Annotated in this window: 45 protein-coding genes and 1 riboswitch (1 of these 46 running past the window's edge); of the genes, 39 read left to right on the plus strand and 6 right to left on the minus strand. The window is 61.2% G+C overall.

Translation table 11 applies throughout. The features are described from left to right. From KI811_RS14015 to KI811_RS14035, 5 genes are all read left to right on the plus strand, one after another. Positions 1-4,788: MBG domain-containing protein (locus KI811_RS14015; RefSeq protein ID WP_214187102.1), on the plus strand; the 4,788-nt coding region annotated here is incomplete at its 5' end. A gap of 172 nt (positions 4,789-4,960) precedes the next feature. Then, positions 4,961-5,614, plus strand: coding sequence for a lysophospholipid acyltransferase family protein (locus tag KI811_RS14020; protein ID WP_214187103.1), 654 nt, complete (start codon positions 4,961-4,963; stop codon positions 5,612-5,614). Further along, positions 5,598-6,056 carry a ribonuclease HI gene (gene rnhA / locus KI811_RS14025; RefSeq protein ID WP_214187104.1) on the plus strand — a complete coding sequence of 153 codons (459 nt, stop codon included), beginning with the start codon at positions 5,598-5,600 and terminating at the stop codon, positions 6,054-6,056. The genes KI811_RS14020 and rnhA overlap by 17 nt, the downstream gene beginning before the upstream one ends. Beyond that, positions 6,053-6,367 (plus strand): HNH endonuclease, encoded by a 315-nt coding sequence (locus tag KI811_RS14030; protein ID WP_214187105.1) that lies wholly within the window; start codon positions 6,053-6,055, stop codon positions 6,365-6,367. Before rnhA ends, KI811_RS14030 begins: the two co-directional genes overlap by 4 nt. Before the next feature lie 29 nt (positions 6,368-6,396). Then, positions 6,397-7,017 (plus strand): HAD family hydrolase, encoded by a 621-nt coding sequence (locus tag KI811_RS14035; protein ID WP_214187106.1) that lies wholly within the window; start codon positions 6,397-6,399, stop codon positions 7,015-7,017. 27 nt (positions 7,018-7,044) lie between these two features. On the opposite strand, the gene pfkA is transcribed toward KI811_RS14035, so the two are convergent. Genes pfkA through KI811_RS14050 form a run of 3 tightly spaced genes read right to left on the minus strand, consistent with a single transcriptional unit; the run spans position 7,045 to position 11,857 of the window. Further along, positions 7,045-8,004, minus strand: a complete 960-nt coding sequence (gene pfkA / locus KI811_RS14040; RefSeq protein ID WP_214187107.1) for a 6-phosphofructokinase — start codon at positions 8,002-8,004, stop codon at positions 7,045-7,047. Then, positions 8,001-9,326 carry a replication-associated recombination protein A gene (locus tag KI811_RS14045; RefSeq protein WP_214187108.1) on the minus strand — a complete coding sequence of 442 codons (1,326 nt, stop codon included), beginning with the start codon at positions 9,324-9,326 and terminating at the stop codon, positions 8,001-8,003. Before KI811_RS14045 ends, pfkA begins: the two co-directional genes overlap by 4 nt. 14 nt (positions 9,327-9,340) lie before the next feature. After that, a complete protein-coding gene (locus tag KI811_RS14050) occupies positions 9,341-11,857 on the minus strand; it encodes a glycogen/starch/alpha-glucan phosphorylase (RefSeq protein WP_214187109.1) in 2,517 nt (838 codons plus the stop codon). Between the two features lie 144 nt (positions 11,858-12,001). On the opposite strand from KI811_RS14050, the gene KI811_RS14055 reads away from it, so the two are divergent. The 9 genes from KI811_RS14055 to KI811_RS14095 all read left to right on the plus strand — a co-directional run bounded on the left by KI811_RS14055 (position 12,002) and on the right by KI811_RS14095 (position 22,265). After that, entirely contained in the window at positions 12,002-12,853 is an 852-nt protein-coding gene (locus tag KI811_RS14055; protein WP_214187110.1) for an NAD(+)/NADH kinase, read from the plus strand. Further along, a complete protein-coding gene (gene recN / locus KI811_RS14060) occupies positions 12,853-14,517 on the plus strand; it encodes a DNA repair protein RecN (protein ID WP_214187111.1) in 1,665 nt (554 codons plus the stop codon). Before KI811_RS14055 ends, recN begins: the two co-directional genes overlap by 1 nt. 33 nt (positions 14,518-14,550) lie before the next feature. Then, positions 14,551-14,880 (plus strand): hypothetical protein, encoded by a 330-nt coding sequence (locus KI811_RS14065; protein ID WP_214187112.1) that lies wholly within the window; start codon positions 14,551-14,553, stop codon positions 14,878-14,880. Further along, a complete protein-coding gene (locus KI811_RS14070; RefSeq protein WP_214187113.1) occupies positions 14,870-15,724 on the plus strand; it encodes an HDOD domain-containing protein in 855 nt (284 codons plus the stop codon). Before KI811_RS14065 ends, KI811_RS14070 begins: the two co-directional genes overlap by 11 nt. Next, positions 15,714-16,631, plus strand: coding sequence for a GGDEF domain-containing response regulator (locus tag KI811_RS14075; protein ID WP_214187114.1), 918 nt, complete (start codon positions 15,714-15,716; stop codon positions 16,629-16,631). The genes KI811_RS14070 and KI811_RS14075 overlap by 11 nt, the downstream gene beginning before the upstream one ends. 49 nt (positions 16,632-16,680) lie before the next feature. Then, positions 16,681-17,133 (plus strand): N-acetyltransferase, encoded by a 453-nt coding sequence (locus tag KI811_RS14080; RefSeq protein WP_214187115.1) that lies wholly within the window; start codon positions 16,681-16,683, stop codon positions 17,131-17,133. Positions 17,134-17,151: 18 nt separating this feature from the next. Further along, a complete protein-coding gene (locus tag KI811_RS14085) occupies positions 17,152-18,489 on the plus strand; it encodes a TldD/PmbA family protein (RefSeq protein WP_214187116.1) in 1,338 nt (445 codons plus the stop codon). 152 nt (positions 18,490-18,641) lie between these two features. Then, on the plus strand, positions 18,642-20,291 hold the full coding sequence (locus KI811_RS14090) for a FecR family protein (RefSeq protein WP_214187117.1): 1,650 nt from the start codon (positions 18,642-18,644) through the stop codon (positions 20,289-20,291). A 60-nt stretch (positions 20,292-20,351) separates the two neighbouring features. After that, positions 20,352-22,265 carry a CHASE2 domain-containing protein gene (locus KI811_RS14095; protein ID WP_214187118.1) on the plus strand — a complete coding sequence of 638 codons (1,914 nt, stop codon included), beginning with the start codon at positions 20,352-20,354 and terminating at the stop codon, positions 22,263-22,265. 183 nt (positions 22,266-22,448) lie between these two features. Here KI811_RS14095 and KI811_RS14100 read toward each other — a convergent pair whose 3' ends face one another. Genes KI811_RS14100 through KI811_RS14110 form a run of 3 tightly spaced genes read right to left on the minus strand, consistent with a single transcriptional unit; the run spans position 22,449 to position 25,276 of the window. After that, positions 22,449-23,753: a TRAP transporter large permease gene (locus KI811_RS14100; protein WP_214187119.1), complete on the minus strand. Its 1,305-nt coding sequence runs from the start codon at positions 23,751-23,753 to the stop codon at positions 22,449-22,451. Continuing rightward, positions 23,750-24,232 (minus strand): TRAP transporter small permease, encoded by a 483-nt coding sequence (locus tag KI811_RS14105; RefSeq protein ID WP_214187120.1) that lies wholly within the window; start codon positions 24,230-24,232, stop codon positions 23,750-23,752. Before KI811_RS14105 ends, KI811_RS14100 begins: the two co-directional genes overlap by 4 nt. A 6-nt stretch (positions 24,233-24,238) precedes the next feature. Then, entirely contained in the window at positions 24,239-25,276 is a 1,038-nt protein-coding gene (locus KI811_RS14110) for a TRAP transporter substrate-binding protein (protein ID WP_246551769.1), read from the minus strand. A 207-nt stretch (positions 25,277-25,483) separates the two neighbouring features. Between KI811_RS14110 and KI811_RS14115 the strand changes: the two genes are divergently transcribed. The 25 genes from KI811_RS14115 to KI811_RS14235 all read left to right on the plus strand — a co-directional run. Beyond that, complete coding sequence (locus KI811_RS14115; RefSeq protein ID WP_214187121.1) at positions 25,484-27,301, plus strand: thiamine pyrophosphate-dependent enzyme; 1,818 nt, start codon at positions 25,484-25,486, stop codon at positions 27,299-27,301. After that, positions 27,298-27,846, plus strand: coding sequence for an indolepyruvate oxidoreductase subunit beta (locus KI811_RS14120; RefSeq protein ID WP_214187122.1), 549 nt, complete (start codon positions 27,298-27,300; stop codon positions 27,844-27,846). Before KI811_RS14115 ends, KI811_RS14120 begins: the two co-directional genes overlap by 4 nt. A 25-nt stretch (positions 27,847-27,871) precedes the next feature. Then, the gene (locus KI811_RS14125) at positions 27,872-29,173 is read left to right on the plus strand and encodes a phenylacetate--CoA ligase (protein ID WP_214187123.1); all 1,302 of its coding nucleotides are present in this window, start codon (positions 27,872-27,874) and stop codon (positions 29,171-29,173) included. 139 nt (positions 29,174-29,312) lie between these two features. Beyond that, a complete protein-coding gene (gene secA, locus KI811_RS14130; RefSeq protein WP_214187124.1) occupies positions 29,313-32,012 on the plus strand; it encodes a preprotein translocase subunit SecA in 2,700 nt (899 codons plus the stop codon). Positions 32,013-32,033: 21 nt separating this feature from the next. After that, positions 32,034-33,215, plus strand: coding sequence for a bifunctional glutamate N-acetyltransferase/amino-acid acetyltransferase ArgJ (gene argJ / locus KI811_RS14135; protein WP_214187125.1), 1,182 nt, complete (start codon positions 32,034-32,036; stop codon positions 33,213-33,215). A 108-nt stretch (positions 33,216-33,323) separates the two neighbouring features. Beyond that, positions 33,324-33,668, plus strand: coding sequence for a DUF2914 domain-containing protein (locus KI811_RS14140; protein ID WP_246551770.1), 345 nt, complete (start codon positions 33,324-33,326; stop codon positions 33,666-33,668). 105 nt (positions 33,669-33,773) lie between these two features. Then, a complete protein-coding gene (locus KI811_RS14145; protein WP_425513823.1) occupies positions 33,774-34,967 on the plus strand; it encodes a serine hydrolase domain-containing protein in 1,194 nt (397 codons plus the stop codon). Positions 34,968-35,061: 94 nt separating this feature from the next. After that, the gene (locus KI811_RS14150; RefSeq protein ID WP_214187127.1) at positions 35,062-36,378 is read left to right on the plus strand and encodes a response regulator; all 1,317 of its coding nucleotides are present in this window, start codon (positions 35,062-35,064) and stop codon (positions 36,376-36,378) included. 100 nt (positions 36,379-36,478) lie between these two features. After that, a complete protein-coding gene (locus KI811_RS14155) occupies positions 36,479-39,142 on the plus strand; it encodes a valine--tRNA ligase (protein WP_214187128.1) in 2,664 nt (887 codons plus the stop codon). A 159-nt stretch (positions 39,143-39,301) separates the two neighbouring features. Continuing rightward, positions 39,302-41,203, plus strand: a complete 1,902-nt coding sequence (locus KI811_RS14160; RefSeq protein ID WP_214187129.1) for a bifunctional diguanylate cyclase/phosphodiesterase — start codon at positions 39,302-39,304, stop codon at positions 41,201-41,203. Between the two features lie 93 nt (positions 41,204-41,296). Further along, complete coding sequence (locus tag KI811_RS14165) at positions 41,297-42,076, plus strand: prepilin peptidase (RefSeq protein ID WP_214187130.1); 780 nt, start codon at positions 41,297-41,299, stop codon at positions 42,074-42,076. Between the two features lie 10 nt (positions 42,077-42,086). Next, positions 42,087-43,682, plus strand: coding sequence for a sensor histidine kinase (locus KI811_RS14170; RefSeq protein WP_214187131.1), 1,596 nt, complete (start codon positions 42,087-42,089; stop codon positions 43,680-43,682). Next, positions 43,679-45,043, plus strand: a complete 1,365-nt coding sequence (locus KI811_RS14175) for a sigma-54-dependent transcriptional regulator (protein WP_214187132.1) — start codon at positions 43,679-43,681, stop codon at positions 45,041-45,043. The genes KI811_RS14170 and KI811_RS14175 overlap by 4 nt, the downstream gene beginning before the upstream one ends. Positions 45,044-45,135: 92 nt before the next feature. Beyond that, positions 45,136-45,726: a pilus assembly FimT family protein gene (locus tag KI811_RS14180; protein ID WP_214187133.1), complete on the plus strand. Its 591-nt coding sequence runs from the start codon at positions 45,136-45,138 to the stop codon at positions 45,724-45,726. Positions 45,727-45,945: 219 nt separating this feature from the next. Then, positions 45,946-50,973, plus strand: a complete 5,028-nt coding sequence (locus KI811_RS14185) for a pilus assembly protein (RefSeq protein ID WP_214187134.1) — start codon at positions 45,946-45,948, stop codon at positions 50,971-50,973. A 1-nt stretch (position 50,974) separates the two neighbouring features. Then, positions 50,975-51,460, plus strand: coding sequence for a pilus assembly FimT family protein (locus tag KI811_RS14190; protein WP_214187135.1), 486 nt, complete (start codon positions 50,975-50,977; stop codon positions 51,458-51,460). Beyond that, a complete protein-coding gene (locus KI811_RS14195; RefSeq protein ID WP_281874505.1) occupies positions 51,432-51,833 on the plus strand; it encodes a type IV pilus modification PilV family protein in 402 nt (133 codons plus the stop codon). The genes KI811_RS14190 and KI811_RS14195 overlap by 29 nt, the downstream gene beginning before the upstream one ends. A gap of 9 nt (positions 51,834-51,842) precedes the next feature. Continuing rightward, the gene (locus KI811_RS14200; RefSeq protein WP_214187136.1) at positions 51,843-53,003 is read left to right on the plus strand and encodes a PilW family protein; all 1,161 of its coding nucleotides are present in this window, start codon (positions 51,843-51,845) and stop codon (positions 53,001-53,003) included. 18 nt (positions 53,004-53,021) lie between these two features. Next, positions 53,022-53,621, plus strand: a complete 600-nt coding sequence (locus tag KI811_RS14205) for a pilus assembly protein PilX (protein ID WP_214187137.1) — start codon at positions 53,022-53,024, stop codon at positions 53,619-53,621. A gap of 209 nt (positions 53,622-53,830) precedes the next feature. Continuing rightward, positions 53,831-53,906, plus strand: a riboswitch (cyclic di-GMP riboswitch). Positions 53,907-54,163: 257 nt separating this feature from the next. Next, entirely contained in the window at positions 54,164-54,364 is a 201-nt protein-coding gene (locus KI811_RS14210; RefSeq protein WP_004514364.1) for a helix-turn-helix transcriptional regulator, read from the plus strand. Between the two features lie 21 nt (positions 54,365-54,385). Next, on the plus strand, positions 54,386-55,441 hold the full coding sequence (pilM, locus tag KI811_RS14215) for a type IV pilus biogenesis protein PilM (protein ID WP_214187138.1): 1,056 nt from the start codon (positions 54,386-54,388) through the stop codon (positions 55,439-55,441). Beyond that, a complete protein-coding gene (locus KI811_RS14220) occupies positions 55,435-56,013 on the plus strand; it encodes a PilN domain-containing protein (protein ID WP_214187139.1) in 579 nt (192 codons plus the stop codon). The genes pilM and KI811_RS14220 overlap by 7 nt, the downstream gene beginning before the upstream one ends. A gap of 20 nt (positions 56,014-56,033) precedes the next feature. Then, positions 56,034-56,630, plus strand: coding sequence for a type IV pilus inner membrane component PilO (locus KI811_RS14225; RefSeq protein ID WP_214187140.1), 597 nt, complete (start codon positions 56,034-56,036; stop codon positions 56,628-56,630). Further along, positions 56,614-57,168: a pilus assembly protein PilP gene (locus KI811_RS14230; protein WP_214187141.1), complete on the plus strand. Its 555-nt coding sequence runs from the start codon at positions 56,614-56,616 to the stop codon at positions 57,166-57,168. Before KI811_RS14225 ends, KI811_RS14230 begins: the two co-directional genes overlap by 17 nt. Positions 57,169-57,190: 22 nt before the next feature. Next, positions 57,191-57,671: the start of a type IV pilus secretin PilQ gene (locus tag KI811_RS14235; RefSeq protein ID WP_214187142.1), read on the plus strand. The gene runs 2,138 nt beyond the window's last position; 481 of the gene's 2,619 nt are visible here — the first part of the coding sequence; the start codon lies at positions 57,191-57,193; its stop codon lies beyond the right edge, outside the window.

Here is a 57,671-nt window from a genome sequence, read left to right on the forward strand (position 1 = left end):
CCGACTGACGCCGCCACCTACACCACGGCCACCAAGAGCGTCACCCTCACGGTGAACAAAGCCACTCCGACCATCACGTGGGCAGCGCCAAGCGCCGTCTACGTCGGCAGCACTCTCAGCAGCACCCAGTTGAACGCCACGGCCAACGTTGCCGGCAGCTTCACCTACACCCCGGCTTCCGGGACGGTGCTGAACACGGTCGGGATCCAGACGCTGTCCGCCTCCTTTGCCCCGACTGACACCACGAACTACAACGGCGCCACGGCGAGCGTGGGCCTCCCGGTTGTTGCCAAGCAGGTGCCGACCATCACCTGGACAGCGCCTGGAGCGATCACCTACGGGACCGCGCTCAGCGCCACCCAACTGAACGCCTCCGCTGGCACCGTGGCTGGAACCTTCACCTATTCACCGGCCTCCGGCACCGTCCTTAACGCCGGAACGCAGACCCTGTCGGTCACCTTCACCCCGACTGACACCGCCACCTACACCACGGCCACCAAGAGCGTCACCCTCACGGTGAACCCGGCCAGCGCCACGGTAGCCCTTGCAGGCCTTACCGCCACCTATGACGGCAGCGCCAAGGCCGCCACCGCCACCACCAACCCGGCGGGCAAGACTGTCTCCATCACCTACGCCGGCAGCACCACCGCACCGACCGCGGCCGGTTCCTACGCCGTAGTTGCCACCATCACCGACGCCAACTACACGGGGAGCGCCACGGGGATCCTCGTTATCGCCAAGGCCACTCCTACCATCACGTGGGCCACGCCGACCGCCGTTCCCGTCGGCAGCGCTCTCAGCAGCACCCAGTTGAATGCCACGGCCAACGTTGCCGGCAGCTTCACCTACACCCCGGCTTCCGGGACGGTGTTGACCACCGCCGGGACCCAGACGCTGTCCGCCTCCTTTGCCCCTGCTGACACCACGAACTACAACGGCGCCACGGCAAGCGTGGGCCTCCCGGTTGTTGCCAAGCAGGTGCCGACCATCACCTGGGCAGCGCCTGCAGCGATCGCCTATGGGACCGCGCTTGGCAACGCACAGCTCAACGCCGTCGCCAGCGTTCCTGGCACCTACACCTACACCCCGGCCTCCGGCGCCGTCCTTAACGCCGGAACGCAGACCCTGTCGGTCACCTTCACCCCGACTGATACCACCACCTACGCCACGGCCACCAAGACCGTCACCCTCACGGTGAACCCGGCCAGCGCCACGGTAACCCTTGCAGGCCTTAGCGCCACCTATGACGGCAGCGCCAAGGCCGCCACCGCCACCACCAACCCGGCGGGCAAGACTGTCTCCATCACCTACGCCGGCAGCACCACCGCACCGACCGCGGCCGGTTCCTACGCCGTAGTGGCCACCATCACCGACGCCAACTACACGGGGAGCACCACGGGGACCCTCGTTATCGCCAAGGCCACTCCTACCATCACGTGGGCCACGCCGACCGCCGTTCCCGTCGGCAGTACTCTCGGCAGCACCCAACTGAACGCCACGGCCAACGTTGCCGGCAGCTTCACCTACACCCCGGCTTCCGGGACGGTGCTGAACACGGTCGGGACCCAGACGCTGTCCGCCTCCTTTGCCCCGGCTGACACCACGAACTACAACGGCGCCACGGCAAGCGTGGGCCTCCCGGTTGTTGCCAAGCAGGTACCGACCATCACCTGGGCAGCGCCTGCAGCGATCGCCTATGGGACCGCGCTTGGCAACGCACAGCTCAACGCCGTCGCCAGCGTTCCTGGCACCTACACCTACACCCCGGCCTCCGGCGCCGTCCTTAACGCCGGAACGCAGACCCTGTCGGTCACCTTCACCCCGACTGATACCACCACCTACGCCACGGCCACCAAGACCGTCACCCTCACGGTGAACCCGGCCAGCGCCACGGTAACCCTTGCAGGCCTTAGCGCCACCTATGACGGCAGCGCCAAGGCCGCCACCGCCACCACCAACCCGGCGGGCAAGACTGTCTCCATCACCTACGCCGGCAGCACCACCGCACCGACCGCGGCCGGTTCCTACGCCGTAGTGGCCACCATCACCGACGCCAACTACACGGGGAGCGCCACGGGGACCCTCGTTATCGCCAAGGCCACTCCTACCATCACGTGGGCCACGCCGACCGCCGTTCCCGTCGGCAGTACTCTCGGCAGCACCCAACTGAACGCCACGGCCAACGTTGCCGGTACCTTCACCTACACCCCGGCTTCCGGGACGGTGCTGAACACGGTCGGGACCCAGACGCTGTCCGCCTCCTTTGCCCCGACTGACACCACGAACTACAACGGCGCCACGGCAAGCGTGGGCCTCCCGGTTGTTGCCAAGCAGGTACCGACCGTCACCTGGACAGCGCCTGCAGCGATCACCTACGGGACCGCGCTCAGCGCCACGCAGCTGAACGCCTCCGCTGGCACCGTGGCCGGAACCTTCACCTATTCACCGGCCCTGGGGACGGTGCTGAACGCCGGAACGCAGACCCTGTCGGTCACCTTCACCCCGACTGACACCACCACCTACGCCACGGCCACCAAGACCGTCACCCTCACGGTGAACCCGGCCAGCGCCACGGTAACCCTTGCAGGCCTTACCGCCACCTATGACGGCAGCGCCAAGGCCGCCACCGCCACCACCAACCCGGCGGGCAAGACTGTCTCCATCACCTACGCCGGCAGCACCACCGCACCGACCGCGGCCGGTTCCTACGCCGTAGTTGCCACCATCACCGACGCCAACTACACGGGGAGCGCCACGGGGGCCCTCGTTATCGCCAAGGCCACTCCTACCATCACGTGGGCCACGCCGACCGCCGTTCCCGTCGGCAGCACTCTCAGCAGCACCCAACTGAACGCCACCGCCAGCACAGCCGGCAGCTTCACCTACACCCCGGCTTCCGGGACGGTGCTGAACACGGTCGGGACCCAGACGCTGTCCGCCTCCTTTGCCCCGACTGACACCGTCAACTACAGCACGGCAACGGCAAGTGTTAACCTTACAGTGAACGCCGTTACCAAGCAGACTCCTGTCATCACTTGGGCAACGCCGGCGGCAGTGTCTGCGGGTACGACTCTCAGTAGCACTCAGCTCAACGCAACTGCCGACGTTCCGGGCAGCTTCACCTACACCCCTGCTGCCGGGGCAGTCCTGAACACCGTTGGCACCGTAACTCTCTCTGCCACCTTCACACCGACCGACACCGTCAACTACAGCACGGCAACGGCAAGTGTTAACCTCACAGTGAACGCCATTACCAAGCAGACTCCGGTTATTACCTGGGCAACGCCGGCGGCAGTGTCGGTTGGTACAACTCTCAGCAGCACTCAGCTCAACGCCACTGCCAACGTTCCGGGCACATTCACCTACACCCCGGCTGCCGGGACAGCCCTGAACACCGCAGGCACCGTAACTCTCTCCGCTACCTTCACGCCGACCGACACCGTTAACTACGATACGGCATCGGCGAGCGTGAACCTCACAGTGAACGCCGTTATCACCAACCAGCCACCCGTGATCACATCGTCTCCGGTTACAGCAGGGTACAAGGACGGGTACTACTACTATCAAGTGACGGCTTTGGATCCGAACGGTGCCGCTATCACTTACTCCCTGCCGACACGTCCGTCTGGTATGACCATCAACGCGACAACCGGTCTCATCTACTGGCGGCCAGGAAGCACCGGCACCTATTCGGTGACGGTTAAAGCAACGGATCCCTCTGGGCTTTCCGCAAGCCAGAGCTTCAGGATTTCCGTAGTAGACAGTTCTTCCAACAGCTCGCCGAAGATAACCTCGACGGCTGTGACCAAGGCAGTCGTTGATACAGTGTATGCCTATGATGTGAATGCAACGGATTCCAATGGGGATACGGTATACTTCAGACTGTCATCGGCACCGTCAGGGATGACTATTGATCCTCTCAGCGGACTCATCAGCTGGACGCCGACCGCATCACAGACCGGCTCGCAATATGTGAGTGTCCAGGCGGTCGACAGCAAGGGAGGAAGAATTTCTCAGAACTTCTACATTACGGTGTCACAGTCATCCAGTACCAATAACCAACCGGTGATTTCTACCTCGCCGGTAACAAGCGCCACCGTGGGACGTTCTTACTCCTATGATGTCAACGCAACTGACACTGATGGGGATACTCTGAGCTACAAGCTGACGACCGCCCCCAGCGGCATGGCTATTAGTTCAAGCACCGGTATCATTACATGGGTTCCATCGTCTTCGCAGACCGGATCCAACAGTGTGACGGTCGAAGTGACTGATGGCAAGGGAGGAAGCGACACCCAGAGCTTCACCGTATCGGTCGCGGGAAGTACAACGAGCAATGGGGCACCTGCATTCACCTCCACTCCAGTGACCACCGCAGTTGCCAGGAAGTATTACACCTATAACGTTGATGCCGTTGACCCGAATGGCGACACCATTAAATATTCGTTCGCCAAAAGGCCTGACGGTATGACGATCAATTCTTCTACTGGTTTGATCAACTGGTATGCATCCCGAACCGGCTCCTATAATGTTTCGGTGAAGGCTACCGATTCGAAAGGGTATTCTGCATACCAGAATTTCACCATTACCGTTGGGACGTCAGACCTGACGGCAGCCCCATTGTCCGTTAATTCGTGTGATGTTAACGGTGATGGTTCGGTCACCAGCGATGATATCAATGCGATCATTGCAGGGAGAGGGACTAACAATCTCTCTCTCGATATGGACGGTGATGGTGCTGTGACGTTGCTGGATGCGCGCGTCTGCGCCCTTCAAATGCAGAACTGAGGATTTGATGCTCTAAGCAAAATTCTGGTTATCGTATGAAGAATGACGGGGAGGTGTCGCGGACGCCTCCCCGTTTTTTTGCATGACCCCTGATGCTCGACGGCATTCACGGTTGCCCCCGATTTCGGAATAATGCTATAACCAATCAATTCCACATGATTCAGAGGTTTTCTTGAAGGCTTCCCTGGTTCGCCGTGTCTGGGTTACATTCTCTGCCCATGTAATCGGTTTCTATGCATCCACCATCAACAGGTTCCGGGTTAAAGGGATTGAAAACCTTCCGAAGGATGGCGGAGTCCTGATCGCCTCCAACCACATCTCCGCCTACGAAACCATTTTCATTCCCTGGGCCGTGTTGCGTCACTATCCACTGCAGATGGTCTGGGCTCCCGCCAAGGAAGAGCTTTTCACCAGCCGTTTTCAGCAGTGGCTCTATAGTTCGTGGGGTGCGTTTCCGGTCAAGCGGGGGCGTGACATCCGCGCCGGTAAGGTTATCAATGAGCTTCTCCGGACCGAAAAGGTGATGCTCTTCCCTGAGGGTACCCGCCATAAGGACGGAGTTCTTGGCCCTGGCAACCGGGGCGTAGGCAAGATTATCTACGACACGCGCCCCACGGTGGTGCCGACGGCCCTTGTCGGTCTCAATCGCTGGGAGTTTCCCGGTGTCGGCCAGGATGCCGCCATCGTATTCGGTAAATCCCTCGATTTTGCAGACCTGTATGTCCGCGAGGATAACAAGGAGACTCACCAGTTGATTGTCGAGCGGGTCATGACGGCCATAGCTGAACTTCTGAAGGCGGAAGGGGCCTATGTCAACAAGGGTTGAACTTTTCTGCGACGGTGCCTGCAGCGGCAATCCGGGTGTCGGCGGTTGGGGGGGCATCCTTCGGTGTGGCGCTACGGAAAAGGAGTTATCCGGCGCAGAGTGGGAGACCACCAACAACCGGATGGAGATGACCGCCGCCATCCGGGGGCTGGAGGCACTGACGCGTCCCTGTGAGGTTGTCGTCACCACCGACTCCCAATATCTGGTGAAGGGAATGACCGAATGGCTTCCGGGATGGATCCGGCGGGGGTGGGTGAACAGCAAGAAGGAACCGGTGCTGAACCGGGATCTCTGGGAGCGTCTCCTGGAGCTTTCCACGATCCACCGTATTCAGTGGACCTGGATTCGGGGGCACAACGGCCATTCCGAGAACGAGCGCTGTGACGCCCTGGCACGGGGGGCCATTGACGAACTCAGAAAGAAAGGTCAGGGGCGGCGGTGAACTACTTCATCGTTGAGGTGTCGGAGCAGGAGGTGAAGCGGGAGAAGGAAAAGGCCCGGGAGCTTCGCCGAAGCCAGTGGTGGAAGAACCGGATTGCCCGCGGCATCTGCCACTACTGCGGTGAAATCTTCCCGTCCGAGGAGCTCACCATGGACCACTTGGTGCCCATCGTGCGGGGCGGCAAGAGTACCCGCGGCAACGTGGTCCCGGCCTGCAAGGAGTGCAACAACCGCAAGAAGTACCTCCTTCCCGTGGAGTGGGAGGAGTATCTGGATTCGTTGAAAACCGAACCACCCGACAGTGAAGGGTAACCTTCACCAGCGGGCGGCATGGGGTAAGCGTGCGTTACAAGGCAGTGATCTACGATTGCGATGGGGTGATGTTCGACTCCTTCGAGGCAAACCTCGCCTTCTACCAGCGGATCATGGGGATGATGGGGCGCGAACCGCTCGACCGGTCCGACGAGGAGCAGATGCGCATCCTCCACACCTATGCCAACCGGGAGGTCCTCGCCCATTTTTTCCACAACCCGAGGGAGTGGGAAGAGGCGGTTCGCTGCGCCGGCCGGATCGACTATCGGGATCTGGTCCCCCTGATGGTCATGGAACAGGGGTTCCGTGAAACCCTTGATCAGCTTAAGGGTCGCGTGGAGCTGGCCGTCTGCACCAACCGGTCAACCTCCATGGATACCGTTCTGGAGAGCTTCGATCTTGCCCCTTACTTCGGCCTTGTCATGACCGCCTCGAAGGTGGACAACCCGAAACCCCATCCTGAGCCGCTCTTGAAAGTGGTTGAACACTTCGGTATCGAACCCGGAGAGGCCCTCTTTGTGGGTGATTCGGCCGTGGACTGCATGGCAGCCGAGGCCGCCGGGGTGCCTTTTGTCGCCTACAAGGCCGATCTCCCTGCCATGGCGTGCATCGACTGCCATGGCGATGTGATCGCTCTCGTGCGATCCTGAACCTTTCCCTCTCAATTCCCTTTTTACCTAAACTCCCAACACCTCCGCCAGCCGCAATACCTCGTCCTGGGGGCGTTTCTCTCCTTTGATGACGTCTTCCAGGGGGGTGGCGAGAATGGCGTTGCAGGAAAGTCCCACCATCACCCCGGAGTTGCCGGAGATGAGGAGTTCCACCGCCCGCTTGCCGAAACGGCTTGCCAGGAGCCGGTCAAAGACGGTCGGCGCGCCGCCGCGCTGGTAGTGGCCCAGCACCGTGACCCGCGTCTCGAAGCCGATGGCGTCCTTGATGCTGTCGGAGATCTCCTGAGCATGGCCGGCACCTTCGGCAAGGATGATGATGGCGTTGTCGCGCCCTTCCTCGAAGCGTGCCCGGAGCTGTTGGCAGATCTCGGCCAGGTCGTATTCCCGCTCAGGGACCAGGGCATACTCGGCGCCGGTGGCAATGGCGGAAATGCTGGCAAGATATCCCGAGTTGCGCCCCATGACCTCGATCACGAAGGCCCGGGCATGGGAGCTGGCCGTATCCTTGATGCAATCGACAGCGTAGATGATGTTGTTGAGGGCCGTGTCGACCCCCAGGGCCATGTCGGTGTACGGGATGTCGTTGTCGATGCTGGACGGGATCCCAACCACCGGCAGGCCGAGCCGATGCAACGCCAGTGCCCCGGTCAGGGAGCCGTCGCCCCCGAGCACCACGAGTCCCTCCACGCCCAGTTCCTTCAGGTTGTCCATGGCCTTTTGCTGCCCCTCGGGGGTCTTGAATTCCTGCGAACGGGCCGACTGGAGAAACGTGCCCCCCCGGTGGAGGATGCCTGAAACCGCCTTGGTGTCGAGGGGAATGGCGTCCCCTTTCATGAGACCCAGGTATCCTTTCCTGAAGCCCACCACCTCGATGTTCAGGCGGATTGCGGTCCGGACCGCCGCACGTATTGCCGCGTTCATGCCGGAGCAGTCGCCGCCGCTCGTGAGTATGCCGATTTTTTTCATTCTTTGTTCCTCTCCTGTAAGGTCCGCAGATATTCCATCCGTTCTTTGATCGTCTTTTCGTAGCCATGCCCGCGGGGGGCGTAAAAGGTCTTCCCCTGGAGCTTTTCGGGGAGATACTCCTGGGAGATGTGCCCCCCTTCGTAGTCGTGGGCGTACTTGTATCCCGCGTGGTATCCCAGATCCTTCATGAGCCGCGTGGGGGCGTTGCGGATATGGAGCGGAACGGGCAGGGCGCCGCTCTTCCTCACCTCTGCCAGGGCCGCGTCGATTCCCGCGTAGGAGGCGTTGGACTTGGGCGCGGTGGCCAGATACGTCACCGCCTGGGCCATGATGATCCGCCCTTCGGGCATCCCCACCAGCTGAAACGCCTGGAGGGCCGCCACCGCCACCTGGAGCGCCCGGGGGTCGGCGTTGCCGATGTCCTCGGAGGCGAGGATCACCATCCGCCTGAGGATGAAGAGGGGGTCTTCCCCCGCCTCGATCATCCGCGCCAGCCAGTAGAGGGCGCCGTCGGGGTCGCTGCCGCGCATGGACTTGATGAAGGCGGAGATGACGTTGTAGTGCTCCTCGCCCCCCTTGTCGTAGAGCAGGGCCTTCTTCTGGGCTGCTTCCCGGGCCGAGTCCAGGTCGATCTCGCCGTTTTTCGCCAGTCGCGCCGCCGTTTCCAGGGTGTTGAGGGCGATCCGGGCGTCCCCCTGGGCCTGTTCCGCCATGAAGGCGAGCGCCTCGTCGGAAACGGCAAGACCCCGGTTGCCAAGCCCCCGCTCCGGGTCGGCCAGGGCACGGCGCAGAATCGTCGTCACCTCTTCATCGGTCAGGGAATTGAGGACCAGGACCTTGCAGCGGGAGAGGAGTGGGGCGATGACCTCGAACGAAGGGTTTTCGGTGGTGGCGCCGATGATGGTGAAGACTCCCTTCTCTACGTAGGGAAGGAAGGCATCCTGCTGGGATTTGTTGAAACGGTGGATCTCGTCCACGAAGAGGATGGTGTTGGCGCCCCGGTACTTCCGCTCGTTCTCCGCCTCCTTGACGATTTCGCGGATCTCCTTCACGCCGGAAAGGATGGCGGAAAAGAAAATGAAGTGGGACTTGGTGGCGTTGGCGATGATACGGGCCAGGGTCGTCTTGCCCGAGCCCGGAGGCCCCCAGAAGATGAGGGAGGAAAGGGTGTCGGACTCGATGAGCCGGCGCAGGAGCTTTCCTTCGCCCAGAAGATGTTCCTGGCCCACGTACTCGTCGATGGTGCGGGGGCGCATCCGTTCGGCAAGGGGTGCGCCCCTGCCGGTTTCGGCCGCGGCGGTTGCGTCAAAAAGATCGGTCATCGGTCTGATTCTGCTCAGTCGGGTATCACATCGTGCTGCCGGTAGTCCAGAACCGGATGGACTTCAAAGGGTTTCACCCCCCAGATATCCCGGGCGTACTCGGCAATGGTCCGATCGCTGGAAAACTTGCCCATGCCGGCGCAATTGAGGATTGCCTTCCGGGCCCACTGTTCACGGTCCAGATAGAGCTTGCTCACTTCCTCCTGACAGGCCACGTAGGAGGCATAGTCGGCCAGGAGCATGTAGTGATCTCCCTGGTTGAGGAGGGTGTCGACGATGGGGCGAAAGAGGTCACGGTTGGCGGGGGAGAAGTACCCCTCGGCGATCATGTCCAAAACATTTTTCAGCTCGGGATTCTGGGTGTAGTAATCCCTCGGGTTATAGCCCCTGCGGCGCAGATCTTCCACCTCTTCGGCGTTCATGCCAAAGATGAAGATGTTGTCGCGCTCTACCTCTTCCATAATCTCGATATTGGCGCCATCGAGGGTGCCGATGGTGAGCGCCCCGTTCAGGGCGAATTTCATGTTGCCAGTTCCCGACGCCTCGGTCCCGGCGGTGGATATCTGCTCCGAAAGGTCGGCTGCCGGGAAGATCTTCTCGGCCAGGGAGACGCTGTAGTTGGCGAGGAAGACCACCTTGAGGCGGTCCCCAACCTGGGGGTCATTGTTGACCACATCTCCCACGGCATTGATGAGCCTGATAATCAGCTTGGCGATGGCATAGGCCGGGGCAGCCTTCCCGCTGAAGACCACGGTGCGGGGGACGAAGTCATCCTCCGGCCGTGCCTTGATCCGGTTGTAAAGGGTGATGACATGGAGCACGTTCAGCAACTGCCGCTTGTACTCGTGGATCCGCTTTACCTGGCAGTCGAACATGGAATCGGCATTCACCTGGACGCAGTTATGTTTCAGGATATACGCGGCAAGCTTTTCCTTGTTGGTTCGCTTCACCTGCTGCCACTGGGCAACGAAGGCCGGATCGTCCGCCAAGGGGCGAAGCTGCGTGAGCTTGTAGAGATCGGTGGTCCAGCCGTTGCCGATGGTGTTGGCGATGAGGTGCGCCTGATCAGGGTTGGCACACTTGAGCCAGCGGCGCTGGGTGATGCCGTTGGTCTTGTTGTTGAACCGCTCCGGATACATCTCGAAGAAGTCCTTGAAGACGTGCTCCTTGATGATTTCCGTGTGGAGTGCCGCAACGCCGTTCACTGAGTGGCTCCCCACCACGGCCAGGTTCGCCATCCGTACCCTTCGCTCCCAGTGCTCCTCGATGAGGGACATGCGCTCCAGTTTACCCACATCGCCCGGGAAGCGCGACCGCACCTCGGCAAGGAAACGGTCGTTGATCTCGTAGATGATCTGGATGTGCCGCGGCAGGATATGCTCGAAAAACCAGACCGGCCACTTCTCCAGGGCCTCGGGGAGGATGGTGTGGTTGGTGTAGGCGAAGGTTCTGGTGGTGATGTCCCAGGCGGTGTCCCAGTCGAGGTGGTGGTGGTCGATGAGGACCCGCATCATCTCGGGGATGCAGAGGGCCGGGTGGGTGTCGTTCAGCTGGATGGCAGCCTTCTCGGGGAGGCGCCGTAGGTCCTCGTGCTGTTTGTGGAAGCGGTAGATGACATCATGGACCGTGGCGCAGGCCAGGAAATATTCCTGCTTGAAGCGGAGCTCCTTCCCCTCCGGCACATTGTCCGCAGGATAGAGGACCTTTGAGATGTTTTCGGTGAGCATCTTCTTTTCGACGGCCCGGATGTAGTTCCCTTCGTTGAAGAAGGAAAGGTCGAATTCCCGGGTCGACTTGGCGGTCCAGAGTCGCATTGTATTGACGGTGTTAGTGTTGTAGCCGGGAATGGGGGTGTCGTAGGCCATGGCCATGACGTCCTCGGTATCGACCCAGTCGAAGACGGTGTTCCCTTGGGAGTCCTTGCGCTCCACCACTTTGCCGTAGAACTTGACCGGGTGGAGATGCTCCTGGCGGTCCATCTCCCAGGGATTGCGGTAGCGGAGCCAGTTGTCGGGGATCTCCACCTGGGCGCCGTCGGTGATGTTCTGACGGAAAATGCCGTACTCATACCGGATGCCGTACCCGTATCCCGGAATCCCCATGGTGGCCATGGAGTCGAGGAAGCAGGCGGCAAGCCGCCCCAGCCCGCCGTTGCCGAGCCCCGCGTCCTGCTCCCGTTCGATGAACTCTTCAAGGTCGTAGCCGAGTGAGTTCATGGCCTCGCGGAACTCCGCCAGGAGGCCGAGATTCACGAGGCTGTTCTCCAGGGTCCTCCCCATGAGGAATTCCATGGATACATAGTAAACGCGCTTGGGGTCTTCGTTGTAGTAAGCCTGCTGGGTGTCGAGCCACCGCTCCACCATCCGGTCGCGGACGGCGTAGGCGAGGGCATTGAAGATGTCATGGCGGGTGGCGGAGTACTTGTCCTTGCCCAGGGTGTACTCCAGGTGCTCAAGGAAGGACTTGATGATGAGCATCATGGTATCGAGTTCAGTGGAGTCGGAGCTGGTTGGAAATGCTTCATCATTCATGGGGTCACCTTAGGGGAAAGGGGGGCGGAAACCGGGGTGTTCAGGAGAAGACAGTACCCCTAAATGGCGGAATTTCCATTGGACATGCCCCCTGATCTGTGCTAGTAAATTCCATACTTATACCACAACTACAGGGTCGGCACGATGAAAAAAATCGCCATCTTCGCCAAGGTTCATGATCCCCGTTGCCAGGGTGTGGCGGGGGAACTGATCACCTGGCTCGAGCAGCGGGGGATCGTTCCGCTCGTTGAAGCTCATTTCGCCCGCCATCTGGGGCGCCCTGGCATTGCCTCCGAAGATATTCCCGATTTTGCCGACATGGCGGTGGTTCTGGGGGGCGACGGCACCCTCATCTCGGCTGCCAGGCTCCTGGGAGGGCGGGAAATTCCCATTCTCGGCGTGAACCTGGGGAGCCTCGGCTTTCTGACCGAGGTCACCCTGGACGAGCTCTATCCGGCCCTTGAAGCCTGCCTCGGCGGCGACTACCGGGTTTCGGAGCGGATGATGCTTGCCGCCACCGTGGAGCGGGGCGATGACATCGTCTTCTCTCATCGGGTGCTGAACGACGCGGTGATCAACAAGGGTGCCCTGGCCCGGATCGTAGACATGGAGAGCCTGGTCAACGACCACTACCTCACCACCTACAAGGCCGACGGCCTCATCATTTCGAGCCCCACCGGCTCCACCGGCTACTGCCTCTCGGCCAACGGCCCCATCGTCCATCCCGACCTCGAATGCCTCACCATTACCCCCATCTGCCCCCACACACTCACCAACCGCCCCATCGTCCTGGAGGCCAGCGCCGAGATCACGGTGCGGCTCATCTCCAAGAATGAGGATGTCTACCTCACCCTTGACGGTCAGGTGGGGATGGAGCTCAAGTGCGGCGACATCATCCGGGTGCGCCGGGCCGAGCACCGCACGCGCCTCGTCATGTCGCGGAGCAAGGACTATTTCGAGGTTCTCAGAACCAAGCTCAAGTGGGGTGAGCGGTAGTGCTCATCGACCTCTCCATCAGAAACCTCGCCATCATCGATACCCTCCATGTTCCGTTCCAACCGGGGCTCACGGTCCTCACCGGCGAGACCGGCGCGGGAAAGTCGATCATCATCGACGCGGTGAGCCTCATCATGGGGGGACGCGCCTCCGCCGACCTGATCAGGACCGGCGCCGAGGAGGCCACCGTGGAGGCGGTCTTTGCGCTTCCCGAAGGGACCCTACTTGCGGCCCGCCTGGCCGGGGCAGGGATAGAGTGCGACGGCGAGCTTCTGGTGAAACGGGTCGTGTCCCGCTCGGGGCGCAACCGGGTCTTCGTGGGGGGCGGTCTCTCCACCCAGGCGATTCTCGCCGATATCGCCCGTGAGCTCATCAATATCTACGGCCAGCACGAGTCCCAGACCCTCCTGCGGACCGACAACCACCTGGTCCTCCTGGATGGCTTCGGGGGACTCTTTTCCCTCCGGGAAGCCTATGCCGCCCTCTATGCCGATTACCGCGCTACCCTTGATCAAATCCGGGCGCTGGAGGAGGGGGAGCGGGAGGCGACCCGGCGGCTCGATCTTCTGTCGTTCCAGGCAAACGAGATCAGGGAGGCGGCCCTTCGTCCGAACGAAGATGAGGAGCTGGAGCAGGAACGGGGGCTCCTGGCCCACGGCGAAAAGCTTCTCTGCGCCAGTCAGGAGGCCTACGCCGCCCTCTACGGGGACGATGGCGCCGTGCTCGATCGGCTGGCCGAAGTGAAGGGGAAGGTGGCCGAGATAGCCGGCATCGACGGATCCCTCGGGCAGCTTGTGGACTCCCTGGCGGACGCCGCCGCCCAGCTGGAGGATGCCGCTCTCACCCTCAGAGATTACGCAGCCCGCGTGGAGGCCGATCCTGGGCGGTTGGAGCGGGTTGAGGAGCGGCTCGACCTGATCCGTCGGCTCAAGAAGAAATATGCCCCCACCGTGGAGGAGATCATCGCCTACGGCGAGGAGGCGGCCCGCGAGATGGAGCTCCTCGAAAACCGGGAGCGGACCCGCGGTGAGCTGGACGCGGCCCTGGAGAGGCTGCGCAAGGAGCTTGCGGCAAAGGGGGGAGAACTCTCGGCGAAACGTCGCGCCGTGGCGAAGGAGCTGCAAAAGGCCATGGAGCGGGAGATCCACCAGCTTGCCATGAAACACGCCCTCTTCGAGGTCGCCTTCGAGGAGTTTTCCGAGCCCCGGGCCACGGGGCTTGAGCGGGCCGAGTTCCTCTTTTCCCCCAACCCGGGGGAGGAGCCGAAACCCCTGACGAAGATCGCCTCCGGCGGGGAGCTTTCCCGGCTCATGCTGGCTCTCAAGCAGGTCCACCCCGAGAGCGACGTGCCGACCCTTGTCTTCGACGAGGTGGACACCGGCATCGGCGGCGCCACCTCGGCCCTGGTGGGGGAAAAGCTCAAGCGGGTGAGCAGGGGCCAGCAGGTTCTCTGCATTACCCATCTTCCCCAGGTGGCGGCCTTTGCCGACCACCACTACCTGGTTGAGAAGCGGGTGGAAGGGGGAAGGACCGCCACTGCCGTCACCCCGTTGGAAGGGGAGGCCCGGGTGGCGGAGATGGCCCGGATGCTGGGGGGGGTCACCATCACCGACCGGACCCTGGAGCATGCCCGCGAGATGATTGCCCACGGGGCCGGGGCGTAGAAACGGCCCAGCCGTTCACGGAGACGAAACCTGATGCAGATGATACCCTTAGCCCTTGCCGAGCCGGAAATGGTTCTTGCCCGCGATATAAGGAGGGCCGACAATCCCCAGGGGCCTCCCATCTGCGGCCGGGGGACGACCCTTACGGAATCGCTCATCGAACGGCTCAAGAACCTGGGGATCAAGTCCATAACCGTGGAGGGGCATCCGGTCGTCATCGAAGGGGAGAAGACCCTGGAGGACCTCCTGGCCGATCTGGACCGCCGGTTCGGCAAGGTGGCGAACGTGCCGCTCATGATGCGGCTGAAGGAGATCTACCGCAGAATCATCATCCGTTCCATGGGGGGCGAAGGTGGGAAGTAAGCGCGACAAGATCCTCGACATCATCCGGGATACGAACTCGCTCCCGACTCTCCCCGGCGTCGTGTCGCGGCTCCAGGCCCTGTCCGAAAACCGCAAGTCCACCATCGAGGAAATGGCCCGCCTGGTCTCCTCGGACCAGATCCTGTCGGCCCGGGTGCTGCGGCTCGTGAACTCCCCCTCCTACGGGTTCTACCGGGTTTCCACCATCTCCAACGCCCTCATTCTCCTTGGGGTTAATGTCATCAAGAGCCTGGCCCTCAGTTCTTCCATCTTCGAGATCATGGAAAAGACCATCGTGGGGCTCTGGGAGCACTCCCTGGGGGCCGGGGTGGCGGCCAACATCATCGCCCGGCACCTGAAGCTCCCCGAGGTGGAGGAGATCTCCACCGCGGCCCTCCTTCATGATATCGGCAAGGTGATTCTCAAGGAGAAGTGCTCCGATGACTACGATCTGGTTGCCGATATCATGGTCCGGGACGGGATCACCATGCTCGAAGCGGAGCGGAAGGTGCTGGAGACGGACCACGCCGAGGTGGGGGAATGGCTGGTGCGCAACTGGTACCTTCCCGACAAGCTGAGCGAGCCGGTGGCCTGCCACCACGACGTGGCACGGGCACAGCACCACCAGACGAAAACCGCTGTAGTGCACCTGGCCGACGTCCTCGTGAAGGCGAGCGCCTTCGGCTTCAGCGGCGACGACTATGTCCCCCGTATCCAGCCCACGGCCTGGGAACGCCTCGGCATGACCGAGGATGACCTCGCCGTGATCGTGGAGGAGTTGGAGGACAGGCTGGTGGAGACCAGAAACTTCAGCCTGGAGATACAGTCCGCCGATGAGAGCTAACCTGAGGATAATCGTCGTCACCGGCCCAAGGGGAGGAGACGGAAGCCTTGAGCTGCGCCTCCAGAGCAAGGGGTACCAGGTGGTCACCCTTGCAAACCCCGCCAGCGTCATGGGGTCCATCTATTCGGACCCCCCCGACGTGGTTCTCATGGACCTGTCGTCGCCAGACGAGACGATCCTCGGCATCATCCGCAGCCTCAAGGACGACTTCTTCTTCTCCACCATCCCGGTCATCGGCATGCTCCCCGAACAGGGGGCCGAAGGATTCGACTGGGAGGAATATCCCCTTGACGACTTCGTTGCCATCCCCCTCAACTATCGCGACCTCTTTACCCGCATTGTCCTGTCGCTTCGGCGCCTCAGGCGGGTCTTCGACAACAACCCCCTGACGAGACTCCCCGGCAACACCTCAATCCAGCGGGCCATCGAGCACGCGGTGGGAAAGCCCATGGGGGTCTGTTACGTGGACATCAACCACTTCAAACAGTACAATGACGTCTATGGCTTCGCCCACGGCGACGAGGTGATCCGGATGGTTGCCCGCATCATCTCCAATGCCGTCAAGGAGGCGGGAGAGGGGTTTGCCGGCCACATCGGCGGTGACGATTTCGTCTTCATTGTGCCCCTTGACCAGGCCGAGGCCGTGTCGGAGCGGATCATCGCCAACTTCACCGCCGTCGTCTCAGAGCTCTTCAACGAGGATGAGAAGGCGCGGGGATTCTACGTGGCCCACGACCGCAAGGGGAACGAGGAACGGGTGCCGCTCATGGGGGTTGCCATCTCCATCGTTCCCATGGATTCGCCGAAGATCGGACACTACGCCAAGGTGGCCGAGGTGGCGGCGGAACTGAAAAAACTGGCCAAAAAATCCCACAAGAGCTGTTATGTCATGGACCGGCGTAAATAGCCGTTCAACGCAGAACCATCCCATCCACACCACAGAAGGAGACCCGCCCATGCTCCGCAAGGCCCAGATACACGACGTCAAGAACATCCAGAAGCTCCTCACCCACTTCGCCAGCCAGGGGGACATGCTCTCCCGTTCCCTGTCGGAGCTCTACGAGTCGATCCGCGACTTCTACGTGTGGGAGGAGGGGGGGGAGATCGTCGGCACCGCCGCCCTCCACATCATCTGGGAAGACCTGGCCGAGATCCGCTCCGTGGCCGTGGCGGAGGAGACAGGGCGGAAGGGGATCGGCACCCAGGTCGTGAACGCCTGCATCGACGAAGCCCGCCAGCTGGGGCTCAAGCGGGTTTTCTGCCTCACCTACAAGCCCAACTTCTTCGGCAAATTCGGCATGCGGATCGTGGACAAATCGGAGCTTCCCCACAAGGTGTGGGGCGATTGCATGAAGTGCGTGAAATTCCCTGACTGCGACGAGATCGCAATGATTCTGGACCTCGAATAGTCCCCGACAGGTATAGCCATGCAAACAAATGAAATGATCGAAACCGTCATTGCTCTCCTGAAGGACCGTTCCCTGGACGGGTGGGAGGTTGCCGCCGCATCGTCGCGCCTTCTCTCCATTGAGGTGAAGGAGCAGAAGGTTGACACCTTCAAGTGCTCTGCCCCGGGTGGGGTGAGCATCCGGGTTCTGAAAAACGGCGGCATGGGGTTCTCGTATTCCACCAGCATGGAACCTTCAGACCTTGCCCGCATGGTGGAAAATGCCCTCGTGGGGGCCGAGACCCAGACCCCTGACGAACACCATGCCTTTCCCGATCCCCGGACCTGTCCGGAGATCGCCGGGCTCTATGACGAAGGGCTGGCGGCCGTGCCCGAAGCGGAGAAGGTGGAGCGGGCCATGGAGCTGGAGCGGCTCGTCATGGCCGCCGATCCGCGGGTGAAGAGGGTACGCAAGTGCTCTTTCGGCGAATCGACAGTGGAGACCCGCATCGTCAACTCCCGGGGCGTCGATGTCTCCTCCCGGGGCACGTCGGTATCCGCCAGCGTTTCGGCCATCGCCGAGGAAAACGGCAATTCCCAGATGGGGTGGGATTTCGACTTCGCCAACCGGTTCGCCGATCTCTCGGTGGAGCGGATTGCAGCACGGGCCGTCGCCAAGGCGGTGGGGCTTCTGGGGGCCGCTAAGATTCCGACCATGCGCTGTCCTGCGGTTCTTGACAGCTACGTGGCCACCGAAATCCTGGAGGTGCTTGCCTCCGCCTTCCTGGCCGAGAGCGTCCAGAAGGGGAAGTCGCTCCTGGCGGGGAAAAAGGGAGAGCGGATTATCAGTCCCCTCCTCCGGGTCCGGGATGACGGAACCCTCCCCGGCGGCATGGGGACCGCTCCCTTTGACTCCGAGGGGGTGCCGAAGCAGAACACAATCCTCGTGGAGGACGGCGTGCTCCTCGGATACCTCTACGACACCCTCCGGGCCCGCAAGGATGGCGTCGAATCCACCGGCAACGCCGGCCGGGGCGGCATCAAGTCACCCCCCCACATGGGGGTGTCCAACCTCTTCATCGAGAATGGCGCCGTTTCCCTCGACGACCTCATGGCCGGCATCGGGCGGGGCATTTTCCTCACCGACGTCATGGGGATGCACACCGCCAACCCCATCTCCGGCGACTTCTCCGTGGGGGCCGCCGGGTTTCTCATCGAGGAGGGGAGGGTGACGGTTCCGGTCAAGGGGATCGCCATCGCAGGGAACATCCTGGAACTCTTCCGGGGAGTGGAGGGAGTGGGGAACGACCTTCGCCTCTATGGCACCGTGGGGTCGCCGTCGCTGCGAATCGCGGCCCTTGACGTGAGTGGAGAGTAAGGGGGATTACCCTTACTTCCGGCAGGCTTTACCTGCCCAATATACGAGCCGTCACCTTCAGAAAAATTCCGGGTGGCGGTTTTTTTATGCCCTTGTTGTCTTGGTGAAAAAAGAAAGTATAATGAAAAAGTTTTTCCTTGGGGGGGCGCTAAATGTCGACGATGAAATATGTGATGATTTTGACTGTCGTCTGTACCGCGGGATTGTCGCTGGAAGCCCATGCCGGCCCCCTGGTGGGGATAACGGTGGCTCCCGGTGATACACTCCGCACCCTCTGCCGCCAGCATCTGGAAAATCCCGACTCCTGTCGCGAGATCTACCGGTTGAACCACATGCGGAATCCCGACCTGATCCGGCCGGGTCAGCGGGTCATGGTCCCGGCTGAACTCTTGCGGGGAATACCGGCCGAGGGAGTCGTTTCCTTTGTCACGGGAGAGGTGCGCTACTACCGTGCCGCTGGTGAAGAAGGTCGCCCACCCCAGGTTGGGGAGTCCCTGGAGGAGGGGGGAAGGCTCGAGACGGGGGGGGATGGTACCGTGGAGGTTACCTTTGGAGACGGCTCCTCCTTTCTCCTCAAGCCGGACAGTGTGCTTTCCCTTGTTCGATCCCGTCAAAAAGGTGATGAGTTTGTCCTGCGCAATCTCTTCCTGAAAACGGGGCGGGTACTGTCGCGCATACGCAAGGCAACGGGGCACGAGCAGCGGTACAATATACGGACTCCTTCGGCGGTGGCAGGGGCACGGGGGACCGAGTTCAGGGTTTCGGTGGACGAGGAAGAGACCACCCGTTCCGAGGTTCTGGCCGGTACGGTGGCGGTCGAGGCGATGCGCCGGGAAGTGATGCTGCACGAAGGGGAAGGTACCGGTGTGCGCAAGGGAGAGATTCCTGCCCCGCCGCGCCCCCTGCTTCCCCCGCCGCGCCCCCTGGGGGTGTCGCCGGTTTACAAGAGCGAGCCTGTCCGTATCGGCTTCTCGACGGTGGCGGGGGCCAATGCGCTCCGCGCCACCCTTGCCCGGGACGGGGAGATGCGTGCCGTGGTCAGGGAGCGGGTCATGCCGGTCGGCGAGGCGTTCGAGGTGTCCGGTCTCGATGATGGCTCGTACTTTCTGCAAGCCACGAGCATCGACGAAAAGGGGCTTGAGGGTAAACCGCTGGCGCCGGTGCCGGTCGTGATCCGGCTCAACCCCATGCCTCCCAATGTGGAGGCTCCCCGGGAGGGGGCCGAGTACCGAAGCACGACTGTTACCGCCCGGTGGCTCCGGGTCGGCGGCGCAACCGGGTACCGGATCCAGATCGACGGGGATCACAGTTTTACTTCTCCCCTGGTGGACCAGCGGGTGGAGGGGGTGGAGCAGAAAGTGGAGCTGGGTTACGGAAGCTACCATTTTCGCGTGGCCTCGGTGGCCCCGGACGGTTTCCAGGGGGAGTGGTCCGACGCCCTCTCTTTCAGCCTGGTGAAGCCTCCCCCCACGCCCGCGCCGGCCGGGGCACCGGAAGACGATGGCAAGCAGATGCGAATCCGGGTCCGGGATGCCGGGAAGGGGATCACCTATCGGTTCCAGGTGGCCCGGGACGAACAGTTTGCCGATCTGCTCCAGGATACAAAGGTGGAAGTTCCTGAACTGGTCATCCCCCGGCCCGATGCCGGGACCTACTATGTCAGGACGTTGTGCATCGATGCAAAAGGCAACGAGGGGAGCTTCTCTCCTCCCCAGAGCTTCGTCATCGAACGCCGCTTTCCCTATGGAATGCTTGGCGTAGCCGGCGGGATCGTGGGGCTCATTATCGGGTTGGTTCTGTAAATGGACAAAATATCGGAGGTTGGCGAACCTGTGGGGTCCGCAAAGAAGACAAGACGATGGATGCGTACCTTACTGGTCTGCCTGTCCGGAGTGTTTCTAATCCTCCTCGCGGATCATCTCGGCTTTTTCGATGGAGCCAACCGTTATTTCTACGACTTCTCCTTCAGGCTCCGGGGGGTCCAGCGCCCCTCCGACCTGATCGTCATTGCCGCCATTGACGAAAAATCTCTCCGTGAGTTGGGCCAATGGCCCATCCGAAGGTCCCATTACGCAACGTTTCTCGATGCCGCCCGCGGCGCCAGTGCCGTCGGGTTTTCCGTCATTATGGCAGAACCGGCCACAGACGACGCCTTGCTTGGCGAAGCGGTTGCCCGCCATGGCCGGGTGGTCCTTCCGGTCTATATCGACGATCGGTTACGCGTTGTCCGTCCCGTTGCGCCCCTCGGTCACGCGGCAGTCGGCCATATCCACGTGGAGGAAGATGTGGACGGCGTGGTGCGGAGGGTTTTCGGCTCCATAGCCACCGACGGCGAAGATTATTCCGCGCTTGCCGTGGTCCTTCACCGCCTGGCCGCCAACACTCCCCCTGCGGCGCAACAATGGCCGGTGCCCCGTTCTCCGGGGATCGTCCAGCGCAATCCGTTTCAGATCAATTTCTCCGGTCCCGAGGGGACGTTCAGGACGGTTTCCTTCTCGGATGTGGTCCTCGGAAGGGTTGCGCCGGAATCGTTGCAAGGTAAGATCGTCCTCGCGGGAGTGACGGCCCCCGGCATCGTGGAGCGGCTTGCAACCCCATTCTCCCATCAGAGGCGGAGGATGCCCCCTGTCGAGCTTCACGCGAATCTCCTGAACAGCCTCCTGAAGGGGGATACTATCCAGATTGTGGGGGAGGGAGCATCCGTCGGCCTTTGCCTGGTTCTGGCATCAATCTGGTTTGTGGCGTTCATGAAGCTCTCGGAAATCCGCGCAGCCATTCTCTGGGCCGCGAGCATCGCCGTAATCGGGGTGGGGGTCTATTCCTCATTTGCCGCCGGCAGCATCTGGATTGATCCCGTTGCCTTGCTGCTTACGGCCAGCTTCCTCTATATCGCCACATTCATCTCCCGGATCAGCGAGGCTGCCGACAGGCTCAAGGAGCAGTACGCCATTATCGCAGCTCGCCTGGACCCCGGAGACGAACCGCCCCTCCCGGCCGTGAGGTTCCCCGGGTTCCCTGGTTACCTTTCGGCAGGGGGGATCAACGAGGAGATAGCGCTCCTCGACAAGGTGGTCAAGCAGCTGGTCGAGCAATCCGCGCAGCTTGAATCCGTCAATCGGGAGCTTGAGTCGTTCAGCTACTCCGTCTCCCACGACCTTCGGGCTCCGCTGCGGGCGGTTGAGGGGTACAGCGTTGCCTTGAGGGAAGATTGCGCCGACCGCCTCGATGATATGTGCAAGGACTACCTGGCGCGCATATCTGCCGCCATCAACCGCATGGAGAGTCTCATCGAGGGGCTCCTCCGCCTGTCACGGCTCTCCCGGGCGGAACTGATCCGCAAGCCGGTCAATCTGAGCGCCATGGTGCGGGAGGTTGCCGAAGAGTTGCGAAAATCACACCCCGAACACCAATTGAACATTCTTGTTGCGGATGATGTTGTCGTGGAGGCTGATCCTTCCCTTCTGCGGGTAGTTGTCACCAATCTTCTGGAGAATGCCTGGAAATTCACCTTGGGCACGGCGCGTCCCGTCATCGAGTTCGGCGTGGAAGAAAGCGACGGGATACGGCATTACTACGTGCGGGATAACGGAGCGGGGTTCGACCCTGACTACGCCGACAAGCTCTTTGTACCGTTCCAGCGCCTGCACCGAGTTGAGGATTTCCCGGGTACCGGCATCGGGCTTGCCACGGTCCAGAGGGTGGTACATCGCCACGGCGGGCGCATTTGGGCAGAGGGAACGAAGGGGAGAGGGGCCACATTCTACTTTACCCTGTGAGCCGGGTACAAAAAAGCCGCATGCGGAAGATTCCGAAGCGGTTTTTTTGTATTTGATCTTCTGTCAGAACCCGTACTGGAGCCCCAGAAGGAAGTTGGAGTCGGCGTTCTTCACGCCGGCAGGGGGCGCGGCGCGTTGTCATAGTCGAGAATGTTGGCCAGCTGACATTCTCGGGCCAGTTATTCACTTGACCAGATCGGAAAGAACCAGCACCGTCCAGTAGGGGGAAGCCATGAGAATGGCGATGGAGGCGATGTAGGAGGGCATGTAGTAGAGTCCGCTCCGGAAGACCGTGCCCAGCGGTATCCCCGACATCCCCGCCACCACGTAGCAGCAGATGCCGATGGGAGGCATGATGGAGCCCATGGTAGTGACGATGGTGATCACCTGCCCGAACCAGACCGGGTCGTAGCCCAGTTGGGTGACGAGCGGATAGAAAATGGGGAGGGAGACTAGGAGGAACGCCAGGGCGTCCATGATGCAGCCGCCGATGATGTAACAGATGAGGATCACCCAGAGGACCATCCAGCGGGGGAGGTCCAGGGTGCCGATCCATTCGGCGGTTTCGTAGGGGAGGCGGGTAATGGTGAGGAACTTGGCGAAGATCACGGCCCCCGCCACGATCATGAAGACCATGCAGGAGATGCGGAGCGTGTCCACGAAGGCTCCCGAGAGCTTCTTCCAGGTGAGCTTGCGCCGCAGGCCGCAGATGACGAGCGCCAGGAAGCAGGAAACGGCCGCGGCCTCGGTGGCCGTCACCACACCGGTGAAGAGGGCGTACATGATGATGGCGAAGAGGATGAGGATGTCGATGGCTTCAGGTAGCGCCGCGAACCGCTCCCCCCAGCCGCTTTTCGGCCCCTCGGGGCCCCAGTCGGGGTGCCGGCGGCAGATCCAGACCACAGTCAGGAGGATGAGGATGGTGAGTATGGCGCTCGGGATCACGTTGCCGAAGAAGAGCTTGCCGATGGACTGGCCCGTGTAGAGGCCGTAGACCACGAGCACGATGCTGGGGGGGATCAGGACCCCGAGGGTCGCCCCGGCGGCCACGGAGCCGGCGTTCAGGAGCGGGTGGTAGTTGTAGCGCTTCATCTCGGGGATCGCCACGGCGCTCATGGTGGCGGCGGTGGCGGTGTTGGAGCCGCTGATGGCCGAGAAGGCGGCCGAAGCGAGGATTGTCGTCATGGCGAGCCCTCCCCGCTTGTGGCCGAACCACTTGTAGGTGGCGTGGTAGAGGCTGTTGTTGTAGCCGGCGTAGTGGACGATCTCCCCCACGAGGATGAAGAGGGGGATCACCGTGAGCCCGTAGCTGGAGAAGCTCCCCCAGAGTTCCGAGCCGACCATGGCTAGGGCCGCGTCGAAGTTCGTCACGGCCGCAATGCCGAAGAATCCCACCAGCAGAAGCGTGAAAGCTGCGGGAATCCGCAGCACGAACAGCATGAAAAACATCGCCAGAATCCCGTAGACCCCGGCCATCGGACCGCTCACTCCCCATCCTCCCTGCCGCGCAGCAGCGCTTTCATGAAATCGAGAAACAGCACCCCGGTCAGTGCGCCGAAGCCGGCCGCCACCACGTAGACAAAGGGGTAGTAGGCGAACTGGAGGGTTTCCGACAGTTCGCCGGAGAGGCGGAGCTTCTCCCCCCAGACCCAGACCTGCCAGGTGACGATCCCGAAGAGGACGCAGGTGCAGGCGTAGTTAAGTGTGTCGAGCACCCGCTTCACCGGTTCCGGGAACTTTTCCGAGAGGATGTCCACCACGATGTGGTCCTTTCGCCGCTGGGTGTGGGCTAGGGCCCCGGCAATGACGATGGCCCCCAGGAAGGAAACGATCTCATAGGTGCCGGCAAAGGGGGCGCCGGTGATGCGCAGCGCCACGTTGCCGGTGGCCAGAAGCACCAGCGCCAGCAGCGCAGCGCCGCCGAGGATCATGAAGGATTTGGAGAGAATGCTGAAAAGGCGTTCCATGAAAGGTTATTTTTTCTTCTTCGCCGGCTTAGCCGCCGGAGCTTCGTATTTTTTCTTGAGGGCCAGCACGTCTGCCACGATCTGCTTGCCGTTGAGTCCTTGGGCGCCTGCCTTCTTCACGTAGTCATCCACCATGGGGGCCAGGAGCTGGTTGACCTTCTTCTGGTCGTCGACGGGAAGGGTAAAGACTTGGTGCTGGTAGTTCTTCTTCGACCAGGCGAGGGATTCCTGAACGTGCCGGTCCGCGTAGTCGCCGGTCCAGGCGGCCTGCTCGCGGGAAAGGCCGTCCAGGGCCTTCTTGACATCGGCGGGGAGGGAGTCCCACTTGGCCTTGTTCATCACTACCGCGAAGGAGACCACCGGCAGGTTGGCGATGGTGGCGTAGGGGGTGTAGCTAGCGAATTTCAAGTCCTGGAGGATTTCCAAGGATGAAACCATTCCCTTTACGATCCCCTTCTGGATTGCCTCCGGGGTCTCCGATTGGGGCATGGCCACCGGTACCGCCCCGAGGCGCTTGGCCACTTCGGCGCTCGTCCCGGCAACCCGCAGCTCCATCCCCTTCAGATCCGCAAGCCCCTTTACCGGTGCCTTGGTCATGAGGTTGGTGGGGGGGCAGGTGAAGACGGTAAGGACCTTCACCTTCGCGAATTCCTTCGGCTTGTATTTCTCGATCAGGTCGTAGAGGACGAGGCTTGCCACCTTCGAGCTCGTGAAGCCGAAGGGGAGGTCAACCGCCTCGGAGACGGGGAAGCGCCCCGGCTGGTAGCTCATGGCGAAGTTGCCGATGTCAGCGATGCCGGAGGTGACCCCCTCGGCCATGTTCTTGGCGTTGAGGAGCGTGCCGCCCGGGAAGGTCTGCACCTTTACCCTGCCGTTGGTCCGCTTCTCCACTTCCTTGGCCCAGCGCTCCATCTGGACGCAGGGGAAGGTGGCCGCCGGCGGGAAATTGGCGTAGGTAAGCTTGATGACATCCGCGGCCCGGGCAGTTCCCGACGCGAAGACGAGGGTGATGAGAAGGATGGAGAGGGTGAACCGTCTCAGCATGGTGTGCCTCCTTGATAAGGGTGTTTCGTTACATTGAACAAAAATTTAATGAACTGATAGTGTTCGGAGCTGCTCATGTATAAAGAAAAATACCCGGAAATTCAAGCTGATTGTCGGCAAGAGCATTGGCTGGTCCGTGATTTCAGGTTGACAAACACCGGGCGAGCACGGAAAATCTGATGATTTTGTGTGTGGGAGGAAAAGCAGGTGAGTGAACGAATGCTGTTGCTCGGCAATGAAGCCATGGCCCATGGTCTTGTGGAGGCGGGATGCAACGTGGTGGCCTCCTATCCCGGTACCCCGGCCTCGGAGATCCTCTCGGGAGTGGCCCAGTGGCAGGCCCGCTACCGGCTCCCCATGCACGTGGAGTGGGCGGTGAACGAGAAGGTGGCCCTGGAGATCGCCTATGCGGCGTCCCAGGCGGGGCTAAGGGCTGCCACCGCCATGAAACAGGTGGGGCTCAACGTGGCCTCCGACCCGTTCATGAGTGCCGCCTACCTGGGGGTGAAGGGGGGCTTTCTGGTCATCAGCGCCGACGACCCCGGCCCCCACTCCTCCCAGACCGAGCAGGACAGCCGCCTCATGGCCCTGAGCGCCAAGGTGCCGGTGCTGGACCCCGACTCCCCGGAACAGGCCCGTGAACTGGTGAAGATCGGCTTCGAGCTTTCCGAGGCCTTCGAGATCCCGGTCATGCTCCGCCCCACAACCCGGGTTTGCCACGCCAACCAGGACATCCTTCCGGGTCCCGTGACCCCATCGGACCGTACTGCAGTTTTCGAGAAGAATCCGTCGCGCTGGGCCGCCACACCGAAATTCCGCCACCGTCTCCACCTGGAGCTGGAGGAGAAGCTTGCAAAGATCGCCGCCTGGGAGCCCACCGCCCCCCGGCTCCTCAATCCCGCTGCCCCGGCCCGTCGGGCCATCGTCGCCTCCGGCGTCGCCGCGGCCCATGCCCGGGACGTGCTGCATGACCTGGGGCTATGGGAGACGCTTCCCCTCTGGCAGGTGGTGCAGCCCTATCCGCTCCATTCGAGCTTCGTGGCCACTATCCTGGAACAGTACGACGAGATCCTCGTCCTCGAAGAGACCACCGGCGTCATGGAACTGCAGTTCGCCGACCGCTACCGCGTCAAGGGGAAACGCTCCGGCTTCGTTCCCGAGGTGGGTGAGCTGTCGCCGGAACTGATCGAGGGGCTCATTGCCTCCTTTGCCGGGATCGACGCCCCGGAGACTCCCGCTCCTTCCGCCGAAGGGGGACGGCGCCCGACCCTCTGCCCCGGCTGTCCCCACCGGGCCAGCTTCTATGCCATCAAACGGGCCGCTCCCAAGGGGATCTTCCCGTCGGACATCGGCTGCTATACCCTCGGCATCAACCTCGGCGGGGTCGATACCGTCCTCTGCATGGGGGCCGCGGTCTCCCAGGCCGCCGGCTTCTACCACGCCCACAAGCTGGGGGGCGTGGTTCCCGACATCGTCGCCACCATCGGCGATTCCACCTTCTTCCACGCCGGCATTCCCCCCCTCATCGACGCGGTAGTCCAGGATGCCCGCTTCGTTCTCGTGATCCTCGACAACGCCACCACCGCCATGACCGGCAACCAGCCGACCCCGGCCCTGGGGTGGGGCGCCGGCGGGGTTCCCACGGCCACCGTCGACATGGAGGGGCTCGTCAAGGCCTGCGGGGTGAAGTTTTGCAAGGTGGGGCGCCCCGGCAACCTTTCTGCGTTCACCGACCTCATGAAGGAAGCCGTCGCCTTTGCCCGGACCGAGGGGCTTGCCGTGGTCATTGCCCGCCAGCCCTGCGTGGTGGACCGCACCTTCAAGGGGGACCGGCCGCCGCGACGAAAGGCTGCCATCAGCGACGCCTGCAACGGCTGCCGCTACTGCACGACCCAGTTCGAATGCCCGGCCCTGGTCTATGACGAGGAGGAGAAGCGGGTCGTTATCGACACCCTCATCTGCACCGACTGCGGTGTCTGCATCGACGTCTGCCCGCGGCTGGCAATCGAGGAGGTGGGACAATGACCGGTCAGCAACTCATCATCAGCGGCGTCGGCGGCCAGGGGATCCTCTTCCTGACCCGCATCCTCGCCGAAACCGCCATCGGCCAGGGAATGCCGGTCATGACCTCCGAGACCCACGGCATGGCCCAGCGGGGCGGTGTGGTCATCTCCCACCTGAAGGCGGGGGAGTTTTCGAGCCCCCTCGTGAGGCCGGGACGGGCCGACGGACTCATCGCCATGAAGGAGGAGAACGTGGCGATCCACCGCCATTTCCTCCGTCCCGGCGGCTGGATCGTTGTCAATGCCAAGGCCGCGCCGGCCGACCTTGACGGCCACCCGGTCCACGCCATCGACGCCGATCTCCTTGCCCTGGAACTCGGCAACCCCCAGTCCCTCAACCTGATCCTCCTCGGCTTTTCCCTGGCGCGGCTCGCCGCCTCGGGCAACCTCTTCTGCACCGCCGACCAGGTCATCGGGACCATCGAGCGGCGCCTGGCCGAGAAGGGGAAGCTGCGGGACGCCTCCCTGGCGGCCCTTCGCCTGGGGATGGAGAATGCAGCAGGCTGATTTTTGTTCGGAGGTTTAATTTACGATGCTCACCCGCTTTCCTGCCACCTTTTCGTCACCCGCCGACCTTGAGCGGCTGCAGCTCGCCGGCGTTCAATGGACCGTTGCCCACGCCTGGGACAACTCCCCCTTCTACCGGGAGCGGTTCCAGCAGGCCGGCGTATCGCCGGAGGATATCCGCACCCTCGACGACCTGCGCAAACTCCCCTTCACAACGGCCGACGACCTGCGGGCCGGCTATCCCTTCCCTCTCCGGTCGGCACCCTTCGAGGAGATCGTCCGGATCCACTCATCATCCGGCACTACCGGCAAGAGGAAGATTCTCTGCTACACCCAGAAGGATCTGGACGACTGGGCCCAGATGTTCTGCCGCTGCTACGAGTTGGCGGGGGTGACGCGGGAGGACCGGGTACAGATCTGTGTCGGCTACGGGCTCTGGACCGCCGGAATCGGCTTCCAGGCCGCCTGCGAGCGCTACGGTGCCCTTGCCGTGCCGGTGGGACCGGGGAACCTGGAACTCCAGACCACCTTCCTCACGGACGTCCAGTCCACGGTAGTCTGCTGCACCGCTTCCATGGGGCTGCTCCTGGCGGAGGAGGTGCAGCGGCGGGGGCTCAGGGACCGGATAAAGGTCCGGAAGGTGATCCTCGGGGCCGAGCGCTCCAGCGAGGCGATGCTCGCCAAGATCCGGGAGGGGCTCGGGGCGGAATCGGTTCACGACATCACCGGCCTCACCGAGGTCTACGGCCCCGGTACCGGCCTTTCCTGTGCCGCTCCGGGGGCAAACGGCGCCGTCCACTACTGGGCCGACTACTATCTCCTCGAAATCCTCGATCCCGAAACCCTCCAGCCGGTGGCGCCCGGGGAGGTGGGTGAGATGGTCTTCACGACCCTGCGCAAGGAGGCGGCTCCTCTCATCCGTTACCGTTCCCGGGACCTCACGCGGCTGATTCCCGGCGACTGCCCCTGCGGCTGCACGTTCCCCCGCCACGACCGCATCCTTGGCCGTTCCGACGACGTGGTCATCTTCCGCGGTGTCAATATCTATCCGGGACAGATCGACGAGATCCTCGATACCGTGGAGGGGGTCGGGAGCGAGTTCCAGGTGGTCCTCGACCACGGCGAAGACGGCCGCGACTACATGACCATCCGCGTGGAGCGGGGCGAGGACGGCGCTCCGGCCGACGACCCGGCCCTTGCCCGAAAGGTCGCCTCCGCCGTCAAGCATGGCCTCATGGTCTCCTGCGAGGTGGCGGTCCTCCCCTACGGCGAACTGCCCCGTTCGGAAGGGAAGACCCGGAGGATGTTCGATAACCGGAAGTACTGACGACGCACAGCGTGCAACGATTGCGTGACGACGCACCTTGAACGCTGAAAGCGCACGGATTCTGTTGAGCATTTCCCCCCGTTGTGGTACCGTTTCCCGTTGCATTTCCCTAAAAATATCCCCCAGGAGACCCCAGGTAATGTTTGGAACCATAATCAAGAAGATTGTCGGCAGCAAGAACGAGCGGGAGCTGAAGCGCCTCCAGCCCATCGTGGAAAAGATCAATGGGCTGGAACCGCAGATGGCTGCGCTCACCGACGACCAGCTCAGGAATAAAACCTCCGAGTTCAAGGAGCGTTGCGCCAAGGGGGAATCCCTCGATTCCCTCCTCCCCGAGGCCTTTGCCGTCTGCCGCGAAGCGGGCAAAAGGGTCCACAACATGCGCCACTTCGATGTGCAGCTCATCGGCGGCATGGTGCTCCACAGCGGCAAGATTGCAGAGATGAAGACCGGCGAGGGTAAGACCCTCGTGGCGACCCTCCCCGCGTACCTGAACGCCCTCACCGGCAAAGGGGTCCACGTGGTCACGGTGAACGACTACCTGGCCAAGCGCGACTCCGAGTGGATGGGGCGGATCTACAACTTCCTCGGCCTCTCGGTGGGGGTCATCGTCCACGGCCTCGACGACGAGGAGCGCCGCGAGGCCTACGCCGCCGACATCACCTATGGCACCAACAACGAGTTCGGCTTCGACTATCTGCGGGACAACATGAAGTTCTCCCTTGACGACTACGTGCAGCGCCCCTTCTACTTCTCCATCGTGGACGAGGTGGACTCGATCCTCATCGACGAGGCCCGGACCCCGCTCATCATCTCCGGTCCCACCGAGGACTCCACCGACAAGTACTACATCATCGACCGGGTCATCCCCCACCTGAAGAAGGGTGAGATGAAGGAGGTGGAGGCTAACACCCTGTCGGGGAAGAGAAAGGAATACACCGGCGACTTCACCGTGGACGAGAAGGCCCGTTCCGCCACCCTCACCGAGGAGGGGGTGCTGAAGGTGGAGAAGCTTCTGAAGATCGACAACCTCTACGACCCGCGCCACATGGAGATCCTCCACCACGTGAACCAGGCACTGAGGGCCCACGCCCTCTTCCGGCGCGACGTGGACTATGTGGTCAAGGAAGGGGAGGTCATCATCGTCGATGAGTTCACCGGCCGCCTCATGCCGGGGCGCCGCTGGTCCGATGGCCTTCACCAGGCCATCGAGGCCAAGGAAGGGGTGGAGATCGAGAACGAGAACCAGACCCTGGCCACCATCACCTTCCAGAACTACTTCCGAATGTACGAGAAACTCTCGGGCATGACCGGTACCGCCGACACCGAGGCCGAGGAATTCCACAAGATCTACAAGCTGGACGTGACGGTCATCCCCACCAACCGGCCCCTGCTCCGCCCCGACTTTCCCGACGTCATCTACAAGACCGAGCGGGAAAAGTTTGCCGCCGTCATCGAAGAAATCAAGGAGTGCTACGCGAAGGGGCAGCCGGTTCTGGTGGGCACCATCTCCATCGAGAAGTCCGAGGTCCTTTCCGAGCTCCTCAAGAAGCAGGGGATTCCCCACAATGTCCTCAACGCCAAGCAGCACGAGCGGGAGGCCGAGATCGTGGCCCAAGCCGGTCGCAAGGGGACGCTGACCATCGCCACCAACATGGCGGGCCGCGGGACCGACATCGTGCTGGGGGGGAATCCCGATTCCCTGGCCAAGCAGTGGCGCCGGGAGAACCCCGATGCCGCGGATGAGGAGTACGCCGCTATCCTTGCCAAGTACAAGGCGGAGTGTGCGGCGGAACACGACGAGGTGGTGAAGCTGGGTGGACTTCACATTCTCGGCACCGAGCGCCACGAATCCCGGCGCATCGACAACCAACTCCGGGGCCGTTCCGGCCGCCAGGGTGACCCGGGATCATCGCGCTTCTACCTGTCGCTGGAGGATGACCTCCTGCGCATCTTCGGTTCCGAGCGGGTCTCCAAGATCATGGACTTCCTCAAGATCGAGGAAGGGGAGGCCATCACCCACGGTATGATCACCAAGGCCATTGAGAACGCCCAGAAGAAGGTGGAGGCCCACAACTTCGAGATCCGCAAGCACCTCATCGAGTACGACGACGTCATGAACAAGCAGCGCGAGGTCATCTATACCCAGCGCCGGGAGATCCTGGCCGGGGAGGACATCCGCGGCAACTTCACCCAGATGCTCGACGACACCATTGAGGACATCGCCGCGGCCTTCGCCATCGACAAGGTCCATGCCTCCGAATGGGACTGGCAGGCCATTGGCGAGGCAGTCTACAAGACCTTCGGCTTCCAGATTGACATCCCTGCCGAAACCATGGACCGGCTCGCACCCGAAAGCTTTCGCAAGCTCCTCAAGGAATCGGTCTACGAGGCCTATGAAGGGAAGCTGGCTTCCTTCGGCGACGAGCTTATGGATCACCTCATCAAGGTGATCATGCTCCAGGCCATCGACAGCCAGTGGAAGGACCATCTCCTCTCCATCGACCACCTGAAGGAGGGGATCGGCCTCAGGGGGTACGGCCAGAAGGACCCGAAGCAGGAGTACAAGAAGGAGGCCTACCGCCTCTTCATGGATATGATGGCACGCATCGCCGAAGAAACCGTGGAGAAGATCTTCTGGGTCCAGATCGCCCGCGAGGAAGACGTGGAGCGGCTGGAAGAGGAACAGCAAAAACAGGCCCAGAAGAAGATAACCTTCAATCTGGGGGACGAGCCCGCCGCTGCTCCCCAGCCGGCCAAGAGCAAGAAGAGCGCTTCCCGCAACGATCCGTGTCCGTGCGGGAGTGGGAAGAAGTATAAGAAGTGCTGCGGTAAATAAAGCTTCTTTGAGGTTTTGAGCATGAACATCAAAGGATTTCAGTTCTCCGCCGTGGAGGCGGCCATCAAGAAGCCGGGGCGCCTGGACCTGGCACTGATCGTTTCCGAGACGCCGGCTGCGGTGGCGGGGGTCTACACCACGAACGCGGTGAAGGCGGCGCCGGTCCTCCTCGATCAGGAACGGACGAAAAAGGGCACCTGCCGGGCAATTGTCGTCAACAGCGGCAACGCCAACGCCTGCACCGGCCCTGTCGGATTGGCCGATGCCCGGGAGACGACGCGGCTTGTGGCCGAGGGGGTCGGTTCCGCAGAGGAGGAGGTGCTCGTCTGCTCCACCGGCGTCATCGGCGTACCGCTTCCCATGGAGCGGATGCGGGCCGGGATTCCTCCCCTTGTCCGGGAACTCGGCACGGGCACTCTCGACGACGTGGCCCGCGCCATCATGACCACCGACACCTTTCCCAAGATGGAGGTCAGGACGGGAAAGGCCGGCGGCACGGAGTACACCGTAGCCGGAATCGCGAAGGGGGCAGGGATGATCATGCCCAACATGGCCACCATGCTCGCCTTTATCGTCACCGACGCGGCGGTGGACCCGACGTGGCTCCGGACGGTCTTTGCCGCCGGGGTGGAGCGTTCCTTCAACGCCATCACCGTGGACGGCGACACTTCCACCAACGACACCGCCCTCATCATGGCCAACGGCGCTGCCGGCAACCCGGTGCTCTCTGCCGGCAGCGCCGACGCTGCCGGGTTTGTGCGGCTCCTGGATGAGGTGCTCCTGGCACTTGCCAAGCTCATCGTCAAGGACGGTGAGGGGGCCACGAAGTTCGTGGAGATCACCGTCAAGGGTGCCCGGTCCGATGCCGACGCCAAGCGGGCAGCCATGGCGGTGGCAAACTCGTGCCTCGTAAAGACCGCTTTCTTCGGCCAGGACGCCAACTGGGGACGGATCTTTGCGGCGGTGGGGTACTCGGGCGCCGAAGTGGACCCCGACCGGACCGAACTGTTCTTTGATGACGTGCAGATGGTCAGAGACGGGGTCTTTAGTGGTGGCGATGCGGAAGCGCAGGGGACCGAAGTCCTCAAACACAAGGAATTCAGCGTGACCGTCGACCTGCATCTGGGCGCGGGGAAGTCCACGGTCTATACGTCGGACCTCTCCTACGACTACGTCAAGATCAACGCCGATTACCGGACCTGAGGGAAGCGCGGACGAACCGGCTTCTACGGCACGGGGGTAATGTTCATGAGAAAACTGTTCGCATTTCTGACGGCATTTTTGTTGTGCTTGCCTGGAGCGACAGCGTCGATGGCTGCCGAGGGCGGCTCCCTGCGGATCACCGAGATGGCCGTTACGACCAAGGTTTCCCACAACAATCCCATTGATGCGGTCCGGCGGATCAACCACCGGTCGGTTCCCGCCCTCTACTGCTTTACCCGGATCGTCAACCCTTCGGGGGAGGAGGCTCCCATCCGGCACGTCTGGTACCGGAACGGTGAAGTGGTGGGCGAGCAGGAGCTTCAGATCAAAGGCCAGAAGTGGCGCACCTGGAGCAAGCGTCCCATTGACCGCGATTCCATCGGCACATGGCGGGTCGAAGCCCTTGACAGTGGGGGAAAGCTGTTGAAGTCTGTTGAGTTTAGAATAAACTGAGAGCACACAAGGGGAGGCAACTCCCCTTTGCCATTTGTGGAGAGATCAATGGCCCCTGTTTTGCAAAGAGAAGCAGAGTCTGCTACCCAATCGTCAGGATAATTGATGACCATGCTGTCCCGAAAACTTTTCATTCTGCTTGTTATCCTCTCTACCTCCCTGCCGGTGTTCGCCGGCGACACCCCTCTCGCCCCCTTTCCATGGCAGAATGCTGTTTCTCACCTGATGGACAAGGCAATGGCCGACGGACTCATCGCCGGCGGGGTGGTGGTCGTGGGAAATCGCCACGGCATCGTCTACGAGTCGGCCTTCGGCCGGGTCTCCGGTGAGTCCGGCGCCCTGCCGGTCTCGACAGAAAGCATTTTCGATGTGGCATCCCTCACCAAGGTGGTGGCCACGGCGCCGGTTGTCATGGGGCTGGTGGAGCAAGGGCGACTTTCCCTCGCCGATCCTGTCGCTCGCTGGTTTCCCGAGTTCGCCGGCACGGGGAAGGATGGGCTCCTGGTGGAGCATCTGCTGACCCATACCTCGGGGCTCGACGACTTCCCGCTTTCAGCCTCAAGTCCCCTCCTGAGCGCCCTCGAAGGGGTTGCCCGCCAGAAGCTCAAGGGGGAACCCGGCCACCGTTTCCGGTACGCCGATATCAATTTTATCCTTCTGGGAGAACTGGTGCGCCGGGTGACCGGCACCCCGCTGGACCGCGTCGCGTCTGAAACCGTCTACGGCCCTCTCGTCATGACGACCACCTGTTTCAACCCCGGTCCTGCCGCTGCCGGACGCTGCGCGGCAACCCTTGATGCCGGGGGCGGTCCCCAATTCGGGAAGGTTCAGGACACCACGGCCAGGCTCCTCGACGGCGTGGCCGGACACGCGGGAATCTTTACCACGGCCGGCGACCTGGCCCGCTTTTGCCGCATGATTCTTGGCGGTGGAGAGCTGGACGGCCGGCGGGTGCTCGCGGCCCGGACCCTGCGCCAGATGGCAATCCCCCATTTCTCCCGCGGCGGCACGGTGCGCCGGGGGCTGGGGTGGGACATCGCGTCACCCTACTCTTCGCCGAAGGGGAGAGGATTTTCCGAAGCCTCCTTCGGGCACACCGGCTATTCGGGAAGCTCCCTCTGGATCGATCCCGAGAACGATTTCTTCGTGGTTCTCCTCTCCTCGCGACTCGACTACCGGAGCACGCGGGCCTTCTCGAAACTCAGGAACGATCTCTCCACGGTGGCCTTTGCCATGCTCCACCCAGACCTTCGGGAACTGTCCGAAATCGCCATGTTCAAGGTCCCGCAGGGCCGGTAAACATCTTGACACCCACGGGGGGCTGTGCTAGTTTTTCCGCGGTTGTTCGCGGTTTTTCAGGACTTACGGCGCTCCTATCCGAGGAGGTTTTTTCATGGGCAACAGGATTCTCCTTGCCGACGACAGCATCACAATCCAGAAGGTCGTGGGGATCATCTTCGCCAACGAGGACTGCGACCTTACTGTCGTTGACAATGGGGACTCCGCCGTGGAGAAGGCCCGGGACGTCACCCCCGATGTGATGCTGGTGGACGCCCTCATGCCCGGCAAGTCCGGCTACGAGGTCTGTACCGCCATCCGGAAGGATCCCGCCCTCGGCACCGTCCCCATCCTCCTTATGACCGGCGCCTTCGAGCCCTTCGACGAGGAGAAGGCCCGCCAGTGCGGCGCCGACGATTTCATCTCCAAGCCCTTTGAGTCCCAGCAACTCATCGACAAGGTCAAAACCCTTCTCGACCTTGGCAAAAGCCGGGCCGGGGCGCCGTCAGTGGCGGCTGCAGCACCGACTATGGCGGCCGTGACGCCGCCTGCGGCGCCGGCAGCGGCAGAGGCGGCCGAATCAATTGCGCCCGTTGCACCAGTTGCTGCCGGGCCGGTCGAGTCCTTTGCCATTGAATTCGACGAGCCCACATCCATTGAGCCCCAGCCGGCCGTGACACCACCTCCCACGCCCGAACCCACGGCCGCCAAGGTATCCGTATCCGAACCGCAACCCTTTGTCTTCGCGGTTGAGGAGGCATCTCCCGCCGATGATCTCTGGGGTGCTTTCGAGCTTGAGGACGAGGTTGTCGGTGACGAGCCTGTCAAGTCCAGCCAGGCGGCTGCCGATGGAGCGTCCGCCGCAGTGGACGAGGTTTCTCCCTTTGGGCTGGAACAGAACCCGGACGTCTTTGGTGCCGGAGCGGAGCCTGCCGCCGCGTCGGTCGACTTTGGCTTTGTCTCTGCCAGCGACGAGTTCGGTTTTGCCGAGGCGGCGGAAACGCCTGCTCCATCAGCTTCCGTCGAACCGGCACCCTTCAGTGCTCCCCCCATGGATGAGTCATTCGTATTCGGCGAGGAGAGCGCCGAAAGCGTTGTTGAGCCCTACGGAAGCATTTCCGAAGCGCCGGTTTCCGGAGCGTTTGACCCGGGCAGCGAGCCGTTCGAGATGCCCATAGAGACAGGTTTTTCGGCGGTTGCTGAAGAGCAGGCATTTGCCCTGCACAAGGAGCCGGTTTCGTCATCCGCGTCCTTCGCTGCTGCGCCCCCTGTCGGGGGGGGAGGGACCATCACCCTGACCGAGGAGCAGCTTGCGGCAGCCATCTCCCGCATTTCCCGGGAGGTCATTGAGCGGATCGCGTGGGAGGTGGTGCCCGATCTGGCCGAAACCCTCATCAAGGAAGAGATCCGCCGGATCAAGGAAGGCAGTTAGGAATCGGGGACCGGGGGGCAGGGACCGGCAGGAATCGTTGCGCTGAAATGGGGATGACACATCCCCATTTTTCATTTTGCAGATGAAAGAGGTTATCCCAATGGCAGACAAGGAACTGGCAAAGGTTTACGAACCCCAGGCCGTTGAAGAGAAGTGGTACCGGACGTGGGAGCAGGAAGGGTACTTCCGCGCCGAAGCGGTGAGCGACAAACCCTCTTACAGCATCGTCATTCCTCCACCCAACGTCACGGGGGCTCTCCACATGGGCCATGCCCTCAACAATACCCTCCAGGACATCCTCTGCCGCTGGAAGCGGATGAGCGGTCACAATGTCCTCTGGATGCCCGGCACCGACCATGCCGGCATTGCCACCCAGAACGTGGTGGAGCGGCAACTGGCCGCCGAGGGGAAGGACCGCCACGAGCTGGGGCGCGACGCGTTCATCGAGCGGGTCTGGAAATGGAAGGCCGAGTCCGGCGGCCAGATCATCGGCCAACTGAAGCGCCTCGGCGCCTCCTGCGACTGGGAGCGGGAGCGCTTCACCATGGACGAGGGGCTCTCCCGGGCCGTGCGCGAGGTCTTTGTCCGCCTCTACGAGGAAGGGTTCATCTACCGGGACAATCGCCTCATCAACTGGTGCCCCCGCTGCCACACGGCCCTCTCGGACATCGAGGTGGAGCACGAGGAGAAGGCGGGAAACCTCTGGCATCTCCGCTATCCCGTGGCGGATGAGCCGGGCCGTTTCGTCGTGGTGGCGACCACCCGCCCCGAGACCATGCTGGGGGACACCGCCGTGGCGGTCCACCCCGAGGACGAGCGCTACGCCGACCTGGTGGGGAAGACGGTCATCCTGCCGCTGCTGAACCGGCAGATTCCGGTGGTGGCCGACGACTACGTGGACCGGGAGTTCGGCACCGGCGTGGTGAAGATCACACCGGCCCACGATTTCAACGACTTCGAGGTGGGGCGGCGCCACAATCTCGACGTGATCAATGTTTTTGACGAGTCAGGGGTCATCAACGCCGCCGGCCACCAGTACGAGGGGATGGACCGCTTTGCCGCCCGGAAGAAGATCGTGGAGGACCTGGAGGTCCAGGGGCTCCTGGAGAAGATCGACGACCACGCCCTGGCCGTGGGGGGGTGCTACCGCTGCAAGACCGTGGTGGAGCCGTATCTCTCGCTTCAGTGGTACGTGAAGGTAGGCCCCCTGGCCGAGGAGGCCCTGGCCGCCGTCAAGGACGGCCGCACCCGCATCGTTCCCCAGCAGTGGGAGAACACCTACTACGACTGGATGGAGAATATTCGCGACTGGTGCATCTCCCGCCAGATCTGGTGGGGGCACCGGATCCCGGCCTGGTACTGCGACCACTGCGGCGAGACCACCGTGGCCAAGGTGGACCCCACGAAGTGCTCCAAGTGCGGCAGCGACGAGATCCGCCAGGAGACCGACGTGTTGGACACCTGGTTCTCCTCGGCCCTCTGGCCTTTCTCCACCATGGGGTGGCCCGACCAGACCCCGGAGCTGAAAACCTTCTACCCCACCTCGTGCCTCGTGACCGGCTTCGACATCCTCTTCTTCTGGGTAGCCCGGATGATGATGATGGGACTCCACTTCATGGGGGAGGTGCCGTTCCGCGACGTCTACATCCACGCCCTGGTCCGCGACGCCCAGGGGCAGAAGATGAGCAAGTCCAAGGGGAACGTCATCGACCCCCTGGTGGTCATCGACCAGTACGGCACCGACGCCTTCCGCTTCACCCTGGCGGCCTTCGCGGCCCAGGGGCGCGACATCAAGCTGGCCGAGGAGCGGATTGCCGGCTACCGGAACTTCGCCAACAAGATCTGGAACGCCTCCCGCTTCGCCCTCATGAACCTGGAAGGGTTCGATCCCGACGCCGTGGATCCGGCGGGTCTGGAGTTCTCCAACGCCGACCGCTGGATTCTCTACCGCTTCAACGCTGCCGCGGCTGATGTGCAGGAGGCTCTGGAAGCCTACCGCTACAACGACGCGGCCACGGCCCTCTACCGCTTCACCTGGAGCGAGTTCTGCGACTGGTACATCGAGCTGGTGAAGGACGACCTCTACCGGGGCGACGAAACCCGGCAGCGGACGGCCCGCTACGTCCTCTGGCTGGTGCTGGAGCATCTGTTGCGGCTCCTTCACCCCTTCATGCCGTTCATCACCGAGGAAATCTGGCAGGCCCTCCCCGGCAGGCGTCCCACGGCCACCATCATGACCTCCCCCTGGCCGACACCGGACCCCGCCTGGGATTTCGCCGCCGGGGCCGCCGAGATGGAGCTGGTCATGGAGGTGATCCGGGGGATCAGGAACATCCGCGGCGAGATGGATGTGGCCCCGTCCCGGGAGATCGCCGCCATCCTCAACTGCGGTTCAGAGTCAAGCCTCGATCTTCTGAAAAAGAACGAGGTCTACATCATGAGCCTGGCGCGGATCTCGGATCTCGCTATCGGCACGGGTATGGAGCGGCCGGCCGATGCGGCCATCTCGGTGGCCGGTGACGTGGAGGTGGCGGTGCCCCTCAGGGGGCTCGTGGACGTGGAGGAAGAGGAAAAGCGGCTCCTCAAGGAGATCGGCAAGCTGGACAAGGACATCGAGTTCCTGGCGAAGAAACTCGCCAATCCTTCCTTCGTCGAGCGGGCCCCCGCCGACGTGGTGGCCAAAGAGCGGGAGAAATTGACGGAGTTCAGCCAGAAGAAAGAGGTTCTCCTGGCAAGCCTCGACAAGATTCGAAATCTGAAATAATCATTGAAAACACGCCGTTGGGTATCCCAGCGGCGTTTTTTTATTCTTCCGCGGAGGGGATGGAAGGCGTTTTGCATTCCGTTTTTCTTGACCTTCTTTTTGTCAAATTTGTGACAGTTGGGGGATCTCACGGAAGTGAAGGCCCGGCGTACGTAATTTATGGCAGATCTCAAGCGCTACAACGACGGCCTCGTCAAGCTCGACCTCTGGATCAGGAGACTCCTGACCATGGGGGCTCCCGATCTCATCGACACCGCACTCTGCGACGGGGCGTGCGACATTGTCCGTGCTGAAACCGGTGTCCTGACCGCCATCAATCGCCAGGCCGGCCTCCTTACCTTCACGGCGGCTTCCGGTGCCTGGAACCAGATGATGAAAGGAGTCACGGTTCCCCTGCGCAACGGCAACATCTGCGCGGCCTTGGCCGCCTGCGGAACCCCCCTCCGGGTCGACCGCCTTTCGCTCTTCTGCCGGGAAAGCTGCGAGCTCTTCCAGGTGGTGGAGATGAATACGGCCCTGCTGGTGCCAGTCTTCGACGAGGGGAGGGTGGCTGCCTGTATCGCCGCGTTCCGCATGGACAAGCCCTTCGACCAGGTCGATGAGCAACTGCTCCAGCAGTATGCCCACTCCGCCTCGGCGGTACTGCGGAACTTCCGCCTCATGGAAGATCTCAGGCACCACGCCGCCATGCTTGAAGAGGAGGTGGAGGAGCGCTCCCGGGCCGAGGAACGGATCCGCCAGATGGCCTACTACGATTCCCTCACCGGGCTCCCTAACCGGCGCCTCTTCAATGACCGGCTCCGGCAGTCCCTTGCCCTTGCCCAGCGCCACAAGAGGCCCCTGGCGGTCATGTTCCTGGACCTGGACCGCTTCAAGCTCATCAATGACACCCTTGGCCACGCCGTGGGAGACAGGCTCCTCATGGCGGTGGCAAAGCGCCTCAGGAACTGCTGCCGCCGCGAGGGGGACACGGTGGCGCGCCAGGGAGGCGACGAGTTCATCATCAACCTTTCGGCCATTTCGGATGTGAAGGACGCCTTCACGGTGGCCCAGAAGATCATCGACGTCTTCAGAACTCCCTTCGTCATCGACGGACATGAGTTGTTCATCACCACGAGCATCGGGATCAGCGTCTATCCCCACGACGGACGCTCCGGCGATGCCCTGGTGAAAAACGCCGACGTTGCCATGTACCGTGCCAAGGAGCAAGGGCGCAACAACTGTCAGCTGTTTGCCCCTGAGATGAATGCCCGGGCCTTCGAGCGGCTCTCCCTTGAGAACGACATGCGGCGGGCCTTGGAGCGGGATGAATTCGTCCTCCACTATCAGCCCAAGGTGAACGTGGAGCATGGCCAGATTGCCTGCATGGAGGCCCTGGTCCGCTGGCAGCACCCGACCATGGGGCTCGTTCCCCCGTCCCGCTTCATTCCCCTGGCCGAGGAGACCGGGCTCATCGTTCCCCTGGGGGAGTGGGTGTTGCAGACCGCCTGCCGGCAGAACCGGGCATGGCAGGATGCCGGCTATCCCACCATGCAGGTGGCGGTCAACCTCTCACCCCGCCAACTCCGGCAGGGAGACCTGGCGGAGACGGTGGCGCGGGTCCTGGCTGAAACGGGGCTTGCCCCGGGGTGGCTCGTCATCGAGGTTACCGAAAGCATCCTGATGGACGACGCCGAGGAGACGATCAGAACCTTCCGGCGGTTGGATAGAATGGGGGTCCGGATTTCCATCGACGATTTCGGCACCGGCTATTCGTCGCTCCACTATCTGAAAAAGTTTCCGGTCCATACCCTCAAGATCGACCGTTCCTTCGTACGGGAGATCGCCTCCAACCCGGACGATGAGGCCATTGCCGGCGCTGTCATCAGCATGGCTAAGGGGCTCAACCTGGGAGTGGTTGCGGAGGGGGTGGAAACCGTGGAGCAGATGGAAGTGCTCAGGGCACTGAACTGCCGGTACATGCAGGGATTCCTCTTCAGCGAGCCCGCCCCGGCCGAACAGTTCACCCCGGTGCTCGGTCACGCGGCCACGCCGTACCTTAACTTCGGCAAGTGGTGCTGAAAAAAGCAGAATTCAGGAGTCAGTAGTCAGAATTCAGAATAACCCGGTGTTTATTCTTGCTCCTGACACCTGAATTCTTAATAGGTTTATTCCATGTCCCCAGTAGTGATTTTCGCCATATTTTCCTTTCTCCTCGGCGCCGCGGTCGGCTCCTTCCTCAACGTCTGCATCTTCCGGCTGCCGGCCGGGGAATCGGTGGTTTCGCCCCCATCCCGCTGCCCTGTCTGTGGCGCCAGGATTCGCCCGTGGCACAATATCCCGATCCTCGGCTGGCTGATTCTGCGGGGAAAGTGCCGCGACTGCGGCGCTTCCATTTCGCCCCGCTACCCCTTTGTGGAGTTGCTGAACGGCCTCCTCACCCTGGCCCTCTTCCTGAAGTTCGGCCCGACTCCCACCTTCCTGGTCCTCTTCGTCTTCTGCTCGGCCCTGGTGGCTGTCACCTTCATCGACCTGGACCACCAGATCATCCCCGACGTCATCAGCCTGCCGGGGATCGTGGTGGGCTTTGCCTGCTCCTTCGCGCTCCCGTGGCTTGGCTGGAAAAGCTCGCTTATCGGCATCGTGGCCGGGGGGGGGAGCCTCCTGGCCGTGGCTTGGCTCTACGAGCTCCTGACGAAAAAGGAAGGGATGGGGGGCGGTGACATCAAGCTCCTGGCCATGATGGGGGCGTTTCTCGGGTGGCGCTCCGTGCCGTTCATCATCTTCGCCTCGTCCCTCATCGGATCGGTGATCGGCGTCACCCTCATGCTCGTCCAGAAAAAAGACACCAAGCTTGCCATTCCCTTTGGCCCGTTCCTGGCGGCAGGGGCCGTGCTCTACATCTTCTTCGGCAAGGCGATCATCACCTGGTACCTGACTTTGGGCGCCCGCTAGGGAGGCCTTTGTGAAGCAGTTCCGCTTCAGCTTCAGCTTCCTGATCCTCTCGTCCCTCTCCTTCATCCTGGTCCTCACCTGGGTGCTCCTCAGCCTCATCTCCTTCAAGACTGCCGAGAACGACCTCCTGCAGCAGAAAAGCGACAAGGCGCGGCTTCTCCTCGCGTCCTTCTCGGCCCTGATCCCCCGGGACCCGGCGGCCGTGGCGTCGTCGCCGGCCGGCACCCTGGCACAGCGACTTGCCCGGGAAGGGGAGTTCGTGGGGCTCACGGTGACAGGACGCGACGGCGCGGTGTTGTACAGTCTGGGAACGGAAGTCCCCGGCGACGGGATGCTCGCCGCAACCATCGCGTCCGGCGCCGAGTCAGCCCAGTTTTCCGGGGGGCGCGGGACGCTGCGCCGTTATGCGCCCATAGTGCGCGACGGGAGACCCGTGGGGGCGGTCCGGCTTGAGCTGTCATTAAGGGGAGAACAGAAGCTCCTGGCCCAGTCGCGGCACCTCTTCCTGGCCTACTGTGTCCTCGATTTTCTCCTTCTCCTGGCGGTAGGGTCGTTTCTCCTCTCCCGCTTTATCGTGGCGCCGGTGCGCAAGCTCCTGGCAACCACCGAGCGCATCGGCCGTGGCGAGGTCAGCCACCGGGCAGCGGTGGCCGGCGGACACGAGATCGCCGAACTGGCCGAATCGTTCAATGGCATGGTCGATGCGCTGCGGGCCAAGCAGGAGGAGGCCGACCGGTATGTCCGCTCCCTGGAGCAGGCCAACCGGGAGCTCCAGGAAGCCCGGGAAGAGGCGCTTCGCTCCGAAAAGCTGGCGTCAGTGGGGCTTCTGGCTGCAGGTACCGCCCACGAGATCGGCACTCCCCTCACGTCAATCATGGGGTATGCGGGGCTTCTCATGGACGAGATGGCCGACGACCCCCGCAAGGCCGACTACCTGCGCCGCATCGAACGGGATGCGGAACGGATCGATCGGATCGTGCGCGACCTCCTCAATTTCGCCCGACCCGTCGAGGGGGTCACGGAAGCCGTCGACGCGGCCGTTCTCGTGGCCTCGACGCTGGAGATGCTCGAACTGCAGGGGGCCTTCAAGGGGATTGCGGTGACCGTTGGCGCCGCCGGGGAGCTTCCCCCGATCGTGGTTGACCCGTTCCAGCTCCAGCAGGTGCTCATCAACCTGTTCATCAACGCCCGTGACGCCATGCCCGATGGCGGCAAGCTTGACGTCAGGACCAGTGCAGGCCGGTTCACTGCCCCCGTTCAGACCACCGGTTCGTCTCTCCATGTCAGCGGTCGCCGCAGGGAAGATTTCGACGGTGTGTTCCATGCATCCTTCGGCGCAGAGAGTGAACCGGTCCCCTGTGTCCGTATCGAGGTGGCCGACACCGGCTGCGGCATTGCGCCGGAAGGACTCGGGCGGATCTTCGACCCGTTCTTTACTACCAAGGAACCCGGCAAGGGGACCGGCCTCGGGCTTGCCATCTCGGCCCGCATCGTCGATTCCTTTGGTGGACGGATCACCGTGGAGAGCTCCGTGGGGAAGGGGACCACGTTTGTCATCTGGCTGCCGGTCGCCGGGAATGTGCCGGATAAAGGTATGGCGCAATGAAACAACGGGTGCTGGTCATCGACGACGAGGAGAACCTGCGGCACATGCTGTGGGCAATGCTCCGCAAAAACGGCTACCATGCCGACGAGGCGGAGAATGGGGAAGGAGCCCTCGCCATGGCCCGGCAGCAACCCTATGACTTCATCATCTGCGATATCCGGATGCCGGTGCTGGATGGGCTCGATTTCCTCCGCAGGGCCCAGGAGGCGGGGATAGGTGGCACCATCATCATGATGTCCGCTTACGGCACCATCGATACGGCACTCCAGTGCATGAAGGAGGGGGCTTACGACTACGTTTCCAAGCCCTTCAAGAATGACGAGATCCTGCTTGTCCTCAAGAAGGCCGAGGAGCGGGAGCGGCTCAAAACGGAAAACCGTCGGCTGCGGGCCGCCGTCGGCCGGGAGTACTCCTTCGGTGCCATCGTGAGCCGTAATCCCCGAATGCGGGAGATTTTCGAGCTCATCCGCAAGGTCTGCGATGTGAAGACTTCGGTCCTCATTCTCGGCGAATCGGGCACCGGCAAGGAACTGGTGGCCCGGGCCATTCACCACAACGGGAGCCGCCGGGATGCTCCCTTTGTGGCGGTAAACTGCGGTGCCATCCCCGAGCACCTTCTGGAATCGGAGCTCTTCGGCCACGTGCGGGGCGCCTTCACCGACGCCGCCTCCGACCGGACCGGACTCTTCGAGGAGGCCCACGGCGGCACCCTTTTTCTGGACGAAATCGGCGAGATGCCCCCCTCGCTCCAGGTCAAGCTGTTGCGGGTCATCCAGGAGGGGGAGGTGCGGCGCGTGGGGGCCGAGCGGCCCACAAAGGTCGACGTGCGGGTTATCTCAGCCACATCCCGGGATCTGGAGCGGGAGGTGGCCGAGGGTCATTTTCGCGAGGACCTCTTCTTCCGCCTCAACGTCTTCAGCATCACCATTCCCCCCCTGCGGGAGCGGCTGGAGGACGTGCCGCTCCTCGCGGGCCATTTCCTTAATAAACACGGCGCTTCCCTTGGGAGGCCGGGAGTGCGGGTGTCTCCCGAGGCGCTACGGCTCCTTTCCGCGTACGCATGGCCCGGCAACGTGCGGGAACTGGAAAACTGTGTCGAGCGGGCCCTCATCCTGGGAGACGGTGATGTCATCGGCCCCGAGGCGCTCCCCGACGGACTGCGGGGAGGTGGCGCGGGGGTGGCGATAGTGGGCCCGGACGACGACAATCTCTCCATCAAAAAGGCCGAGGAGCGGCTTGAGCGGGAGTTCATCCGCCGGGCCCTCGACAAGACCGGCGGGAACCGCACCCACGCGGCCCGGATTCTGGAGATCAGCCATCGCGCGCTTCTCTACAAGCTGAAGGAGTATGGTATGGATTAGGGTTGGCATGTGCTAATAAATTAGTTGTAATTTAATGAGGGCTGTGCAATTATTGCGCGGCTTTTTTTATGTCATTTGAATGGGGGACCGGGATGCGGCAAGCGCATGCTTCATGTCTCTGGAGAATTGTTCGATGTGATGGTGGCTTTACTCTCATCGAACTTATTCTCGTCGTGGGCATCATCAGCATCATGAGTGCCATTGCGGTGCCGGCGTTCAGCAGTCTGTACGGCGATTACTGTCTCAAGGCCGCTGTATGGGAGCTGAAGGATATGTTCAAGGATGCCAAGCTGCTAAGCATACAGGACAAGCCCTGTGCTATTACGTTCGATCCTCTGCAGGGAAAGGCCACGCTTTGCGCTGGCAAGGGTCCAGATGAAAAATGGGATACTGGTGACGAACAGCTTATCAGGGAAACGCGCCTCTCAAACAAAGGAGGTGCGCTGAGCTTCGGCTACGGGAACCGGGGCCCGGTCCGCAAGCCTAATAAATTGGTAGAAGCGGAGGATGGAATATCGTTTACCAACAACCGTTTCGCCAGCGACGAGGGGTTGGTGGGGAGTTCCGGAAGTGTGTATATCCAGTCAGCTTCCTCCGGAGGAGCAATGGTCCTGACCTTCAATACGATAGATTTCAGTTGTGCGGTTCGCAAATGGGACGGGAAAGACTGGGTGGAAATTTGACACAGTGCGTATACCTTTGTCGTAAAGGCTATGCAAAATTTGCATAGCCTTTTGTTTTCTGATACAGGAATGAGTTGAGAAAGATCAATGGTTCCGTCTGGTTGTCCGGGGATGGTGACACTCGTCGATGGCTCGAAAATTGCTAGTTGACCCCCGTGGTGCCGAAAGCGGGACCACCACGGCACTGAGGTCACGGAAGGGTACAACGGGAGAAGGGCTATGAAACGGAATATTTCGCGGTTGATGTCACTATCCTGTCTGGCGGCGCTGCTGGCGGTGGCCTCGCCGGCCGTTGCGGCCATGAACGATTACTGCATTCAGCCGCCATTCATCAATGCGCCCATTCAGCCGAACCTTCTCATGCTCATCGACAACTCGGCCAGTATGTATGATCTGGCCTACGTGGACGATGGACTGAAAAACACCGATGGAACCTTCGCCCGGCAGCCTTACTACTGCTTTGACCAAACCTTTTCCAGTTCGAAGAAATACGAAGGATATTTCAAGCAGGACGCCAGCTACCAGTATGACTTTTCCACCAACTACTTCACCGAGGTGGGTTCGATTCCGACCACCTGCACCATGGCAGAGGGGGGGACGGTCCTCTGCAAAAATATAGGCGGCATCCTTCTGGTCAATATCGATACAGGGGATGCCACCAGGACCAAGTACTTCTACGCCACGGGAAACTACCTCAACTGGCTCACCGCCTCCAAATTCGACATCGAAAAGAAGGTGCTTACCGGTGGCAAGTATGTGGACAAGGCCTGTTATGACAGCACCGGCAAGAGAACAGACAGGGCATGCCTTTCCAGTACGGAATGCAAGTCGGGGGAAACCTGCACCGACGTGAATAATTTCCTCCAGCCCGAATCCCGGGGATGTGTCGGCCAAGGGTTCGTGAAAGAGGCCAATCAATCCGATTTCGTCAATTACACTGCCTGCCTTGATGATCCGAACGCCGCTCTCGGCATCACCTTCATGGTCCAGGGGCCGGACCAGCCCTATAACTCTTCGGCTCCGTCACCGGGGGGACAGACCTACATCAATATTTTCAAGGGCAACTACAACCAGTGCAACTGCCAGGATGCCATCAATGCTATCGCGACGGGGGGAAACGCCGACATCAAGAAAAGCGTCGATCTTTGCCTGGCAAGCACCGGGGTAACGAATGGCTACTGCTTTAAAAACAACGCCATGAGTTGCGCTACGAATGCCGACTGCCTGGTCAGCGCAGCCCAAGGGAAGTGCAGTGGGGATGGAAGCGCCATTTCTTGTACGACTGATGCCGACTGCAACGTGAAGATCAAGGGGAAGTATTACAACTATGCCCCCTGTGCCGGGGCTGTGGCCGGTACGGACAACGGTCCCTGTGTCCTGTCGCCCCAGACCGCCCAGACCAAGACAAAAGTCTCCTTTGCCCAGTCGATGCAGGCCTGCTGGCAGTACCGCACCGGCAAGGGGATAGGCATTGACGATATCAATACGGTGAAGAACCAGTGCACCGACATCTACGCGAGCCTCTACACCTGCTCCAACGACCATACAAAGGTGTGTACCGCCGATGCGAACTGTGGCGGCGGCACCTGCACGAACGGCCCCACCTCCATCGTGCCGGGCAACCCGGGGCTCCTCTGCTCCCAGAAATATGAAGGGCAGTATTACGAACTGGCGAGCGGGGCCTGGACGCTTAAATCCGGTGTTACCACGGCCCAGATGATCGACACCCACGAGCAGTTCTGCAACGATTTTAACAAGCCGAACGTGACCGATCCCACCGATGCACCATCCGATACCTCCCTCTATGACAACGTTCCGGCCATCCTGAGCGGCATCGGGGTCGAGGGGCAGCTGGGCGCGTCGGTGGCCAAGCTGGCGGTGAGGATATCGAGCGCCACGGCGCCGACGGGACTCGTTCAGGACTATGCCGACCGGATACGCTTCGGCGTCATGGAGTTCAACGACAGCGGCTCAGCCTCCGAAACCGCCACCCTCGGCACCCCGAAGGTATGCTCCAACGATCCCTTCATGGCCTGCACCGAGGATGTCGATTGCGGTGGCACGAATACGTGCAATGCCACCACGGCCGGTACGAACAACTTTGATGGCGGAAGGATCAGCTCCTACATCGGCGATGGGAAATGCTCGGCAACAACTGCCACTAAGTGTGCCACCGATGCCAACTGCCCCAGCGGAGAGCATTGCGTTCCTGCGGGCGTCGGCAGTCATACCACCGACAAGTCTCCCATTGCCGCCGTCGACATGATCAGAGCCGCCACCTGGACCCCTTTCTCCGAGGCCTTCTACAACGCCATCGGGTACTTTGCCAAGAACCTCACCGCCGACTCCACCGGCAAGACGAGCCGTTCCGACCTCAGGTTGAACAGCAATGATTTCGCGCTGGAGATGAATCCCGTCCAGTACCGGTGCCAGTCCAACAACATCCTCATCATCAGCGACGGCATGTCGACGGCTGATCAGAATGCCAGTGTCAATAGCCTCGCCCAGCTCTACACGGCTGCCGGGGGCGAGACGGGGGCCTGTTCCCAGTACGCCGGGAGCAAGAATCTCGACAACCTGGCATGGATCGCCAAGCACCGCGACATTGATAAGTTCAGCACCTCTGCCGCCTCGACGGATGTGCCGGCCACGAACAGCAAGTCCATCAATACTTACGTTGTCTTCACGGGGGCATCCAACGGACAGGCCGGCGAGTGCAACTCGGAAACCCTCATGAAACAGACGGCGAGCAATGGTGGTGGGAAGTTTTACAAGGCCGAAAATCAGTCCCTGAAAAAAGATCTAAAGGACGTTTTTGACACTGTCGCCAACACCACCGCCTCGGGTACGGCCGCCTCCATCCTCTCCAACAGCGAAGGAAGCGGAGCGAGTATCCTTCAGGCGGTCTTCTATCCCAAGAAGATATTCGCCAGCGATACTTACGCCTACTGGCTCGGCGAGATGCAGAACCTCTGGTACTACGTGGACCCCAATATCGGGAAGAGCACGGTGCGTGAGGACACCGACTACGACGGCTCAACCCGGAAGCTGAATCTGCTCAACGACAAGGTGGTGGAATTTTATTTCAGTGAAGCAGATAACAACACATTTGCGAAACTCATACAGGACACCAACGGTGACGGCGCCGGAGATGTGATAACTGATGCGAAGGTGGACCCCGACAATATCAAGAGCATCTGGCGGGCCGGCAACCAGCTCTGGTTAAGGGACCTTTCCACCTCGCCCCGGAATATCATCACCGCATGCCTCAAGGATACCTGCGCCGATACCGAGAAAACCATGGCGTTCTCAACGGCCAATGCGAGCACCCTCAGGCCGTATCTTGCCGTGGCGGACGACACGGCGGCCGGAACACTCATCCAGTACGTTCACGGCACCGATATTACGGGTTACCGGTCCCGAACCGTGACGACCAAGAACTTTCTGACGGGGAACACCGAAAGTCACGTCTGGAAGCTCGGGGATATCATCTCCTCCACCCCCCGCATCCTCTCGTCGCTGCGGCTCAACACCTATCACCTGTCGCTTCCCTCGGGTTACAACGACGCCTCCTACGCATCGTACCTTAGCTCCAACGAGTACAAAGCCCGCAACCTTGCCTTCGTGGGGGCCAACGACGGCATGCTCCACGCCTTCAGGCTCGGCACCATGGACGTGAGGGCTTCAGGATTCAACAAGGCAACGCTGACCGGGTCGGATATCGGCAAGGAGGTATGGGCCTTCATCCCGAAGCATGCGCTCCCCTATCTGCAATACCTGGCCACTGAGGACTACAGCCACCTCTTCTTCGTCGACGGGCCTAGCCTCATCTTTGATGCCACCATCGGGAAACCCGGCAACTGCACATCCGCCGATTATGCCGAGTGCGTCAAGCCTCCTTCGGTCATTGACGGGAGCAAGACCCTCGATTCCACCAAAAATCCCTGGAGGACCATCCTCATCGGGAGCATGGGCCTCGGGGGGGCGGCAAAGAATGCATCGGTCTCCTGCACGGACTGCGTCAAGACCCCAATAACCGACCCTAAGGCTGCCACCGACGGATTCGGCTACTCATCCTACTTTGCCTTCGATTTCACGAATCAGGACAGCCCCAAGCTCCTCTGGGAATTCTCTAACCCGGATCTCGGTTTCTCCACCACGGGACCGGCAATCATCCGTGTGGGAGACCCGATCAAGAACGGCAAGTGGTATGCGGTCTTCGCCTCCGGTCCCACCGGCCCCATCGATACCGGCACCCACCAGTTCCTCGGCCGCTCCGACCAACCGCTGCGGCTCTTCGTGGTGGACTTGCTCACGGGGGACAAGCTTGCCACTATCGATGCAAAGACCTCTGACGGCCAGGTTATAAACAACGCCTTTGCCGGATCGCTCGTCGGGTCGGCCATCGATACGGACCGCTGGAACTCCATGTCCGCCGGTCTTTACCAGGATGACGCTCTCTACTTCGGCTACGTTCAGAAGGACACCACCACCGGCACCTGGACCAAGGGGGGGGTGCTTCGTCTCATGACCAACCAAAGTACGAACCTCAGCGACTGGAAATTGAGCCCGGTCATCGAAGGTACCGGCCCCGTCACCTCCGCCATCGGCAGGCTCCAGGACCGCAAGAACAAGAACCTCTGGCTCTACTTCGGCACCGGCCGCTACTATTTCAAGAAGACCACCGACAATCAGACGGACGATTACAGTACACAGCAGGCCATCTACGGCATCAAGGAACCTTGCTATACGAGCGCAAACGCCTTGAACGGGAGTTGCACCACGACGGTCACGAAGGATCAGTTGACGCCTCAGACGACCGATGTGGCTGACGCTCTCGATACGGGTAAGACACAGGGGTGGTATATCGACCTCGACAACGCGTCAGGCGGCTACGGTGCCGAACGGGTGGTCTCCGACCCCACAACCCTCACCAATGGTCTCGTTCTCTTCACATCGTTCATGCCCACGAACGATCCGTGCGGTTTCGGCGGCAACTCCTTTCTCTGGGCCGTGAAGTACAACACGGGATACCAGGGACCGGTGAAAGCCCTCGAAGGAAAGGTGCTCATCCAGCTCTCCACCGGGGCCTTTGTGGAGAAAGACCTTTCCACAACCTTCACCGACAAGGAAAAGCGGCGCTCGGGAGGGGCGATGCAGGGAAAACCGCCGGGAGACCAGAACCTGGTCATTACCAAGAGTGCCAACAAACCCGTGAAGAAGATCCTCCACATCAGGGAACGCTGACATGAACGGCAAGGGATTTTCACTCGTTGAACTCGTGGTGATCGTGGCCATCATCGGCATATTGCTTGCGATCGCCACCCTGAATTTCAGCGAAATGAACAAGAAATCCGGCATCGAAACCCAGGTGAAGAAACTCTATGCCGATCTGCAGGAGACACGCCAGCAGGCCCTGTACACCAAACGGCCGCGCTCCGTGAGGCTGTCCGCCGGGGCGCTTCAGATTTATTCCTCGGCCAACGTTGCCGTTGCGCCCCAGTCGGTGATTACGCTGCCGCACCCGACCGTGTGGGAAGGAGCGACGGACCAGATCGATTTCGATACCCTGGGAGCGGCCATGAATGAGTCGACCGACGGCAAGGCCATCTGCATCGAGCCCGCCGGGAACCCGGCATCCTACGACAGTGTCGTGGTGTATCCCACCATGGTAAAAATCGGCAAACGGAAGGCAGGAGAGAGTTGTGCCAGTGACAAAATCACCATCAACTGACGAACGGGGGTTTACCCTCCTTGAAGTGCTTGTGGCCGTGGTCATCATGGCGGTGGGACTCCTGGGGATGCTCCAGGCGGTGAACGTCGCCACGGAGTACAACCTGAGAAATCAGTTGCGGGACGAAGCGGTGCGGGTGGGTGAAAACACCATGCATGAGATTCGGCGGCTTTCCTTCGACAACATTACTGGCAGCAGCCCGATTACCGTCACGAGAAGTATGAGGGGCTTCAGCAAGCAGTTCGTGGTGGAGCGGAACTATTCGCCCCCCCTTGGTACTACAAGCGATTGGCGGCAGATTATCCTCTCGGTCCGGTGGGACTACCGAAATGCTTCTTACGTGCACCGTGTCATCACGGTGAAGAGCCGCTAGGAGATGGAAGTGGATTGCGAACCCAGAACAGGGAATGTAACTCATACGCCGGCGGGACTGCTTCGGGAGAGCAGAGGCTTTTCGCTCGTGGAACTCATCGTGGTGATGGCCATTTTCATCATTGTCATCATGGCCACCTCCAACGCCTTCAATACGCTGGTGACCCATTCCATCCAGCAGACGAAAATAGCCGAGAGCCAGACCGGAGGAATCGTCGGCCTCGAAATGATGCGCGTCGACCTGGAGCACGCCGGCTACGGGCTTCCGTGGAGTTTCCCGTCGGATATTACCCCCACGTATACTGAACCCAATCTGGGCGCCAGCCTTACCGATGCCCCCTCGGGGGTGCCGCGGGCGGTCCACACGGGAGACCATCAGGGGCCGGGAGGATCGGATCGCCTCGTCATCCGCTCAACCGTGGCGGGAACAGATGCGACGGCGAAAAAATGGACCTATGCCACTGATACATCCCTCAAGAAGTGGAATTCTGCCGAAGACCTGCAAGCGGGGGAAAAGGTGATTGTTGTGCGGTCCACCAACGTCGACGGTGTCCAGGGAAAACAACTTGTCATGAAATCAGCCACTGAGTTCTCCACGACCTATCCCCCAACTGCTGCCGAGTTCATGCCCCAAGCCCCGACGGACCTCTATCTTGTGTATGGGGTGAACCAGTCGACTGCCTTGGCCAGGCCCTTTAACCGGGTGGACTACTACATTGCCACGCCGCTAAAGGCGGAACAGATACCCCAGAGATGTGCACCCAACACCTACACCCTGTACAAGGGAGTCGTAAATCACGATACGACCAGCGCTGCCGTCACCGCATATCCCCTTCTGGACTGCGTGGCAGACATGCAGGTGATTTTCGGTGTTGACACCAATGGCGACGGCGAGGTGGATGACCACGTAAATACTGTTGTCGGTGTTGGCGGTGGCCCTGCTTCTGCCCAGGAGATCCGTGACCAGGTCAAGGAGGTGCGGGTCTACGTCCTGGCCCAGGAAGGGAAGTTGGATCGGTCGTTCACCTACCCTAACCAGAAGGTGAGGGTGGGTGACTTTGCCAGCGACCTCGGACAGGAATTTGATCTTTCGACCATCGGCGCCGACTGGCAGCATTACCGCTGGCGGCTCTATACTATCGTAGTAAACCCCAAGAACCTTGCGAACTGAGTCTCGGAGCGTACGCAGATGGGCCATATAAATAACGAACGAGGCGTTGCGCTGGTCACGGCGCTCATGCTCACCCTCATCTCGCTGGCCATAGCCATGTCGCTTCTGTACATGGTCCTCTCCGGCACGAAGATGTCCGCCGCCCAGAAACGGTACAAGAGCTCCCTCGAAGCATCCCACGGTGCCGTGGAGCTCTTCACTAGGCAGGTTATCGATCGGGCATTCCAGGGGTATTCGTCGGCCGCGATCGAAAACGACTTTGCTGCCGTGGACCTGAAGATGGTGAACAGCGCCTGCTTCCAGGACAAGATCGGCAAACCGACCAGCCAGTGGAGCTCCGGCTGCAGCAGCACCGTCGAGCCCGCCGATGCGCCCGACATGACGGCCAAGCTTTCGGGAACTGACACGAATTTCACCGTCTACGGCAAGATTGTCGACACCGTTCCGGGCAACTCCGATCTCAGCGGCATCCAGCTCGACTCGGGAGCAGGGGTTGCCGGAACGGGAAGCGGTATTTCACCTCAGCACCTTCCGGGACTCTATACCCTGGAAGTCCAGGCCGAGAGCCAGGCAAATGCGCGGGAAAAGGCCCGGCTTTCAGTGCTGTATGAGTATTGAGTGGCGGCAAAGGTAAGGGAGTTCGGTTTGTTGACAGTGTGGTGCCAATAAATGTCGCCGCGTGTGCAGGATCGTCAGTAATGTGACCCGCACAGTGCAGCTGATTCTCCTGATTCCATCGGTTTTTCGAGCGTATTTGATTCAATTGCACAAGTGGAATTAAATTTGCTTGCATGGCTACCTTAGCGCCCTCGTTACAATTGAATAGATATCGATAATACTAAACCACCCGCGAGGGTGGGGCGGAAAGCCTACGGGTCTCCCTGAGACAGCCGGGTTGCCGAAATATCACCAGCGTGATTGATTGGCCCCGGTTTTTTCTTTTTTCGGGGTATGAGTGGGCTTGCCTGGCAAGACGGGTGCCGGGAGAAAATATGCCTCAGATGCATTCAAGTTCTGAGGATGGAATGCCGATAAAGAGCCTATGACATTCAATTGCACCCAATAGATTTCAATTTGTTTCAATTTTGACTAATTTCTTGACATTAATTTCAATTCAAGTACATTTCGCCATAAACTCCCTGGGTTTTCAGGATTGGGCGATGAAATTCAAGAACAACGTCAGAAAGATTAGAGAAGAACGGCTCATGAGCAAGGCTGAGCTTGCGCGCCTTGCGGGGGTCTCGCCGGCCACCATCGACAGGATCGAGCACGGTGAGGAGTGCCGGATGGAGACAAAGAGAAAGATCATTCTTGCCTTTGGTTTTTCATTGTCCGAGAAGGAAGCGGTCTTTCTCGACTAACCTTGTGAACGGGAACCACCTATGTTTTTCTCCAAGAAAAAGGATCTCGTCGGCATCGACATAGGCTCCAGCTCCGTGAAGCTTCTGCAGCTCCGGGAGCAGAAGGGGGCTTGGCAGCTCCTGAATGTCGGTACGATGCCGCTGCCCTCCGAGGCCATCGTCGACAATACCCTCATGGATAGCTCGGCCATAGTCGATGCGGTCAAGAACCTCGGCAAGAGCCTTTCCGTCAAGATCAAGGAAGCTGCCTGCTCCATTTCGGGCAACACGGTTATCATACGCAAGATCAAGCTTCCCGCCATGCCCCCTGAAGAACTGGAGGATCAGATCCGGTGGGAGGCCGAGCAGTACATTCCCTTCGACATCAATGACGTCAATATTGATTTCCAGATTCTTGAACCCGACGAGGACGATCCCACCCGCATGAATGTGCTCCTCGTGGCCAGCAAGAAGGAAATCATCAACGATTATGTCAATGTCTTCGCGGAGAGCGGGTTCAAGCTCGTCATTGTCGACGTCGACTCCTTCGCGGTGCAGAACGCCTTTGAGCTCAACTATGAAAGTGGGGCGGAGGAGGTCGTGGCCCTCATCAATATCGGTGCCAGCATCCTCAACCTCAATATCGTCAGAGGGGGGATTTCGCTCTTCACCCGCGACGTCCAGATGGGGGGGAACCTCTTTACCGAAGAGATCCAGAAACAGTTCGCCCTGAGCAGCGACGAGGCGGAACGGGTCAAGCTGACCGGTGATCACCCCGACCAGGAGAAGTTGCGGAGCGTGCTGGCGCGAATCAACGAAACGCTCTCCATCGAGGTTCGCCGCTCCCTGGATTTCTACAACACGACCGCCGGCGAGGGGAGGGTGAGCAAGGTCTACCTGAGCGGCGGCGCGGCTAAAACCGCCATGCTCGCCGATGCGATCCAGGATAAGCTCGGTGTGCCGGTGGAGATGCTCAATCCCTTCAGGAAGATCACCTGCAGCGAAAAGGAGTTCGATCCTGAGTATCTTCAGGAGATCGGACCCCTCGTCACGGTTGCCCTGGGGCTGGCCACAAGGAGGGTTGGGGACAAATGGTAAAAATCAACCTGCTCCCGGTCAGAACGTCGAAGAAGAAGGAGACCGCCAGACAGCAACTGGCGATCCTCGGCGTCTCAGCGGCTCTCGTGCTCGTTGCCGGCCTTGGCCTCTACGTCTATGCCCAGGCAAAGATCAAAGCCACCAAGGAAGAGATTTCCAAGGCCGAAAACGACCTTCAGCAACTCAAGGTCAAGATCGGCGAGTTGGAAAACATCAAGAAGCTGAAAGACGAAGTCACGAAGAAGCTCGATGTGCTCGCTCAACTCCGCAAGGGAAAGACCGGTCCTGTCCGCAGGCTCGCGACCCTGAGCGATGCGACCCCCGACAAGCTCTGGATTACCAAGTTTTCCGAGAGCGGGGCCAGCGTCAGCATCGGGGGGATCGCCCTCGACGAAGATCTCATCGCCACATTCATGCGCAACCTGCAAGGATCCGAAGACTTCACGAACGTGGAACTCGTCGTGTCCGAGCAGACGGAGGTCGGGGGCGTGAAGGCCAAGCGGTTCGAGCTTATCTGTGCCCTGAAGGCGGTCAAGATGCCAGAGCCGCCCGCCCCTGCCCCTAAGAAATAGTCACCGGTTAAGGACTCTCCATGGATCCGAGAATCGAAAAACTGCTGAAACTTCCTAAGAAACAGAAGATAGCGCTTCTGGCCGCCATCCTGCTTTTGGAAGGTGCTGCCCTCTACTGGGGGCTCTTTCTGCCGCGGCAGACGGAGCTCAAGGAGCTTCGCGGCCGGCTGGAAGGGTTGCAGAACGAGGTGCAGGAGAAGGAGAGGATCGCCAACAACCTTCCCAAGCTGAAGCGCGAGTATCAGCAACTGCAGAAAGATCTCGACCTGGCCCTCACCGAACTGCCGAACCAGAAAGAGATACCCTCCCTGTTGACCGGCATTACCAGCGTCGGCAAGAGCGCGGGGAACGACTTCCTTCTCTTTAGGCCGAAACCTGAAGTTCCCAAGGATTTCTATGCCGAAGTGCCGGTTGATATCTCCATTTCCGGCACCTTCCACAGCGTTGCCAATTTCTTCACCGCCGTGGGAAAGCTGCCGAGGATCGTCAATATCACCGATGTCTCCTTTGCCGACATAAAGCAGGCGGGAGGCAAGACCAGCGTCAAAGTGAACTGTCTCGCCACGACGTTCCGCTTCCTCGACAAGAAAGAGACCAAGGATGACAAGAAGAAATAGCACCAGCATGCTCCTCCTTGCCGCAGCGGCCTCACTGGTCCTGGCGTGCGGAGGGTGCAAAAAGGCCGAAGAGAGTCCCCCGCCGGCGCCGGCACCCCCCACGAAACCGGCAAACCCGGTCAAGCCTCCCGTGCAGGCCCAGGCCTCGTCAGCCCAATCCGTGGCAAGTGTTACTCCGTCACTGGATTTTTCCGGCCGCAAAGACCCCTTCAAGCCGTTCATTCAACCCAAGGCCGAGAAGCCGGCCGCTGCCAGCGGTTTCATTCCCGCCGCTGGCGCACTTCCCATCCAGGGCTATCCGGTGGAGCAGTTCAAAGTCTCCGGCATCATTGCCGGATTCAAGGAAAACAAGGCTCTCATCGTCGACCCCGCCGGCAAGGGATACGTGGTCAAGGCAGGGATGAAAATGGGCAACAACAATGGCGTGATAACGAGAATCACCCCGTCATACCTTGAAGTTGCTGAACGTATCAGGAATGACGTCACCGGCAAAATAAGCCGGCGGACGGTCAAACTCGCTCTGCCAAAGAAAAACTAACAGGCTGCCAAGGAGACTCCCCATGAGAATCCAACTCACAATATCCCGTAACCTTACCCTTCTGTCCCTGTTGGGCGCGTTGTGCGGCTGTGCCGCCACTAACGCCTCCGTTATGGGCGACAAGGAGACGAGCCAGCCCTCGGCTCCGGTGATCCGGGATATCCGCGTTACGGGGGAGGGAGACAATGCCCAGGTAAGCATCTCGGCTAACCGTCCCCTCGCGTACACTTTTTACATGGCTGCGAATCCTCCCAAGGCGGTTGTCGATCTTGCCCAGGTGCAACCGGGTGCTTTTTCCGCGCCCATGGAGATCAACGCCGGGAACATCAAGCGGATTGCCACCAGCCGTGTAGGTGAGGGGGAAGCCGTCATGACGCGGGTAGAGGTCTTTCTCGCCAAAAACGTGGAAATGACAGCCGCCACTGATGCCACTGACAAAGGTACCATGCACCTGGCCTTCGTCCCTCCGCCTGCTCCTGCTCCCGCCGCACCAGCCAAAGCCG

It is taken from the genome of Geobacter hydrogenophilus (assembly GCF_018501225.1).
Taxonomy (GTDB): domain Bacteria; phylum Desulfobacterota; class Desulfuromonadia; order Geobacterales; family Geobacteraceae; genus Geobacter; species Geobacter hydrogenophilus.

What these genes read in the sequence shown, in the direction of transcription:
- rnhA (WP_214187104.1), top strand. Translation starts at nt 5,598, where the DNA reads ATGTCAACAAGGGTTGAACTTTTCTGCGACGGTGCCTGCAGCGGCAAT.
- pfkA (WP_214187107.1), bottom strand. Translation starts at nt 8,004, where the DNA reads ATGAAAAAAATCGGCATACTCACGAGCGGCGGCGACTGCTCCGGCATG.
- KI811_RS14045 (WP_214187108.1), bottom strand. Translation starts at nt 9,326, where the DNA reads ATGACCGATCTTTTTGACGCAACCGCCGCGGCCGAAACCGGCAGGGGC.
- KI811_RS14050 (WP_214187109.1), bottom strand. Translation starts at nt 11,857, where the DNA reads ATGAATGATGAAGCATTTCCAACCAGCTCCGACTCCACTGAACTCGAT.
- KI811_RS14055 (WP_214187110.1), top strand. Translation starts at nt 12,002, where the DNA reads ATGAAAAAAATCGCCATCTTCGCCAAGGTTCATGATCCCCGTTGCCAG.
- KI811_RS14065 (WP_214187112.1), top strand. Translation starts at nt 14,551, where the DNA reads ATGCAGATGATACCCTTAGCCCTTGCCGAGCCGGAAATGGTTCTTGCC.
- KI811_RS14075 (WP_214187114.1), top strand. Translation starts at nt 15,714, where the DNA reads ATGAGAGCTAACCTGAGGATAATCGTCGTCACCGGCCCAAGGGGAGGA.
- KI811_RS14080 (WP_214187115.1), top strand. Translation starts at nt 16,681, where the DNA reads ATGCTCCGCAAGGCCCAGATACACGACGTCAAGAACATCCAGAAGCTC.
- KI811_RS14085 (WP_214187116.1), top strand. Translation starts at nt 17,152, where the DNA reads ATGCAAACAAATGAAATGATCGAAACCGTCATTGCTCTCCTGAAGGAC.
- KI811_RS14090 (WP_214187117.1), top strand. Translation starts at nt 18,642, where the DNA reads ATGTCGACGATGAAATATGTGATGATTTTGACTGTCGTCTGTACCGCG.
- KI811_RS14095 (WP_214187118.1), top strand. Translation starts at nt 20,352, where the DNA reads ATGCGTACCTTACTGGTCTGCCTGTCCGGAGTGTTTCTAATCCTCCTC.
- KI811_RS14105 (WP_214187120.1), bottom strand. Translation starts at nt 24,232, where the DNA reads ATGGAACGCCTTTTCAGCATTCTCTCCAAATCCTTCATGATCCTCGGC.
- KI811_RS14110 (WP_246551769.1), bottom strand. Translation starts at nt 25,276, where the DNA reads ATGCTGAGACGGTTCACCCTCTCCATCCTTCTCATCACCCTCGTCTTC.
- KI811_RS14120 (WP_214187122.1), top strand. Translation starts at nt 27,298, where the DNA reads ATGACCGGTCAGCAACTCATCATCAGCGGCGTCGGCGGCCAGGGGATC.
- KI811_RS14125 (WP_214187123.1), top strand. Translation starts at nt 27,872, where the DNA reads ATGCTCACCCGCTTTCCTGCCACCTTTTCGTCACCCGCCGACCTTGAG.
- secA (WP_214187124.1), top strand. Translation starts at nt 29,313, where the DNA reads ATGTTTGGAACCATAATCAAGAAGATTGTCGGCAGCAAGAACGAGCGG.
- argJ (WP_214187125.1), top strand. Translation starts at nt 32,034, where the DNA reads ATGAACATCAAAGGATTTCAGTTCTCCGCCGTGGAGGCGGCCATCAAG.
- KI811_RS14140 (WP_246551770.1), top strand. Translation starts at nt 33,324, where the DNA reads ATGGCTGCCGAGGGCGGCTCCCTGCGGATCACCGAGATGGCCGTTACG.
- KI811_RS14145 (WP_425513823.1), top strand. Translation starts at nt 33,774, where the DNA reads ATGACCATGCTGTCCCGAAAACTTTTCATTCTGCTTGTTATCCTCTCT.
- KI811_RS14150 (WP_214187127.1), top strand. Translation starts at nt 35,062, where the DNA reads ATGGGCAACAGGATTCTCCTTGCCGACGACAGCATCACAATCCAGAAG.
- KI811_RS14155 (WP_214187128.1), top strand. Translation starts at nt 36,479, where the DNA reads ATGGCAGACAAGGAACTGGCAAAGGTTTACGAACCCCAGGCCGTTGAA.
- KI811_RS14160 (WP_214187129.1), top strand. Translation starts at nt 39,302, where the DNA reads ATGGCAGATCTCAAGCGCTACAACGACGGCCTCGTCAAGCTCGACCTC.
- KI811_RS14165 (WP_214187130.1), top strand. Translation starts at nt 41,297, where the DNA reads ATGTCCCCAGTAGTGATTTTCGCCATATTTTCCTTTCTCCTCGGCGCC.
- KI811_RS14175 (WP_214187132.1), top strand. Translation starts at nt 43,679, where the DNA reads ATGAAACAACGGGTGCTGGTCATCGACGACGAGGAGAACCTGCGGCAC.
- KI811_RS14180 (WP_214187133.1), top strand. Translation starts at nt 45,136, where the DNA reads ATGCGGCAAGCGCATGCTTCATGTCTCTGGAGAATTGTTCGATGTGAT.
- KI811_RS14185 (WP_214187134.1), top strand. Translation starts at nt 45,946, where the DNA reads ATGAAACGGAATATTTCGCGGTTGATGTCACTATCCTGTCTGGCGGCG.
- KI811_RS14190 (WP_214187135.1), top strand. Translation starts at nt 50,975, where the DNA reads ATGAACGGCAAGGGATTTTCACTCGTTGAACTCGTGGTGATCGTGGCC.
- KI811_RS14205 (WP_214187137.1), top strand. Translation starts at nt 53,022, where the DNA reads ATGGGCCATATAAATAACGAACGAGGCGTTGCGCTGGTCACGGCGCTC.
- KI811_RS14210 (WP_004514364.1), top strand. Translation starts at nt 54,164, where the DNA reads ATGAAATTCAAGAACAACGTCAGAAAGATTAGAGAAGAACGGCTCATG.
- pilM (WP_214187138.1), top strand. Translation starts at nt 54,386, where the DNA reads ATGTTTTTCTCCAAGAAAAAGGATCTCGTCGGCATCGACATAGGCTCC.
- KI811_RS14220 (WP_214187139.1), top strand. Translation starts at nt 55,435, where the DNA reads ATGGTAAAAATCAACCTGCTCCCGGTCAGAACGTCGAAGAAGAAGGAG.
- KI811_RS14225 (WP_214187140.1), top strand. Translation starts at nt 56,034, where the DNA reads ATGGATCCGAGAATCGAAAAACTGCTGAAACTTCCTAAGAAACAGAAG.
- KI811_RS14230 (WP_214187141.1), top strand. Translation starts at nt 56,614, where the DNA reads ATGACAAGAAGAAATAGCACCAGCATGCTCCTCCTTGCCGCAGCGGCC.